Consider the following 57,671-nt stretch of genomic DNA (forward strand, 5'->3'; position numbering starts at 1 on the left):
AATACTCTCTCAAGAGTTCCCTTAGGACCTTTTACAGTCACTTTATTATTTTCTGCAATTTCAACAGTTACTCCTGCTGGAATAGCGATAGGCATTCTTCCTATACGTGACATGCCGTCTACCTCCTTAAATTTTCGGAGGGAATCTGTGCGTTCCCTCTGTTTTCAGATGCATTGAGCACTTGGCGTCTGTTTTTTAGACGCTTACGTGCGAAAGCACTCCTCGACACTCAGCGAGGTTTTCCACGAGCTTAGTGACGATGGAGTTTCCTCTTTGTTAGTTACCAAACAAATGCAAGTACTTCTCCGCCAACATTCATGGAACGTGCTTCCTTATCGGTAATTACGCCCTGGTTTGTGGAAATGATTGCAGTTCCGAGACCGCCCAGTACTCTTGGCATTTCTTCCTTGCTTGCATATACACGTAAGCCAGGTTTGGAAATTCTCTTGATGCCTGTGATGATTTTTTCGTTCTTATCTTTACCGTATTTTAATGTGATCCGAATTGTCTGGAACGCACCGTCTTCTACGATATCATATTTCTTAATGTATCCCTCTTTAACAAGGATATCAGCAATAGCTAATTTCATCTTGGATGAAGGTACATCTACTGTATCATGTTTTGCAGTATTTGCATTACGGATTCTTGTAAGCATATCTGCGATTGGATCGCTCATTGTCATTTTGAAATTGCCTCCTTCCTTATTTTACCAGCTTGCTTTTTTAACGCCTGGGATCTGACCCTTATATGCTAATTCACGGAAGCAGATTCTGCAGATTCCGTATTTTCTTAAATAAGCATGCGGACGACCGCAGATTCTGCAACGATTGTATTCTCTTGTGGAGAATTTAGCAGGTCTCTGCTGTTTGATCTTCATTGAAGTCTTAGCCATGGATTATTTCCTCCTACTATTTTGCAAATGGCATGTTGAATAATGTCAAAAGTTCACGGGCTTCTTCGTCTGTCTTAGCGGTAGTAACAAAAATAATGTCCATACCTCTTACCTTGTCAACTTTATCGTATTCAATTTCCGGGAAAATAAGCTGCTCTTTGATACCAAGTGCATAGTTTCCTCTGCCATCAAATGCGTTAGGATTTACACCTCTAAAGTCACGTACACGTGGAAGTGCAAGGTTGATCAGACGATCAGCAAACTCATACATTCTCTGTCCACGTAAAGTTACTTTACATCCGATTGGCATACCTTCTCTGAGTTTAAAGTTAGCAACTGATTTTTTAGCTTTTGTTAAAACTGCCTTCTGACCGGAGATGATTTCTAAATCTCTTACTGCAGAGTCTAAAATCTTGGCATTTTCCTTTGCTTCACCAATACCCATATTGATGACAATCTTGTCTAACTTCGGTACTTCCATGATGTTCTTATATCCAAATTTCTTGATCATAGCTTCTACGATCTCTGACTGGTACGTATCTCTTAATCTAGCCAATTTTTATTCCTCCTCTCCGAATTAATCAATTACTTTTCCGGTTGCTTTCGCAACGCGAACTTTTTTGCCGTCTTTTACTTCAAAGCCGACTCTGGTTGCTTTTCCGTCAACAACAAGCATTACATTGGAGATATCAAGTGCAGCTTCTTTCTGTACGATACCGCCCTGTGGGTTTCCAGCGCCTGGTTTCACATGCTTTGTAATCATGTTAACGCCTTCTACTACCACTCTGTTATTCTTCGTATCTACATGAAGAACCTTACCCTGTTTGTCTCTATCTTTTCCTGCGATAACCTTTACAAGGTCATCTCTTTTAATTTTATGCACAGTCCGACACCTCCTTATAATACTTCTGGAGCTAAGGAAACAATTTTCATGAACTGCTTCTCTCTTAACTCTCTGGCAACCGGTCCAAAGATACGAGTTCCCTTTGGAGTCTTGTCATCTTTGATAATTACGGCAGCATTCTCATCGAACTTGATATATGAACCGTCTTTACGGCGTGCGCCCTTTACAGAACGTACAACAACGGCTTTCACAACGTCGCCTTTCTTAACAACACCGCCAGGTGTTGCATCTTTTACGCTGGCAACGATAACATCACCAATATTAGCATATCTTCTTGTAGATCCGCCCATAACACGGATACAAAGAAGTTCTTTTGCACCGGTATTGTCGGCAACCCTTAATCTGGTTTCCTGCTGAATCATGCCTGTTACTCCTTCCTGGAAATAAATTATTTCGCTCTTTCGATAATTTCCACAAGTCTCCATCTCTTGTCTTTGGACAGCGGTCTTGTTTCCATAACTTTTACTGTATCGCCCATGTTGCAGTCATTCTTCTCATCATGTGCTTTTAATTTATACGTTCTTTTTACGATCTTGCCGTATAAAGGATGTTCTACATGGTCTTCAATCGCTACAACAATGGTCTTATCCATCTTGTTGCTAACAACCTTACCAGTACGGGTTTTTCTAAGATTTCTTTCCACGTTCTGTATTCTCCTTTCGAGTTTTGGCCTTCCATGGCCACAATCTATAAGTTAACACACACTCGTGTGTGTCATGCTTTTTTTAATAAGCTGCAACTTAAGCTAATTTAGCCTTCTCAGTTATAACAGTCTGAATTCTGGCAATGTTTTTGCGAACCTCTTTGATACGGCTTGTGTTATCAAGCTGGTTGGTTGCATTCTGGAATCTTAAGTTGAAAAGTTCTTTCTTTGCAGCTACTAATTCTACATTCAGCTCGGCAACTGATTTTCCTTTTAATTCTTCAACATATTTATTCATTTTCACTGTCATTCACCGCCTTCTAAATCTGCTTTAGCAGCAATTTTACATCTGCATGGTAATTTGTGCATAGCAAGACGTAAAGCTTCACGTGCTGTTTCTTCAGGTACTCCAGCGATTTCGAATAATACACGACCTGGTTTTACTACTGCTACCCAGTATTCCAGAGCGCCCTTACCGGAACCCATTCGGGTTTCTGCTGGCTTTGCTGTTACAGGCTTATCCGGGAAAATCTTGATCCAGACTTTACCGCCACGCTTGATATAACGGGTCATGGCAACACGGGCTGCCTCGATCTGATTTGATTTGATCCAACATGGGTCTAAAGCGACTAAACCGAATTCACCACTGCTGATTGTATTGCCTCTTAAAGCTTTACCAGCCATGCTACCACGGAACTGTTTACGACGCTTAACTCTCTTAGGCATTAACATTATTTATCGCTCCCTTCCTTTTTTCCTTTAGTTGGAAGTACTTCGCCATTGTAGATCCATACCTTAACACCGATCTTACCGAAGGTAGTATCTGCCTCTGCGAAACCATAGTCAATATCTGCTCTGAGTGTCTGTAACGGAATAGTTCCTTCGCTGTAGAACTCAGTACGAGCCATATCAGCGCCGCCAAGACGTCCTGCAACTGCAGTCTTGATTCCTTTGATACCTGACTTCATGGAACGTCCCATGGTAGACTTCATAGCACGACGGAAGGATACACGATTCTCTAACTGCTGTGCGATGGACTCAGCAACTAACTGAGCGTCTTTGTCTGGTCTTTTGATTTCTTTGATATCAACAAATAATTTTTTATCTGTAAGCTTCTGAACTTCTGCTTTGATCTTTTCGATCTCAGCTCCACCCTTACCGATTACTACACCTGGTTTTGCTGTGTGGATAACAACTTTAACGCGGTCAGATGCACGTTCAATTTCAATATTAGAAATGCCGGCGCTGTATAATTTCTTCTTCAGGAATTTTCTGATCGCATAGTCTTCTACTAAGTTGTCTGCGAAATCAGCTTCAGCATACCATTTTGAGTCCCAGTCTTTAATAACACCGACTCTTAAGCCGTGTGGATTAACTTTCTGTCCCATTATTTGCCTCCTTATCTTTCATTAAGCACGATGGTGATGTGGCTCATTCTCTTTTCGATTCTGTAAGCGCGGCCCTGTGCTCTTGGTTTTACTCTCTTCATTGTCGGTCCCTTGTTTGCAAAACACTCTTCTACATAAAGTTTTGCAGGGTCCATACCGTTATTGTTCTCAGCATTTGCGATGGCTGATTTTAATAACTTCTCTATTAAAGTAGAAGCATATCTGGGATTGTAAGTTACAATACCAAGTGCTGAAACAGCATCTTTGCCTCTGATGGCATCTAATACAAAGCATGCCTTCTGAACTGAAACCCTAGCATAGGATAACTTTGCTGACGGTCTTGTGTCCTTCTGGGCATTTCTTTCTCTCTTAATCTGGCTTCTATGTCCCTTAGCCATTGGTGAATCCTCCTTTCAACTTTAACGCCCTTTGGGAATCCTTAAATAAGAATACCCGGAGGGTGTCTGCTTCTCTATTACTTACGACCTGATTTCTTCTCGTCTTTTCCATGTCCTCTGTAAGTTCTGGTAGCAACGAATTCACCCAGTTTATGTCCAACCATATCCTCTGTAACATATACCGGAACGTGTTTTCTGCCATCATGAACTGCAATTGTATGTCCAACCATCTGTGGGAAGATTGTAGAACGGCGAGACCAAGTCTTAATTACCTGCTTCTGTCCTGCTGCGTTCATAGCATCTACTTTTTTCAGTAAATGAGCATCTGCAAATGGTCCTTTTTTAAGTGAGCGAGCCATAGGTTCTAACCTCCTTCATTTATTTAACGGTCTTTCCATCTCTTCTTCTAACGATTAATCTGTTAGACTGCTTGTTTTTCTTTCTGGTCTTTAAGCCAAGTGCTGGTTTGCCCCATGGTGTAGATGGACCTGGACGGCCGATACCAGTCTTACCTTCACCACCACCGTGTGGATGGTCATTCGGGTTCATAACGGAACCGCGAACTGTAGGACGGAATCCCATGTGACGTTTTCTACCAGCTTTACCGATATTGATCAGGTTATGATCACCATTACCTACAACACCGATGGTAGCTCTGCAGTTGATTGGAACCATTCTCATTTCGCCGGAAGGTAAACGAAGAGTTGCATATTTTCCTTCTTTCGCCATTAACTGTGCGCTGTTACCAGCAGAACGAACCAGCTGTCCGCCTTTTCCTGGGTAAAGCTCAATGTTATGAACCTGAGCACCAACCGGGATATTGCTTAATGGAAGGCAGTTACCTACTCTTGCTTCTGCAGTCTCGCCGCTCATAACAGTCATTCCGTCTGTTAAACCAGCTGGAGCAAGGATATAAGCCTTTGTTCCGTCTACATAGCTGATCAGTGCGATATTAGCAGTTCTGTTCGGATCGTATTCAACGCCGATGACAGTTGCTGCAATGCCGTCCTTGCTGTTTCTCTTAAAGTCAATGATTCTATATTTTCTTTTAACGCCGCCTCCGCGATGTCTAACAGTAATTTTACCCTGGTTATTACGGCCGGCTGTTTTCTTAATAGTTTTGCTGATTAAGGATTTCTCAGGAGTTGACTTTGTGATTTCGCTGAAATCAGATCCGGTCATTTGTCTTCTGGAAGGGGTATATGGGTTATACTTTTTGATTCCCATTTTGTATCTCCTTTCAACGCCACCTGGCGTATCTTGTTTATTGTGATATAATGTTCATCACTCAGGTAACTGAAAATCGTTGACGCCGGGCCCGAATCACTTCCTGCCAAGCGTTCCGATCTTACAGTCCTTCGAAAATCTCGATATCTTTGCTGTCAGCTGTTAACTGAACAATTGCTTTCTTAGTCTTAGATGTCTTACCGAAGGTTGTTCCTCTTCTTTTGGTCTTTCCATCTAAGTTCATGGTGTTCACGCTGGCTACCTTGGTGCCTGGGAACATCTTTTCAACAGCTTCCTTGATCATCGTCTTATTCGCATCTGTGTGCACTAAAAATGTGTACTTTTTAGAAGCCATAGCGTTCATGCTCTTCTCAGTTACGATTGGTTTCTGAATCACGTCGTAATATTTAATATCTGCCATTATGCGTACACCTCCTCGATTGCTGCAACAGCAGTCTTGGTAGCAACAACTGTGTTATACTTTAAGATATCGTATACATTGATTGTGTTAACAAAAGCAGTCTTAACAGCAGCGATGTTTCTTGCGCTCATTACTGTGTTAGTGCTGTCATCTCCAACAACTACAAGAGCTTTGGATAACTTTAAGTTGTCTAATACAGCCTGGAACTTCTTTGTCTTGATTTCATCAAACTTTAACTCATCAACAACGATGAACTTATTCTCGTTCACTCTGCTGGTCAGTGCGGATTTCAGAGCAAGTCTTCTTTCCTTCTTGTTCAGTTTGATTGTGTAATCTCTTGGTGTTGGTGCGAATACAACTCCGCCGCCTGTCCACTGAGGAGATCTTGTTGAACCCTGTCTGGCATGACCGGTTCCTTTCTGTTTCCACGGTTTTCTACCGCCGCCGGATACTTCAGCGCGTGTTTTTGCCTTCTGCGTTCCCTGGCGCTTATTTGCAAGCTGGCTTACGACTGCCATGTGTACAAGGTGTTCATTTACTTCAACACCAAACACTGCATCGCTTAACTCTAATGTGCCAACTTCTTTACCTTCCATATTGTAAACAGATACGTTTGCCATCTGTGTAATCCTCCTTTCTTATAAAAGCATTAGTTAGCTGCTTTTACTGTTTCCTTGATTGTTACGAGAGACTTCTTAGGTCCTGGTACAGCACCCTTAACCAGAATCAGGTTGTTTTCAACATCAACCTTAACGATTTCGAGGTTCTGGATTGTAATCTTCTTATTACCCATCTGGCCAGGCATCTTCTTGCCTTTAAATACCTTACTTGGATCAGAAGCAGCACCGTTGGAACCAGCGTGACGATGGAACTTGGAACCGTGAGCCATAGGTCCTCTGGACTGTCCGTGTCTCTTGATAGCACCCTGGAAACCTTTACCTTTGGAGATTGCGGTTACATCAATCTTATCGCCTGCAGCGAAGATATCAGCTTTGATTTCATCTTTTACAGAATACTCGGAAGCATTCTCTAATCTAAATTCTCTTACAAATCTCTTGTAAGATACTCCAGCCTTATTAAAATGGCCTTTTAATGGTTTGCTGACCAGTTTTTCTCTCTTGTCAACATAGCCAACCTGTACTGCACTGTAACCATCATTCTCAACTGTTTTAACCTGTGTTACTACACAAGGACCAGCCTGAAGAACTGTTACTGGAGTTAATACTCCGTTTTCATTGAAGATCTGTGTCATTCCGACTTTGGTAGCTAAAATACCCTTCTTCATGTTTTTACCTCCTGGTTATTAATTCTACAGCGGATTGCTTTCGCAATCATCCTAGAACAGTCCAATATACGTGGAACACTATGACTCCCGCGGCCGACTTATCCGTAATTGCTTACGTTCCGTTCCCGCCCATGGAGATGTTGATTCCTTAGAGGAAAAAGTGTTGCTTCTATATTAAAACCCTTCAGGACATTACCTAAATTGTTTCTTTCGATGAAGATTATTTATTCTTCATCTTGATATCGATATACACCCCTGCCGGCATTTCCAGTCTGGATAATGCATCAACAGTTTTTTGGCTTGGTGTAATGATATCGATGAGTCTCTTATGCGTTCTCTGCTCGAACTGCTCTCTGGAATCTTTGTACTTGTGAACCGCTCTTAAGATAGTTACCACTTCCTTCTTTGTTGGTAACGGCACCGGTCCGCTCACTTTTGATCCTGTCTTTTTTACAGTGTCGATAATCTTGCCCGCAGACTGATCAACTAACTGATGATCATACGCCTTTAATGTGATTCTCATTACTTGACTTGCCATAAAAAAAGTCGCCTCCTTTTCGCACTTAGTAGAAGTACGACAAGCGGTGACTGTACACGTTCCCGTGTGTGTCATCAATGACCCACACTGACCATCCGTTTGAAACAAACAGAATTTTAAATTGTACAGTGACTTGTCGCCAGTTTCCTAACTTGACATTCGCTCCACGGAAAACCTGCTTTTCAGCAGCAACCTCACGTTTCACAGCTATCATGCCACAGCCTTAACAGAATACCATATTTTCCATGGTAATGCAAGTACTTTTTTCAAAAAAAACGCAAAATCTTTTTTTCTCAGATTCTGCGCTTTTTTATGGAATTTATTCACTTCCAGGCTGGTTCCGAAGGTTCTTTCCCTTCATTCCCAGAGGGGTTTTCCTCATCTACTTTTAACAGTGTACCGTTGCTTCCTGTCTTATATTTCACACCATCTGCACTTTTTACCGTTGTACTCTTGGACACCTTACCTGATGTACTAACAACATATGTAGTTCTGGTACTTCCTGTAGGAATGGAGATGGGCTCATATTTGTTGCCCTCGTCTGCACACTGAAGTTTTCCCATGTAGTAGAGATAACCATCCTTAACGCCGGTATACCCTCTTCCGCTGTCACTGAAATAATAGGTACTATCGTTTCCGTCACCTTCCGTTACCTTGACTTTTCCCTTTTGCATGCTGCTGGTCTTCTTATCTCCGAAATAGAATGCCGTATACTCAGAGCTGCTTCCTATTCTGATCTTCTGAAGTCCATATACAGGAACACCCAGTTCATTAAACAGATATGTCTTATCTTTTATCTTCACCAGGTTGGATGTACTTGCCTCTCCTTCTTTCGGACCGGCTTTTGGAATTCCCGTACTGGAAAAATAAAACCACTCCACGCTTTCTTCATATCCGCTTATATCATGTGGCGGCTCTGTGGAAAACCAGCCTTCCTGCAGCTTTCCATTGGTGTTATAATATTTATAATTCTGGATTTCATATTCTGCATTATCAACTCCGACTTTCTTCCAGCCAGTCTGAAGTGCACCCCTGTCATCGAAGCAGTAAGCAGTTCCGTCAATCTTATAAGTGCCATAATCTCCGGAGAAATCCTTTGGTACATACTTTTTACCGTTCTCACTAAAATAGTACCAGTTTTTTCCGTCATCGGTATCTCCAGGTGTAACACGGCCTTCGTCGTTGCTGTCCGGCGGATAAAGCTTCTGCCAGCCTGTCTTCATAACTCCGTCTGCTCCGGTATAATACATGTCATCAAGGATCCAGCCTGTCTGCATCTCACCATTGGAATCAAAGTAGTACCACTTATTGTCGATTTTAGACCAGTTGTCCATAATCGCTTTCCCACTGCTGCCAAAATAATACCACTTATAATCACTGCTTCCCGAATCCTTGAACTTCATCCATTTATCCGTTACAAGAATTCCGTTGGAATCCATATAATAAGTGTTCTCAACCCAGGTGTTGACTGCCATCTCACCATTGCTGTTTAAATATCTCCACAAATTATCCGCACCTTTTTTCCAGGTGTTGCTTACTTTGCCGCCGCTTGAATCATAATACACCCAGGTACTTCCCGCCTGTGCCCACCCCTCGGCCGCCCATGCGTCCAAAGATGAAGCTCCGACTGTCAGCATGGCAGCTGCTGCCAGTACAATGAGACCTTTTCTTTTCATATCTTCACTCCTTACAGGGATTTCCTTTTTTACTATAATTTATTTTAACAATTAATCTAAGATTATTCAACTGTTTTAATCTTTCAATTCTATTACAAAATTATTGCTGTATTAAAATCCCATAAAACGGGCTGAAAAAGGCAGTGCCGGCGTGGATTTTAATTAACCCCCTCCGTCACTGCCAGTTTATCTGATCTATTTAAAATGCAGTTTATCTGCAGCAGTTATTTCTCCTGCAGCAATTATTGCAACCTCTGCATGATCCGCACCTTCTGCAGCACCGGTTATTGCAGCATCGATTACAGCCGTTACTGCAGATCCAGCCGCAGCCGTTACATCCCCGCCAGTTGCACCAGCAATTGCATCCACAGCAACCGAAAGAAAATCCCATCCGGAAACAGCCCATAAGTCTTACACCTCTTTACTTAGCATTATACTATAATATATAGAACCATCAGACAAGGTGTGAATCACCTTGACGCTAAAAGCTCCATCCAGTATAATCATAGAATCATAAAGATAAAATAATTGTATTTATATAGAAAGAAAGGCGGCATCAAGTATGTGGATTGCAGACGGCTGGAAAGATTATGAAGTGATAGATTGTTCTGAGGGGGAAAAATTAGAACGGTGGGGCAACTACCTTCTGGTTCGTCCTGACCCTCAGGTCATCTGGTCTACCCCGAAGAAAGAAACCGGCTGGACAAAAATGAACGGCCATTACCACCGCAGTGCAAAAGGCGGCGGGGAATGGGAATTCTTTCATCTGCCGGAACAGTGGACCATCAGCTATAAGGAATTAACCTTTCAGTTAAAGCCCTTCAGCTTTAAACATACCGGACTCTTTCCGGAACAGGCCGCAAACTGGGACTGGTTTAGTGATAAGATAAAAAAGGCTGGACGACCAGTGAAAGTGCTGAATTTATTTGCTTACACAGGCGGAGCAACTCTGGCTGCTGCTCAGGCAGGAGCTCAGGTTACTCATGTGGACGCTTCGAAAGGCATGGTGGGCTGGGCCAAGGAAAATGCCCGCTCATCAGGGCTTGAATCTGCCTCCATCCGGTGGATCGTGGATGACTGTGTAAAATTTGTTGAACGGGAAATCAGAAGAGGCAACCATTATGATGCCATTATTATGGATCCTCCGTCTTATGGCAGGGGACCAAAAGGGGAGATCTGGAAGATCGAAGATTCCATTTATCCCTTCGTAAAGCTTTGTTCCCAGCTCTTATCTGACACCCCGTTATTCTTCCTTATCAACTCCTATACAACAGGACTGGCTCCGTCTGTATTGTCTTATATGATTTCCACGGAGATCACCAGCAAATTCGGCGGAAGTGTTCAGTCTGATGAAGTTGGACTCCCAGTGAAAAGTTCTGGACTTATCCTTCCATGCGGAGCTTCCGGAAGATGGTCTGCTGACCGTACTTAGTATCATTGAGATCAACGTCCTCCATTCAGAAGGAACCAGAGCTGGGGAAGATATTTTCTTAAAAAGGAACCCACAGCGCAGCTGAAAAGAATACAAAAAACCGGCATAATGATATAAAGGCCGAGAGAAATAGCCGGAATAGGCGGGAGCAGCAATGCTCCCGTTTTATTAATTAACCTTACAACGGAAAAATGCGTGGCATACAGAAAGAAATTTTGTTTCATCCAGTTACCCGCTTCTTTTAAATATCTGCCTGGAACCATCAGCCACAGGCTCACAGGCATCAAAAGACGGAAGCATACAGTGGATGCCGCAATTTCCCCCTTAACATTACCGGGAATGTCAATGATTACTACCAGGCAGGCGGCAAGAAAGAGAACTGCCCCGGCGGCAATACCCCGGCGGCTAAATGAATTCTCTGCAATCGCTTTCCCATGCAAAGCCGCATATGCCCCAAACGAATAATAAAACAGGGCATCCAGGTTTAAGAAAGGAAGTGCGCCGCCCAGATAAATAGAACCGAGAATTCCTGCCAGTACCAGCCTGCCAACGGTTTTTTTCCTCATGGCAATGTAGATAACCGGTGCCAGAAAAACCAGCAGGATCAACTGGTGCAAATACCAGAAAACATAATTATAAGAATAAAAAAGCACTGCCTGAACGGCTTCCTTTCCATTTAAGGGAATTCTGCCCTTACCAATTATGGTAGAAATAAAAGGGATTCTGCTGCCGACAGCATATCCAAGATAATAAAGAGAGTTCCATATAATATAAGGAACTAAAATGCTTCGTATCCTGGATTTCCATTTTACCCAAATCTGCTTTAGTGTAAATCCACGAAAGAATAAATAAGAAGAAATCAAAAAAAATCCGGGAACTGAAATTTGTGCCACTGTATCTCCCCAGAATCGTTCCAACCAGTCAATCCGGTAGCCTAAACCGGTTTTTCCTAAAAATAGAACCGCATTATATGAATGAACCCAAATCACCAGGATACTGAAAAGAAATGTAAACCAGACAATTTTATTACGAAAATATTTTTCTTCCATTGGGTCCTCCTCACAAAGCATATCTATTATTTTATCACACAAAATGAAGTTCTATCAATCCTTGTTTACCATGAAACAGAATAAAAATAAGAAAAAGATCAGCAGGTCCAGCCCATTGATCTTTTTCTCTGTACTATTAATAAGCAAGCTATTCAAATGTATATTCAGCATCAAACGAAACATTAGGCAGCGCTGCACAATCCGAGGCTGTAACCTCTGTGGGATTCTCTCCGTCTGAATCAATCAGATAGATGGTTCCACTGCTGTACTGATACTTATACTCACCATCGGACTTATATTTCTTATTGGATGTCTGAACCTTCCCTGACTCATTAACCAGATAATAAGTATCTGTTCCGCTTACATTTATGCAGAACACCTGATAATCACTGTCTTCGTCAGCTTCCACCAGCTTCCCTTTATAATAGAGGTAATCATCCTTTACTCCTGTATATCCACCTCCCTTATAGCTTCCTGAAGTATTGAAGTAATAAGTACCTGTGTCATCATCTCCGTCATAGACACCTGTCTGCTTTCCAGTCTTCATTTTACCGTCACTGTCACTGTTTCCAAAGTAGGAGGAATATTCCGTATCACCAAATTCAAAACCAATCAATCCTGACTGCATACAGCCATATTGATCAAAGAAATAGGAACTCCCATTAATTCTTACAGTGGCTGATGTAAGGGTATCGGAATTTTGAGCTAAATATTTCGGGACACCGCTTGTATCAAAATAGTACCAGTATCCATCACCTTCTTCAGGAGTATCAGTTCCTTCTGTTATATCGCTTTTGTCATCTGAGTCAGACGGGTGATCGGTCAGATACTTCCAGCCAGTTGCCATGGCTCCATCATTCTCATCTCCAAAATACTTAAACTTGCTGATCCCGGTAGAATCTGCACTGGCAGCACTGGCAACTGCCACCCAGCCACTTTGCATAATTCCTTTTTCATCAAAATAGAATTTTGAGCCATTAATGGTTTTGGAAGTGTATCCGTCTGAGGATTTTACCATTTTTCCGTTTGACTGAAAGTAGAACCATTCTGAACCATCACCAGAGGCTGTCGTTTCACTGACATCACCTTCCTCAGGTTCATTATCGCTTTCATACTCCAGACACAGCCACCCCTGTTTTCTTGCGCCGTCATTATCATCTCCCAGATAATAGGCCGAATCATCCTCAAAGTGCCAGCCAGTTCCCATTCGGCCATCATCATCAAAGTAATAATATTCATTGTTAATCTGTTTCCAGCTATCTGTAACTATCTTACCGGCTGTTCCCAGATAATACCAGCCTTCCTCACCAGAAGGTGAGTCATCCTCATCGGAATGGACCCATTGGTTCATCTGCATAACGCCGTCTTCATTTACATAATAGGTATCATCAATCCAGGCATTCTTTTCCACTTCTCCGTCAGAATTTAGATAATACCAGTTATCTCCTGACTTTTTCCAGCTGGAAGTGACCTTACTTCCATCAGAGTCTAAGTATACCCAGTTATCATTTTCATTGATCCAACCTGTTTCAGCTGCCATTGTGGTCATTGCAGCACCAAGGGTAAGAAACACTGCCGACAGACCTGCAGCAGCACAGTGATTTTTCTTCATAAGATGCACACTCCTTTTTGTTTGTTATACGTTTTGTCAGCTCTTATTTGAGACTGATGTGTACATCTTAGACTTATTACCTTGAAAATACCTTGAAGTTATAATTGAATTTCAAAAGATGCATAGGTTTGTCCGTCACTCATCACATTGACTTTACCATGATAAAGATCTAATATTGTTTGCGCAATGGATAATCCCAGACCATACCCTTCCGTTCTTCTGTTATGGGAGTCTTCTTCTCTGTAAAACCGCTGAAAAATCTGCTTCCTGGCTTTTTCAGAAATGCCCTCTCCGGTATTATAGACCTTAATGCTGATTTTCTTTTTAAGCTTCTTTACAGTGACTTTCACTTCACCTCCGGCTTCCGAATATTTAAATGCATTATCCACAAAAATATGGAGCATTTGAGTTAATAAATCCCGGTCACCATTAATTTTAAGTCCAGGTTCCACTTCATACATAAACTGCTTTCCCTGTTCATAAGCCAGACATTCATATGGAAGCAATACCTCCATAGCCATTTTACTAAAATCAAAAGATTCTCCGGAATAGGTTACAGCCGGCTGCTCCATTCTGACCAGCTTCAGCATATCATTGATCAGACGGCTCATCCGTTCAATCTCTGTCTGTACATAGGAAGTCCACTGGTTCTCTCCATACATATCCTCAAGTACACTTACATTGGCTGATATCACGGTTAAAGGCGTTTTCAATTCATGGCTGGCATCTGCCACAAACTGCTTTTGTCTTTGAAATCCCTCTTCAATGGGATTGACAACCAAATTTGATAGAAAGATAACTGTTACCATTAAAATTCCCACTGCCAGTATGCCAATGACCAGACAAATATTTACCAGACGCCTGGTGTTCTCAAGCTCGTGAGAACAATCCATAAATGCAAGGATATAGCCATAAGAGGTTTTATGCAGAAGAAACTGGTTTTCCTGCACCATCCCATTTTCTTTTCCAGTTTTATATATTTCTTCCGTCAGCTGCTGGATTTCATCCCTTGATAAGTTCTTATTCCCATTATCAATAATGGCTGTAATCTGACCGTCATTATTTAATTTAGCGACAGTGGTTCTTTTTAGATTGGAAATACGAGGTACCTTCTTACCAATTATGTCTCCCTTTTTCAGAGAAGGCTCCTGTTCCTGGTTTTCTATCACCCGCTGCAGCGTAAATACGGCATCCTTTCTCATGCTTACTGTCATGGAAATATTGATTGCAAAAAGCATAAAGCAAAAAATTACGCCTACGCTGGACATAGAGATAAGAATAAATTGATATCTCAGCCTTTTAATCATATCGCCTGTTCCTCCAGCCTGTATCCCCTGCCACGAATGGTCTTTATTGATGTGTCACATTCCAGATATGTCATTTTTTTTCTGAGAAAGGATATGTATACTTCTACCTGATTGTACTCCGCCTCATTTGCGTATCCCCAGACTTTCTCTGCAAACAATTCCTTCGTTATTATCTGCCGGCTGTTTGTGAAAAGAATTTCCATTGTGTGATATTCCTTCACCCCCAGTTTTACACGACGCTCCCCGCAGCAAAGTTCGCTGGTATTCCGGTCTAATTCTAAATCTCCATATCGCAATATATCTCCGGTAAATTGTCCCGTTCTTCTTCCTAAAGCTCTGATTCTGGCCATAAGCTCTCCCATGGCAAAAGGTTTGGCAAGATAGTCATCTGCACCAGTATCAAGCCCCGCAATCCGATCCTCAACTTCGGACTTTGCAGTAAGAAGCAGTACGGAGGATTGTATCCCGCTTTTTCTCAGCTGGCGAAGAACAGAGAGACCATCTTTCCCAGGAAGCATAATATCCAGCAGTATAACATCGTAAATACCGGTTTCTCCAAAATGGATCGCTTCTTCTCCATCATAGGCTGCATCAACCTCATACCGGTTTCGCCTTAATATTTCTGCAACCGCTGCAGACAGTGAGGTTTCATCCTCTACCAGAAGTATCCTCATACTTTTCTCCTTTTCGTTTACTATTTACTTTTATTAAATCGAAATTCAATGACGATTTATTGAACTTTCTATGTTAATTGTGTGAAATGGGTATGAAAAAAGGACCGGAAGTACCGGCCCATTTCAGTAATGCTATTTACTTAAATAAAAAGGGAGTTTGTTTCCATCAATGACAGATTAACACCTGATCCTTGAAAAAACCTTGAACTGTTCCTGTCAGCACATTTTATCCAATACTGATGCGGAGACTCTTTCATTCACCTGATTGCAAATATCAAAATATCTTCTGTAATATTCTGTATACATCAAATCAATTAAAAAAAGCTGGCTGATCTCTGAGGATGTGGACCCTCCCTGCAGCGGTCCTTCATTTGCCCCGCAAAGCAGGGTTACATCTGAAAAAGAGGTAAGGGGCGACTTAACAAACCGGGTAATGCAAATTGTCGTCGCTCCTGCTTTTTTTGCAAGCTCCGCCACATGAATGGTATCTTTCGTAGCGCCTGAATAGGAAAATATAACGGCTGCCTCCCCCTCCCCCATCATGGAAGCCACCATGGCCTGCATATGGGAATCTGACACACAGGACACCTTGGGTTCGATTCTAAGAAATTTATTTGCTGCCTTCATGGCAGAAAGCATGCTTGCTCCAACACCAAAAAAGCAAATTCTCTTTGCTTCATGAAGATACCGGATAACCTGATCAAAGTTCTCCTCATTTAAAAGAGAATAGGTCTCTTCCAGCGCACTCATATTGGTATTAAGCACTTTTCTTGAAACTTCAGCAAAAGAATCCTTCAGGCTGATGTCTCCTTCTAAACGCCCCTGACCTGTAGTCTCATCGTGGAGACTTAAAGACAGCAGCATTTTAAACTCCTGATACCCTTTTAATTCCAGGGTTTTGCAAAAACGAAATACTGTAGTATCCCCTACCTCACACGCTTCTGCCAGATCCGTAATAGACAGAAACAGCACCTCTCTGTAATTCAGCAGAATGTAATCTGCCACCTTCCGCTCGGCTTTCGTAAATTGATTATACTCGGCCCGGATCCTGGTCAAAAAATCGCCTTTCATCACTCTGACTCTCCCTTTTGTTTATACTCTTTAAATTCCTGGGTTCGGCACCCGGCACCCTGAATAAATTCCCGTGTTATCTCTCTTGGTCTTGTAATCGCACTTCCCACTACTGCTGCCCACGCCCCTGCCTTGAAGGCAGACGCAAGCTGATCAGGGGTTTTAATCCCCCCCTCTGCTATCACAGGCTTCCCGCAATCCCTGGAAAGCTGTTCAATCAGTTCCACATCCGGAAGCTGTCTGTTCCGTGTATAATCCGTATATCCACTGAGAGTAGTGCCAATAAAGTCCATTCCCAGACGTGCGGCAGCCATTCCTTCTGCATAATTTGAACAGTCTGCCATGAGAAGCTGATCTGGAAATTTATCCCTGATCTTATATATAAAATCCTCTAAGTTTTTCTCAGATGGATGGGGTCTTATAGTACAGTCCAGAGCGATAATTTCCACTCCCTCCAAAACCAGGGCTTCCACTTCCAGCCTGGTAGGAGTTATGACTGTTTCATACCCCTCATACTTCTGTTTAATAATGCCTATCACAGGCAGATCAACTGTTTTTTTTATTTCCCGGATATCGGATATGGAGTTTGCCCGTATTCCGACTGCACCGCCTTCTTTTGCCGCATATGCCATGCGGGACATAATATAAGAGCTGTAAAGAGGTTCATCCTTAAGAGCCTGGCAGGATACAATGAGCCCTCCCGCCAAACGGTTGTAAACAACTGCCTTATCCATATCTGTTTATCCCCTTTCTGTGCAAAGTAATCATATCACAGATGAAAAAGATCAAGCAATTAAATTTTTGTTTTTCAGGCTAATTTCAGTCAGTGAACACAAGTAAATGATATACTTCTACTGTAATTTATACTAAGGAGGAAATGGGAATGGAAATATCAGGATTATCAGGTTCTTCTTCCTACGACCAGCTGCAAGAGCTTCAGCTGCAGAAGGAAAAAGAAAAGAAAGCGGCAGAACAGGCAGCTGCAGAAAGCGCACAGATCACAGCTTCCCAAACGGTAACAGATGCTGCTGCAGCAAAAACGGTTTCAGGCACCTCACAACGTGTGGACACCATTGAAATCAGCCAGGAAGGAAGGGCATATCAGCAAAAAATGCAGGGACCGCCTCCACCAAAAGATTCCAATGTAACAGAAGCCGCTTCAACAGAAGCTTCAGGCTCCTCTACTGTTTTAACCGGCCTGACAGAAGAAGAAATTAGTAAGCTTGTTGATAAGGGAACCATTACGCAGGCGGAGGCCAATGCTGAGCTGGCAAGAAGAACGGCATTAAAGGAAGCTCAGGACAACCAGGAAACCAGTAATACAGGTACGGAATATATCCAAATAGACGAAGAAGAATGATTTTGATTGCAGCCCGGCATGACGCCGGGCTGTTTCATAATAAAAATTAATATTATTTTCACATAATTTTCCAGCAATCAGCGTAGGGTTTATGATATAATAAGGAAATCGTTAAGACAGTTTATTTTATAAGGAGTAAGAAATTATGAAAAAGATAATCCGCGCTGCATGTCTGTCCCTGGCAATCCTGCTTGCTGGGTATTCACTCTGGCTGAATCCCCTGGACGACACTTCAGGCGCATCAGTAGAACCGCTTCATATATCATCAAAAGATCAGGGACAAGACTTACATGTCATGGCACTTGGTCCAGGGCTTAACAACCTCTCGCCCTCTGATGAATTTTCCACTTATCAGTGGGGGTTAAAAAATGACGGAGAATTTCGTCTCATTGAACTGGTACAGAAATTTAAGTACGTAGATAACCTGTACAGCGAAGTCAACAACGGAGGAAACTTATCCATCCCAAAACCTGGACCTGGAAACTATGAATCGAAAGTGACTCATGCTGTTTCGGGAATCGACATTAACATTCAACCGGCGTGGGCACTCTATGATCAGGCACAAAACAAACGGTCTGTTATTGTAGCAATCATTGATACTGGTATTGATATCAATCATCAGGAACTGCGTAATGCGATCTGGACCAACCCGGGAGAGATTGACGGAGACGGTCTTGACAACGATGGCAATGGTTATGTAGATGATATTCACGGCTGGAACTTCTATTCAAACAATAATAAAGTCTTTTCTGGCAGTGAAGACAGTCACGGTACCCATGCTGCCGGAACCATCAGTGCATCCAGAGGTTCCTATGGAATCGCCGGCATTACCGATAATAATTATGTAAAAATCATGCCATTAAAAGCGCTGGGAGGAAAAGAAGGGGTTGGTTCCCCTGACGCTGTCATTAAAGCGATTAAATATGCTGAGGAAAAAGGAGCTTCCATCTGTAATCTCAGTATGGGAACAACTGGATACAGCGAAGAACTTGCCCAGACAATGAAGAACTCTCATATGCTTTTTGTAGTCTCCTGTGGCAACGGAGGAGTATCAGGCCTTGGTTATAATACAGATGTTTACCCTGTTTATCCCGCCTCTCTTCCATATGATAATATTATATCTGTGGCTAACATCTTATTTGACGGAACACTGAGCAAGGATTCCAATTACGGAGCTGCAAGTGTGGATATCGCAGCCCCCGGCACCTATATCTTAAGCACCATTCCGGATAACTCATATGGATATATGAGTGGCACCTCAATGGCTGCACCTATGGTGACAGGCGTTGCAGCCATGCTCTATTCTTATCGGACTGACATTAACTTAGGAGACGTGAAAAATATCATTTTAAGCTCCAGCAGAAAACTGGATACCCTATCTGGCAAAACTGCAAGCGGTGGTCTTTTGGACGCTTACAGTGCTCTCACCTGGAAATAGCAAAAAACTGTGCGGATGAATTCCGCACAGTTTTTTATTTAATATGTGTACAATCTACTTTACAAGCTGTTCTTCCAGATTATTGTACTTTGAACTCAGAATAATAATATCAATACGTCTGTTTTTAGCTCTTCCTTCATCAGTGGAATTATCTGCAACCGGTTTATATTCCCCATACCCTACTGCAATAAGCTTATTGGGAGAAAAGCTTTCTTTATCAATAAAAAGTTTCACTACATTTACAGCCCTCGCAGTTGATAACTCCCAGTTAGATGGATATGAACTGTGTTTAATAGGCACATTATCAGTATGTCCCTCAATTCGTATATAGTTATCAACTGTATTCAGAAGATTAGCTACTTCCATCAGAGTTTCTTCGCTTTGTTTTTTTATTTGTGCACTACCCGAATCGAAAAATATTGCATTGTTTAATCTGATTACAAGACCTCGCATGTCAATCATAGTAGACGCTGACTGATCCATACCATCATCATGTAATTTGGTATCAATTTCTTTTTTTAAGGTCTCAAGCTTCTTCAATTCATATTCGCCTAAAAAGCTTTCCAGCTCGCTCTCTGTCTCTATATTTAATGGTCCCCCCGCGGGGGTAGCATCAGAGGGTGAACTATTGGAAATAGGGCCGGATCCCCCCGATCCAGATCCAGAACCGGAACCCTGACCATTATATTCTTTGTTCATCATAGAAGAGGAAAATTCCTGAGAAATCTGCTGCGCTTTTTGGGCATCAATTTTGCTGACAGCAAAAAGAACGATGAAAACTGCCAGCAGCAACGTCATCAAATCTGAATACGGCAAAAGCCATGCCTCTCCAGCTTCCTCTTCCTGATGTGCCTGCTCTCTCTTTTTTGACATATGTAATCACCCTATTCCTTTTTATTCTGCTGTGCTTCAATCTTTTTCTGCTTATATTTAGGAAGACAAGCAAGTAATTTTTCCCTGAGTACGAAGGGAGAATCCCCGTGCTGCATGGATATAATACCTTTTAGGATGATCTCTTTCGCCATAACTTCCTGCTGGCTTTTCACTTTCAGTTTTTTTGCAAATGGATTCCATAAAACATATCCGGTAAAAATACCAAGTATGGTTGCGATAAACGCGGCAGCAATCGCTTCCGCCATTCGTTCCGTATCATTGATTGAGGACATGGCAGCAATCAAACCAAAAACCGCACCCAATACACCCAGGGTAGGCGCATAGGTACCGGCAGACGAAAAGATGCTGGCATTAATTTCATGGCGTTTTTCCATGGCACTGATTTCCGATTCCAGAATGTCCTCGATTACCTCTTCGCCAGTTCCATCAACAAGTAAACGGATACCTTTCTTTAAAAATGGATCTTCCAGCTCTTCCGCCTTTGCCTCCAGGGATAATAAGCCTTCTGAACGTGCTTTCTTCGCCAGTTCATACATCAGTTCTATCATTTCAGCTTCTGATTGGCCTTTCTTCTTTGTAAACAACACCTTGAATAAAGAGCCGATGACTTTAACATTCTCTCCTGGAAAAGAATTTAATATTGTGGCAATCGTTCCAACAATAATAACAAAAAATGCTGCAGGATTTAAAAGTACTGCAAAATCAATGTGTTTAAAAATCATCGCGCCAACAACAGCTATAACGCCGACTATAACGCCCAGTATGGTAGTAATTTCCATATGTTCTCCTTTGTGTAAAAATTATAGATGAATATATCTGGATTCAGCAAATCCATTGTGTATGACTTGTTATAGTATAATATATTTGCAGTCACTCTTGTGTTTCATAATTGTTAAGATATACGCCAAAAGGCTGTCATGAATTCTCATGACAACCTTCAATTTATTTCTCTAATGATCTCCATTTGAAATTTGGAACCACGTCGGACCATTTCTGTATTCCAATAATGGATTTAGCAAACTCCGTGGTCTCCAGAGTGCTCTTTTTCTTATCGATATCATGGAACACCTGCCAGATCTTGCGTCGTTTCGTTGCCACAATATCGTCACCCTTATTCATATCACAAGCCCAAAGTCCGAAGGCAAGACCGCTTCTTACTTCCAGAGGAGCGTCAACCTGACGGCTTAAGATGTAAGCATCGATATAAGGGTTACTGTCAACCATGTAATAAGAGTAAGCATATGCCGCAGCCTGTACCTGGGATACATCCTGCCCTGACTGGGTTTTTGCTGTAAATCCCTGTTCCGTCAGAATAATATGTCTTACCTGTCCAGTAGGCGATTTCAGACCGTCCTGAGCCATATAATCTGTCAGAGTGGTTAAATTCTTAAAATTAATTACCGGAGAATTAAAATCATTCTTAATCAACCCGGTTTTATCATCATCCCAGAATTCCGGCTCTGTCATAGGACACGGATATGGGTGATAAGATAATCCCCAGTCCATCTGTCCCTGCTGGTTTGCAATGGAATTAAATGTATCCACGATCTGTCTGCCGCCGTATTTCAGCTTATTATCAATCTCATTATTCCAGTTATAATCCAGGGAATAATAAACCCGGTCGTTGGCACTGGTGCTTTTAATTGCAGTGTAGAACACACGGAACGCATTCTGGTATGCCTGGACATAACTGGTTAAATCCCTTGCCCCTACATAGTTCCACTGCTGATTGTTAATTTCATTTCCAATAATCCAGTTGGATATCTTCCCATGATTAGGATTGGAGCCGTTATAACGTTCTGCCAGAAATGACGCAATGGCTCTTGTCTGTTCAAAGCCTTCGGGTGTTGCAGTATTGAATAAGTAATAAAATGCATTGGAACTTTTCTTCGTGCCAGGATAAATCAGATCCGGTGTTGCCGGATTCCAGCCATTTAAAATAATTGCAGTTACAGTCATGCCTTTTCCAGACAGAGCACTAATGGTATCGTCATAACCCTTAATAACATTAGCATCAAAATGATACGTCTTGCCATCATACTGATAATCAATTCCCTGACCCAGAATCTGATGGAATGATATATTCGTTGCAACGTGCTTCACTCCAAGTTCAAATGCGTCTCCCAGCATGTTAAGTTCAATGTTTAAGCCCTTTTTGGTAAGAGGATCATTGAATTTGCTTTTATTTGCTGCCACTGCCTCCGGATTTGTTATGTAATGAGGCTTGCTCACAGGTATGTACTTGTTTCCATCCCAGACTGCCACAACAAATCTGCTGTAGAGTCGATCCTGTAATGTGTTGCGGTTTAATGAAAAAGTGAATGCGGCTGAATCTCCCAAAGATGCTTTTGCTGCATAATCAGTTCTTCCTTCCAGGCTGTTTTGATAGGGCTGAAGCTCTACCAGATAAAGCACACCATCCGTTCCCTCTGCTGGTGCATGATTTGAAACTTTAACTGTTACGCTGGTTAAATCAGAATTAACGAGACAAGACTGAATCACAGCCTGATCATCGGAAAACACTTCATCCGCTAACGAAACAAAAGCAGAGGCACAGCATAAAAATCCAGCCGCCAAAAGTCCGGTAAAGACTCTGCCTAATTTTATTTTTTTCATCTTCGCATTCCCTCCATGCAGTCATTTTCAGATACCCTACCATGATACCTAATTTCCCTCATTTTTACAATAACGTTTTTATTACGTATTTGTAATAAAACCTTAAGGGGGGAGTAAATACGTACATCTTCTAATGGCTCTTAATAAGAAAAAAAAAGCCGAAACCCTTATAAACAAAGGGCCCGGCTTTTAAATTTAATTATTCGATGATAGTAGCAACTCTACCTGAACCTACAGTACGTCCGCCTTCACGAATAGCGAAACGAAGACCCTGCTCCATAGCGATTGGGTGAATAAGTTCAACAGACATTTCTACGTTATCACCAGGCATACACATCTCTGTGCCAGCTGGTAAATCGCAAACACCAGTAACGTCAGTTGTTCTGAAGTAGAACTGAGGTCTGTAGTTGTTGAAGAAAGGAGTATGACGTCCACCTTCATCTTTTGTCAGAACGTAAACCTGAGCTGTAAATTTCTTATGGCATTTTACAGAACCTGGTTTAACAAGACACTGTCCTCTTTCGATTTCAGTTCTCTGAACACCACGAAGTAATGCACCGATGTTATCACCAGCCTGAGCTTCGTCAAGTAACTTACGGAACATTTCGATACCAGTTACAACAACTTTACGTGTTTCTTCATGGATACCGATGATTTCAACTTCGTCAGATACATGTAATGTACCACGCTCTACTCTACCAGTAGCAACAGTACCACGACCTGTGATTGAGAAAACGTCCTCGATAGGCATTAAGAATGGCTTATCTGTTTCACGAACTGGATCTGGAACCCAGCTGTCAACTGCTGCCATTAATTCAAGAACTTTATCGCCCCAAACGCTTGAAGGATCTTCAAGAGCCTTTAAAGCAGAACCCTGGATGATTGGTGTATCATCGCCTGGGAATTCATACTCGTTTAACAGCTCACGGATTTCCATGTCTACTAACTCAAGTAACTCAGCATCGTCAACCATATCACATTTGTTCATGAATACAACGATGTAAGGAACGCCTACCTGACGAGAAAGCAGGATGTGCTCTCTTGTCTGAGCCATAACACCATCGGTAGCAGCTACAACTAAGATAGCGCCATCCATCTGAGCAGCACCAGTGATCATGTTCTTAACGTAGTCAGCATGTCCTGGGCAGTCAACGTGTGCATAGTGTCTTTTCTCTGTCTCATACTCAACGTGAGAAGTAGAGATAGTGATTCCACGCTCTCTCTCTTCTGGAGCCTTATCGATGTTCTCGAAAGCTACTGCCTGTCCAGTACCTAATCTCTCATGAAGTGTCTTTGTGATAGCAGCTGTTAAAGTTGTTTTACCGTGGTCAACGTGACCGATGGTACCGATGTTACAATGGGTTTTGTTTCTTTCAAACTTAGCTTTAGCCATTTTATAACGTCCTCCTTAATTTATGCTCATTTAGAGCTATCATTTTATGTTAGGCTGTTTTTTATTATATGCTATTTGTGCACTATTTTCAAGCCTATTTGAGGGATTCCGGGCGGACTTCACAGCCCGGAATCCAGTGGAACCTGTTAGGAATTATTTGCCCTTTTTCTCTGTAAGAACTTTTTCCTGGATATTCTTCGGTACCTGCTCATATTTCTCAAAGAACATAGAGAAGTTACCACGACCCTGTGTTCTGGATCGTAAATCTGTGGAATAACCAAACATCTCGGAAAGCGGAACGTATGCTTTGATCATCTTACCGCCGCCGATATCTTCCATACCTTCGATACGGCCACGACGGGAGTTGATATCACCGATAACGTCGCCCATATAATCTTCCGGCATAGTTACTTCCACTTTCATGATCGGTTCAAGAAGAATGGAACCGCCCTTGTTCATCGCATCCTTAAATGCCATAGAACCGGCAATGTGGAATGCCATTTCACTGGAATCGACTTCATGGTAAGAACCGTCGTATACAGTAGCTTTAACACCTACTACAGGGAATCCGCCAAGAATACCAGCTTTGGTTGCTTCCTCAATACCTTCCCCAACTGCAGGAATGTATTCTTTTGGAATAGAACCGCCGACAACAGCTGATTCGAACTTGAACAGTTCTTCGCCGTTGGCATCCATAGGCTCAAAGCGAACCTTACAGTGACCGTACTGACCACGTCCACCAGACTGTTTTGCATACTTGCTGTCAACATCAACTGGCTTTGTAAAGGTTTCTTTGTAAGCAACCTGAGGAGCACCTACGTTTGCTTCTACGTTAAACTCACGAAGCAGACGGTCAACGATGATCTCAAGGTGAAGCTCACCCATACCGGAAATGATAACCTGACCAGTTTCCTGGTTGGTCTTTGCACGGAATGTAGGATCTTCTTCAGCAAGCTTTGCCAAAGCTTCGCCCATCTTGCCCTGACCAGCTTTGGTCTTTGGCTCGATCGCGATATCGATAACTGGCTCTGGGAATTCCATGGATTCAAGAATTACCGGATGCTGTTCATCACAGATGGTATCACCAGTTGTGGTAAATTTAAAACCAACAGCTGCTGCGATATCACCAGAATATACTTTTTCTAACTCGCTTCTCTTGTTAGCATGCATCTGAAGGATACGTCCAACACGCTCTTTTTTGCCTTTTGTTGCATTCAGTACATAAGAACCGGAATTCATAACACCGGAGTATACACGGAAGAACGCAAGCTTTCCAACGAACGGGTCAGTCATGATCTTAAATGCAAGTGCTGAGAACGGTTCTTCATCAGAAGAATGACGTTCAATTTCATTGCCATCCATATCAACACCCTTAATAGAAGGAATGTCTGTAGGAGCTGGCATAAATTCAAGAATTGCATCAAGGAGTCTCTGAACGCCTTTGTTTCTGTATGCGCTTCCGCAGCATACAGGGATGGCTCTACAGTCACAGGTTGCAGCTCTTAAACCTTTCTTTAATTCTTCAGTAGAAGGCTCTTCACCCTCTAAGAACTGCATCATCAGATCATCGTCTAATTCGCAGATCTTCTCTACTAACTCTCCATGGTAAAGTTCAGCATCGTCTTTCATATCCTCAGGGATATCAGTAACGGTGATGTCATCACCCTTGTCATCGTTGTAGATATAAGCTTTCATCTCAAACAGATCGATAATTCCCTTGAATTCATCTTCTGCTCCGATAGGAAGCTGGATGCAGATTGCATTCTTACCAAGACGAGTCTTGATCTGCTCTACTGCACCGAAAAAGTTTGCACCCATGATATCCATCTTGTTGATGAATGCCATACGGGGTACGTTGTAGGTATCAGCCTGACGCCATACGTTCTCGGACTGTGGTTCAACACCGCCCTTAGCACAGAATACGCCAACTGCACCGTCAAGCACTCGAAGGGAGCGCTCAACCTCAACAGTAAAGTCAACGTGTCCTGGAGTATCAATGATATTGATACGATGCTCTAACGCACCTGGTTTAACCTTGGTGTTCTCGTGCATGGTCCAGTGGCATGTTGTAGCTGCTGAAGTAATTGTGATACCTCTTTCCTGTTCCTGCTCCATCCAGTCCATGGTTGCAGTACCTTCATGAGTATCACCGATTTTGTAGTTTACACCAGTATAATAGAGGATACGCTCGGTTAATGTAGTCTTACCTGCATCAATATGGGCCATAATACCAATATTTCTGGTTCTTTCCAATGGATATTCTCTTCCAGCCAAAGCTTTTTCCTCCTATTAGAATCTGTAGTGAGCAAATGCCTTGTTTGCTTCAGCCATCTTGTGCATATCTTCTTTCTTCTTTACAGCTGCACCGGTGTTGTTAGCAGCATCAAGGAGCTCATTTGCCAGTCTCTCTTCCTGAGTCTTCTCTCCTCTTTTACGTGAGTAAAGAGTAATCCATCTCAGGGCCAATGCCTGTCTTCTTTCTGGTTTAACTTCGATCGGTACCTGATAAGTAGCTCCACCGATACGTTTTGCCTTTACCTCAAGTACAGGCATAATGTTGTTCATCGCTTCTTCGAAGACTTCAACGGCTGGTTTGCCGGCTTTTGCTTCGATACGGCCGAATGCACCGTATACGATCTTCTGAGCAACACCTCTTTTACCATCTAACATAATGTTGTTAATTAACTTAGTAACAACCTTGTTATTGTAAAGCGGGTCTGCTAATACGTCTCTTTTTTGAGTATGTCCTTTACGTGGCACGTTACTTCCCTCCTTAATATCGCCGTCTTTTCATACGAATAAACAGCTATTCATTAGATCCTCGGTACTCACAAACATTGAAGTTGCGTTCGCGCTCGGTTTCTATCTATATAATCCTGCAACCTACAGGTTCAATATCTAAAGTCCGGCACTAGAATTTCAAATGTGTGGTATTAATTATTTTTTCTCTTTAGGTCTCTTAGCACCGTATTTGGAACGAGCCTGTCTTCTGTTCGCTACTCCTGCAGTATCCAGTGTACCTCTGACGATATGATATCTGGTACCTGGTAAATCTTTTACTCTACCGCCGCGAATTAAAACAACGCTATGCTCCTGAAGGTTGTGACCCTCACCTGGGATGTAGCTTGTTACTTCGATTCCGTTTGAAAGACGAACTCTGGCGATCTTTCTGAGAGCAGAGTTAGGTTTCTTAGGGGTTGCAGTTTTTACTGCTGTACAAACGCCTCTCTTCTGAGGAGCAGAAATGTCAGTCGCCTTCTTCTGTAAAGAGTTGTAACCCTTCTGCAGAGCTGGTGCTGTGGATTTCTTAACGCCTGTTTGTCTGCCCTTTCTTACTAACTGATTAAATGTTGGCATTCCATTCACCTCCTGTGATATTGTCTGTGGTTGCTGTCATCTTCAGCTTAATTTACGCACAAAAACATGACGCGTTTATGCACGCCTAATTATTATATACATATTGTTTTTTTTTGTCAAGGTTTTCTTTTTTAGATATCATTGCAAAAAAATGGACCGCTGTAATGATATTTTACGGCAGTCCAAATTTTTTTATTTTGTAATTATTTCAGTTCTTTCAGCTTTTCGTTAATCAGACCATCCATTTCTTCGGTATACTGATCAACTGTCAGCTTACCTGCAAGAACTTCCACCAGCTTGTCGCGAAGATCGCCCTGAACTGCTCCGGTCAAGGCCTGATACCCCCACTCTGATCCGGGACGTGATGAGGTTGCGGCCAGTTCCTTAGAAAATATATTAAAATATTCTTTTCCAAAGGCATAGTTTAAACTCTCATTTCCTTTTACCTGAGATAAGTAGCTGTTCTCTTCACAGTACTTTGCATTGTTCTCAGCCTTAGAGATCCATTCAATGAATTCTGCTGCTTCCTTTTCCACTCCGGTGTTCTGGAATGCAGCCAGATACTTTCCTCCTGGTACGGAAGAACGCATTGCTTCTTTAGGAAGATAGGTTACACCCCAGTCAAAGTCCGTGATCTGATCTTTGTAATTGGCGATCATCCAGCTTCCGGAAAAATGCATTGCCACCTGACCGGTACGGAATAAGTTGTTTGGATTTTCTGATCCAAGCCATACAGAGGAGGGAACGATTTCCTCGTCATGAAGATCTTTAAAAAATTGTATGGCATGTTTATTTTCTTCGGTATTAAAATCGGAAGCATTGAGGTCCTTATTTAAAAGACCGCCTCCTGCCTGGTAAAGAAGGGTTGTAAACCGCTGCGGGGACTTATCATATACCAGACCGTATTTGCAGCCGCCTTTTTCCATTACGGTTTTCATGGCTGTCTTCCACTCATCCCATGTCCAGATCTCATCCTCGGACTGGGGTACAGCAACACCAGCCTTCTCAAAAGCTGTTTTATTATAAATAAGTCCGTTGGCAGTTACATCCATAGGCGCAGCCAGCACCTTATCATCAAATACAAATTTTAAGCCTTCCCCGAAGCTGTTTACAAATTCATCTTTGTTTGATACGTATTGTCCCAGATCAACCAGCTGGTTCTGAAACGGCCCTAAATTGGTGAGTCTGGCAATTGCCGGAGCTTCCTTACCATTAATCATGTTCTTAATCTTGCTTTCCAGATCTGAGTAAGGAACTTCAATCAGCTCGATTTTGATGTCTGGATGCTCTTTCATATACGCATCTGCCAGCTTCATGAAAGATTCGCCTTCCTTGTTGTCGCTGAACCAGACTACTTCAAGCTTTTTCTCCTTACTCTCTGCTTTCCCCCCACCAGAACAACCGGTTAAGGTTCCAAGCGCCAATGCCCCCATAAGCAGCCACGATACCATTTTTTTCATAAATACCTCTCCTTTGTGATTTAGTACATTCATTTTAACATTTGCAGCAATACAAAAACCTCATATTTCAGACATGAAATCATTCTTTTTTGCTCTCTTTTGACTGGGCGTACTTTTTCGGTGTAATTCCAGTCATTTTCTTAAATACAGAGATAAAATGGCTGTCACTGTTATAGGAAAGTGCCAGCGCAACATCGGTAACAGAATGTCCTTCCTTTAACAGAGCCTTTGCCGCAATGATTTTCTGGTTTGCCACATACTGGGTCAGGGAAAAGCCCGTCTCCTTTTTAAAATAGTGGCTTAAATAATAACGGTTCATATAAAACCGGCTGGAAATCTCATTTAAATCCAGTCGTTCTTCCACGTGAGAAGCAATATACTTCTTTAACTGTTCAATCCTGTCCCGGTAAAGAACGGGATCTTTGAATTCCTCTTCCGGTTTTTCTACAAATTCCTGAGTCGGTTTATTTTTCTCCCTTTCCATAAAAAACTGGTACATTTCATTAATGGATGCAATCAGCTCCAGTATGGAAAGCTTGATTCTCACCGTTGATTCAGCCCTATCTCGATTCTGGGAATGAATGCCCTGCTCTATTTTCTCAAACAGTTTTTCTACTTTCTGAAGATTCTCCCCGCACAGATGAAGACGATGCAGAAATGGATCAGGCCGGTTCTCAAAAAAGCGGGAGAAGTCGTAATGAAACACCTCTGCCATCTGACTTAACAGCTCCGGCTCAAACATGAGGACATACCTGTAATAGGTTTTCCCCGCAGCACCGCTGGTGCGGTGATACTCCTTGTTGTTAATAAGAAATAAATCTCCCGATCTTACATGGTACGTGCGGTTTCCAACTTCCATCAACGCTCCGTCTGTAAGAAACAGAATAATTTCATACTGGTTGTGAAAGTGAAACCCCTGCATGGCCCAGTTTTCAGAGCCTCCATGAAAATAATACAATGAGTCAAATTCTTCAAAAAAAACCCGTTCTTTCATCTCCACAACCAGTCCCTTCTAATGCCAAGCAGTATTCATAGCCTCTTGCAGCACCAGTATTACAAGTGCCTGTCCATAGGTCATCGGGCAGCACGGGATTGTCTTATAAAATTCTCCGTTAAGTCCGATAGGAGTTCCATAGGAAACATTTTTAACAGTACCATCTTCATCAATATAATTGAAAAGATTTTTCATTCCCAGCTGGATCAAATCCTGATAATCTTCTTTCTTTAATATTCCAAGCCGCACCCCTTTCATAATTCCATACAGGAATGCAGCGCTGCAGGATATCTCTATATAGGAAGAATCATCATCTATAATGGTATGCCATAAACCGGTTTTGGGATCTGCATACCGTTTCAGCGCATCCACCTGATTTTTGTAAACACTTAAGAAATACCGCTTCAGGCCTTCATCCATAGGAATGTCCTCCAAAAGCTCCATGATGACTATGGTGTACCAGCAGTTTCCTCTTCCCCATAAAACTTTACCGTAGTTATCGTTTCTTTTAAAGTTAAAACCGTGGTAAAACAGCCCCTCTTCTTTATTTAATAAGTATTTAATATGAGAAAGGATCTGATAATTTGCCTCATCATAATAATCGTTCCGGTCAAGAAGCTTGCCGGCTCTTGCCAGAAACAGCACTGACATAAACAGAGTATCAATGAGAATCTCATTATCATTGGCACTTCCCGTTATCATATGCTGAAAGCAGCCATCTCCTGTCCGGATCAGTTTTTGATCTTTCATGATCCAGTCGGCCCAGTCTTTGATAAACTCAAGATATTCTGGTTTTCCCGTTCTTTCATATAGATAAGTCAGAGTCAGCATGGGAGAAGTCGTATTCACATTCCGTTCCAGTATTCCCTCCCTGATCCGGTTATCATACCAGTCAATGATGGAGTCGAGAATCTCCTGCCTCCCGCTTACTTCATAATATTTATAAAGGCCGAATATTCCCACTCCCTGGGGCCACTCCCAACAATTAAAATCAATCAGGCTGATGGGGTATACTTCTTTCATGCCATTATTTTTTAAAACCATCATTTTCTCTGATACCAGATTTAGTTTCTCTTCTAATGTCTTTAAATCTATCACGTCGTCATTTTCCTCCATCTGATTGTGCCTTCTACTGTCTGAGGATAATGGTATACCGTTTCCCCGTTGACCTTTAATATGGTTTCTTTCTCAAGAAGATACTCTGTCCCATTTTCATCTGTAACAGAAGTGCTGGTTCCGTCCATGGTAATAGCAAGTTTTTTGAAAGCCGAGAAAATATCATCAAGACTTTGGTCTTCTCCCAGGCTTCCTACCCGCACAACCCATACATTATCTCTGCCCTGGCTGATAAATTCCCGGAACTGATTGGGCCCGTGCTCCTGTATGGTAAGTCCCTGAAGGGCTTTTACTGCAATATAGGCTCCATCCTTTTCCAGCACCAGAACGCCGTCTTCTCCTTTATAACGGGAAAATGCACTGATTGGAATGTAAGCATGAGTATATCCAATTCTCTCTTCTTCCTCAATATGAAATCTTAAAACTGATGTATTTTCAAATTGAGCCCCAAGAGGAAGTACACCGTTACCTGCCCAGAAATTTGGTCTGCCGCTTCCATATGGAAACGCTTCTCCCGGGTGATTGATGAAGACCTGAGCCGTCTCATCAATTGTTGCCTGTAAGATGTGCTCCTGATATCCTTTTTCAAATGGCTTAAAGCCTACCGCAGTGGATAAAAGAGCACGGTTATTTTTGTAAAGATAGAGATTGACGTGATTTTCGAATCCCTGGGTATTTTCAAAGATCAGTTCATCCTCTTCGTCTATTACCGCATACTTTTTATACTCCATTGGAGGTTCATAATTTCCAAGTATGAGAGAAATGTAACCGATGCAGGCTCTGTTTAAATACCCGGCATTATAAGCAACATAAAGCAGGGAGGTGGTACCCGCATTGTAATTTCCCTTCATCTCCTTTTCATAACTCCGGCCAAAGCTGGTCATTACGGCTCCCTTATGGGCATTAACCGTCAGAGAATAGAATATCATATCCAGTGCCTTTTGCGCTTTTTTATGGAGCGGATTGTCTTCCTCCGTCAGATTATAAAGGGTGCCGATTCCAAGCACATCGACTGGAATATAGGCGTTGGAATTCCATTCTGTGATGAATTCCCGGAAAAAGTCGTCAAACCATTGATGCAGCAGCTCTTCTCCTCTTGCCTTTACCTCTGCCCCTGTTCTGCCACTGTTGGTAAAAATCCGTTCCGGCAGGTAGGTTCCGGTCAAATACTGACAGCAATGAAAAAGAAGTGCATGATTTTCACTGAAGAACCACATCACATCGTCCCCAGGTTCATCAATCCAGTATCTGTACTGAACCATGGTCTCTTCCAGAGCCTTCTTTAATGTGTCAGAAATACGGTCTTGGAACATCCGGTAAATGTAAATCATGATAATAAAATGAAAATCGGAACAGTCTTTTCTGCTTCTCACACCTTCCAGCTCTTCCATCAGAATCGCTTCTGCCCGCTGGCAATCCTGATTCATATAAAGCAGGGCTGCAGCTTTATATGTATTGTCAGGAGCAAAACGGATCACTGCGTCCATTGCCAGTTTTCTGCGGATGCTGCTGTCTTCGTTCCCGCTTAAAAGGAATTCTTCCCGCACCAGCTGATTCCCGATTTTTCTCTTTATAGAGATTCCCTGACAGGTAAGTACAACAGTAAAATAATAATATCCTGGTGAAATGTCATCAGCATGGAACAGCTCCAGCCCTTTTTGTAAAGGCTCCATGGTATACTTTCTGGTCTTTATAAGCTTCCATGATTCTTCCATTTTTTCTATAAATTCGCCGGGAGTTATGATAACCTCCAGGCCAAGGTTGGTATCAAACGGATTGCTAAGATTCATTTTTATAGTTTCGCTGATATAAGCCTCTTTATCAAAGCTCATTGCGTTTAACATCTGCTCCATTTTTGTTAAAACGCCTTCATTTACCTCTTCCTTCACTGGAATCAGTATTTTTAAATCTGCACCTCCCAGCCGCTTCATTCGGAAATAGTAATCCGTATCCCGCTCTGCCAGATCATCAAGACACACCACCAGTGAATTTTCCCCTTTTAAAAGAGGGATGGAAACCGTTGTTTTTTTTACCAGATTTCTGGTAAATGGTGTGAAGTCGCAGATCAGCTGTTCATTTGCCCAGACTGTTAACCCGCCGCAAGTCTCCAGCTCAAAATCTATGGTGTTTGCCATATCAGACCAGAGCGTGGTAAAACCATACATTCTTAAATAAGTAGGGCGGTAATAAAAGCCTGATGCATCGATTCCCGGATTTCCAAATGGGAAATACTGTTTTAGCTTATTGCCCTCTGACAGCTTTGTAAAATCAGGATAATCGGGAACTTCCTGTCTCCGTTCCTCTAAAAATTCTTTCCTGCAGGGATTCTCATGAATGGCAAATCCTTTCTTCAGCCATTCATTTACTCTTCCGCTTAAGGTAGATCTGGTAAATTCCCTGACCTGGGTATGAACCTCGCTTATGAGGAAGCGGTTTACAAATCCTTCCGCAAACAGCGGATATTCCAAGTACTTCATGCTCTCTTTCCTCCCATTTACTCTTTTACTCCTCCGGCTGTCATGCCGCCTATGATATGGCTTTGCAGTGTCACAAAAACAATAATTACTGGAATCATGGATATAACCGACATGGCCAAAAGGCTGTTCCAGTCAACGGAATATTCACCGGAGTAATTTGCAAGTGCAAGCTGTATGGTGTAACGTTCTTTGCTGTTAATCACCAGCTTGGGCCAAAGGTAATCATTCCATCTCCACATAAAGGAGAAAATACAAAGCACAGAGATTACCGGTTTTGCCAGAGGAAGCATAATCCGCATTAAAATGCTGGTTTCCGATGCTCCGTCAATTCTGGCCGCTTCCATATAGGCATCCGGAATTCCCACGTAATACTGTCTTACCAAAAATACGGCAGTAGGAGATGCCACAGCTGGAATAATCAGTCCCCATAAGCTGTTGTAAAGACCGGTTGCCACGATAACCTTAAAAATGGGAATCATGATGACCTCCAGTGGAATCATCAGCGTTGCCAGTACAATACCAAATAAAATTTTATCCCCTTTAAACCGGTATTTGGCAAAGGCATAGCCTGACATTACATTTACCACTATGGTAAGGAACGTGGCTGTAACACTGGTAAACACCGTATTGAAAAAATAAATTCCGAAATGCCCTTCTTCCAATGCCTTCTGGTAATTGGAGAAGGAAGGGTTTTTCCCAATCAGGCTTGGCGGCCAGGAAAACAGTTCTCCTGTACTTTTAAAGGAGGAACCAATCACCCAGAGAATCGGGATCAGGAATAAAAAGGTCAGAATCAGCAAAATTGCCCATGTCACTCCGTTTAAGAAATATTTCCTGCCCTTAGTCTGCATCCTGCTCACCTCCTTTATTTACTTTAAACTGGATCACTGTAAACATTGCCAGCAGCACAAAAAGGATCATGGTCATCGCACTGGCATAACCCATCTGATTTTTTTCAAATCCCGTTTCCTGAATCGTCTGAACCATAAACTTAGTAGCACCTGCAGGTCCACCCTGGGTCAGAGCGTATACCAGTGGATATGTTTTTATAATAGTCACCGTGGATAAAACCAGAACCAGAAGACTGGTTGGTTTTAGAAGTGGCAGCGTGATGTAGCGAAACTGATGGTAGAAACCTGCACCATCGATGCGTGCCGCTTCATAATAAGTTTCAGAGATTGCCTTAATTCCTGATATGAACATGACCATGTAATAACCGGACATACTCCAAGCAGTTACAAAGATTACCACCCCCATGGAATAATTCTGATCCGTCAGCCATTTTACAGGGGAGTGTCCCATTACAGTGAGAAGATAATTAATGACGCCGAATTCTTCTCCCAAAAGGAACCTCCAGGTCAGTCCTACTATGATACTGGAAATCATGGTAGGCCAGTAAAAAACAGCCCGGAAGAAATCATTTCCTTTTCTGGCTCCTGACAATAACAAGGCCAGACCCATGGCCGATACATAGACAAGGGGAACCGAAACCCCGGTAAAGAAAATGGTACGGAGAAACGAATTCCAAAATCCCCGGTCCGAAAACAGCTTAGTATAATTTTGAATCCCCACAAATACCTGAGGATTGATACCGTCCCACTTTGTCAGTGATATCCACAACCCATTTACTGCCGGAAAGAACAAAAACAGGCCGAATATAATTAAAGTAGGAGCAAGCAGCAGATAAGGGAACACATTCCGCTCAAACTTCCTCATTGTTTTACCTCCTTTTTTTATGATTATAGCATTAAAAAAAAGAGAAAAATCAAGTTTAATTATGCAAATATTATAGAATATTGTCATTTCCACAAAAAACGCCCTGACAGAAAAACCTGTCAGGGCATCTTCATACTTATTCTTCGATTTCACCTTCACTAATGGCTAAAATCTCTTCTGCATCATCAAAATTGTCATCAGATAACAGAATCTCATCATCATCCGTTAAAAGGATCTCATCACTTTCTTCACAAGCAGCATCTGTGCTTAAGTTAATGGTGCGGTAACGTTTCATACCTGTACCGGCAGGAATCGGCTTACCGATGATAACATTCTCTTTTAATCCGATTAAATGATCCACTTTACCGTTAATAGCAGCTTCAGTCAGAACCTTAGTGGTCTCCTGGAAGGAAGCAGCTGACAGGAATGAATCGGTAGCCAGAGATGCCTTGGTAATACCAAGCATTACCTGCTTTCCGTCTGCCGGCTCTTTGCCTTCGGCAAGAAGGGCTTCATTTAAATCATTATAGTCAAGAACGTCCATAGAAGTTCCTGGAAGAACATCGCTGTCTCCGCTCTCTTCTATTTTGATCTTCTTAAGCATCTGTCTTACGATCATCTCAACGTGCTTATCATTAATCTCAACACCCTGCAGACGGTATACACGCTGTACTTCCTGGATCATATAATCCTGTACGGCACGAACACCCTTAATCTTTAAGATGTCATGAGGATTTACACTACCTTCTGTCAGCTCATCGCCGGCTTCCAGTACCTGACCATCCTGTACCTTGATTCTGGAACCATAAGGAATCAGATAAGTCTTTGAATTTCCTGTTTCATTCTCAGTAATGATAATTTCACGTTTCTTTTTCGTATCTTTAATGGCAACTACACCGGCGAATTCTGCAATAATAGCAAGACCCTTCGGCTTACGTGCCTCAAAAAGCTCCTCGACACGGGGAAGACCCTGTGTAATATCGCCACCGGCAACACCGCCGGTATGGAACGTACGCATGGTCAGCTGTGTTCCTGGCTCTCCGATTGACTGGGCAGCAATAATACCAACTGCCTCACCAACCTGAACCGGCTGTCCGGTTGCCATGTTGGCTCCGTAACATTTCGCGCAGACACCCATATGGGATTTGCAGGTAAGAACGTTACGGATCTTAATGGAATCACGTCCCATCTTATTGAGCACCTTCATAACTGCTGCTGCACGTTTCGGTGTACACATATGGTTTGCTTTTACAATCACTTCTCCAGTATCAGGATCTGTAATGGTTTCTGCAATAAATCTTCCTGTGATACGCTCTTCCAGGCTTTCAATGGTTTCCTGTCCGTCAGTAAATGCCTTGATCTCCATAAACGGAATATCTTTGCCTTCACAGCAGTCGATCTCTCTGATAATCATATCCTGGGATACGTCTACCAGACGTCTGGTCAGATAACCAGAGTCGGCGGTTCGAAGCGCTGTATCGGAAAGTCCCTTACGGGCTCCGTGAGCAGAGATAAAGTACTCCAATACGTCAAGACCTTCACGGAAGTTTGACTTAATAGGAAGTTCGATGGTGTGACCGGTTGTATCTGCCATAAGTCCACGCATACCTGCCAGCTGTTTGATCTGTTTATCAGAACCACGGGCTCCGGAATCTGCCATCATGTAGATGTTATTGTACTTATCAAGTCCTGTCAGCAGGTCATGGGTCAACTGATCATCGGTTGTTTTCCATGTGTCAATTACTTCTTTATAACGCTCTTCCTCTGTGATAAGACCACGGCGGAAGTTCTTTGCAATCTGGTCAACCGTTGCCTGGGCATCTGCGATCAGCTTCGGTTTGCTCTCCGGCACAGTCATGTCGGAAATGGATACTGTCATGGCTGCCTTTGTTGAGTACCGGTAACCAATGGCCTTAATGTCATCCAGAGTCTCAGCGGTCTGTACAGCTCCGTGAACGTTAATAACTTTTTCAAGGATCTGCTTACACTGCTTCTTGCCTACATGGAAATCAACTTCCATTAAAAGCTCATTGCCTGGAATGGAACGATCTACGAAACCAAGATCCTGAGGAACGATTTCATTGAATATGAAACGTCCTACTGTGGATTCTACAACTCCGCTTAATACGGTACCATCAGGCATCTTCTTGCTGACTCTTGCCTTGATTCTGGAATGAAGGGTAACTGCCTGGTTTTCATAAGCAAGAATTGCTTCATTGATGCTCTTGAATACCATTCCCTCTCCCTTGGCACCAGGTCTTTCCTGTGTCAGGTAATAGATACCAAGGACCATATCCTGAGATGGTACTGCTACAGGGCCACCGTCGGAAGGCTTTAATAAGTTGTTTGGAGAAAGCAGAAGGAAACGGCACTCTGCCTGAGCTTCTACGGAAAGAGGCAGATGAACCGCCATCTGGTCACCATCGAAGTCAGCGTTAAATGCGGTACAAACAAGAGGATGAAGCTTAATTGCCTTACCTTCTACCAGAATCGGCTCGAATGCCTGGATTCCCAGTCTGTGAAGGGTAGGCGCACGGTTTAACATAACCGGATGCTCTTTGATTACGTCCTCTAAAACATCCCATACCTCTGTCTGAAGACGTTCTACCATCTTCTTTGCATTTTTAATGTTGTGTGCTGTACCATTGGAAACAAGCTCTTTCATAACGAAAGGTTTGAATAACTCAATGGCCATCTCTTTTGGTAGACCGCACTGATAAATCTTAAGTTCTGGTCCTACTACGATAACGGAACGTCCGGAATAGTCAACACGCTTTCCTAAAAGGTTCTGACGGAAACGTCCCTGTTTACCCTTTAACATATCAGATAAGGACTTTAAGGCACGGTTTCCAGGTCCGGTAACCGGTCTGCCACGTCTGCCGTTGTCGATTAATGCATCAACCGCTTCCTGAAGCATACGTTTTTCATTGCGGACAATGATATCCGGTGCACCCAGCTCTAAAAGGCGGGCAAGACGGTTGTTACGGTTAATAATTCTTCTGTATAAATCATTTAAGTCGGAAGTAGCGAAACGTCCGCCGTCCAGCTGTACCATCGGACGGATATCCGGAGGAATGACAGGAACAACTGTCATGATCATCCACTCTGGTAAGTTACCGGAGTTGCGGAATGCTTCCACAACTTCCAGTCTCTTGATAATTCTTGCACGTTTCTGTCCGGTTGCGTCCTTTAAACCTTTCTTTAAATCCGCAGAATCTTTTTCAAGATCTATGGAATGAAGGAGCTCTAAAATAGCTTCAGCACCCATTCCCACGCGGAAGGAACCGTAACCGTACTTATCCACTTCTTCTCTGTACTCTTTTTCTGATAAAACCTGCTTATACTGAAGTCCTGTATTTCCAGCATCCAAAACAACATAAGAAGCAAAATACAGCACCTTCTCCAGTGTTCTGGGTGAGATATCAAGGATCAGACCCATACGGCTTGGTATTCCCTTGAAATACCAGATATGGGAAACAGGAGCAGCGAGCTGGATATGACCCATACGCTCTCTTCTGACACTGGCCTTTGTTACTTCAACGCCGCATCGGTCACAGATAACGCCTTTATACCGGATCTTTTTATATTTGCCGCAATGACATTCCCAGTCCTTGCTTGGTCCGAAAATCCGTTCACAGAACAAACCGTCTTTTTCCGGCTTTAAGGTTCTGTAGTTAATTGTCTCAGGCTTTTTCACCTCGCCGTGGGACCAATCCAGAATTTTCTCCGGAGATGCCAGACCGATCTTTATGGCATCGAATGTCATCGGGTGGTAAGTTTCATTATTTTCAGGCATGAGCGGTTCTCCCTTCTATTATTCTTCGTCTGAATCGTCAAATTCTACGTCATCGAAATCCTCAAAAGAATCGTCGACACCGTCCGCATCCTCTTCTTCATCAACATTTACCAGTTCATCATCCTTGAATTCCTGTTTCTGATAACCAAATTCACCAAAGGATTCCTCATCGCGGTAATGCTTATCGCCTTCAATGATGGATCTTAAATCTGTTTCCTCATAATCGGTGCTCTCAGCAATCTGAACCTCTGTATTGTCATCACGCAGCACTCTTACATCGAGAGCCAGTGACTGAAGCTCCTTTAACAATACCTTGAAAGATTCCGGAATTCCAGGCTCAGGAATATTCTCGCCCTTAATGATGGCTTCATAGGTTTTTACACGTCCTACCACATCATCGGATTTCACTGTCATGATCTCCTGCAGTGTATAGGAAGCACCATAAGCCTCCAGAGCCCAAACCTCCATCTCTCCGAAACGCTGGCCGCCGAACTGAGCTTTACCGCCCAGAGGCTGCTGTGTAACCAGGGAGTATGGTCCGGTAGAACGGGCATGGATCTTATCATCAACCAGATGGTGCAGTTTCAGATAATGCATGTGTCCAATGGTAACCGCACTGTCAAAGTATTCTCCGGTTCGTCCGTCACGAAGACGAACTTTTCCGTCTCTGCTCAGCGGAACGCCTTTCCACAAGCCTCTGTGCTCTAAATGTTCTCCCAGATATTCAATTACATCAGGTCTTAAAGTATCTTTATATTTTTCCTGGAAGTCTTCCCACTCCATATTTACATAGTCGTTGGCTACGTCCAGGGTATCCATAATATCAATCTCGTTTGCTCCATCAAATACCGGTGTGGATACGTTAAATCCAAGTGCTCTTGCAGCAAGGCTTAAATGGATCTCAAGTACCTGACCGATGTTCATACGGGAAGGCACGCCCAGTGGGTTTAATACAATGTCGAGAGGACGGCCGTTTGGAAGGAATGGCATATCTTCTACGGGAAGCACACGGGAAACAACACCCTTGTTACCATGACGTCCAGCCATCTTATCACCAACAGAAATCTTTCTCTTCTGTGCGATGTAAATGCGGACAGTCTGGTTCACACCCGGTGAAAGCTCGTCACCATTTTCTCTGGTAAATACTTTAGCATCAACGATGATACCGTAAGCACCGTGAGGTACTTTTAAGGAAGTATCACGCACTTCTCTTGCCTTCTCGCCGAAGATTGCACGTAACAGTCTCTCTTCTGCTGTCAGCTCGGTCTCACCCTTTGGTGTTACCTTACCAACAAGGATATCTCCTGCACGGACTTCCGCACCAATACGGATAATACCTCTTTCATCAAGATCCTTTAATGCATCCTCGCCGACACCAGGAACATCACGGGTAATCTCTTCCGGTCCTAACTTGGTATCACGGGCTTCTGCCTCGTATTCCTCAATATGGACAGAAGTATAGACATCTTCCTGTACCAGTCTCTCACTTAAGAGAACCGCATCCTCGTAGTTATAACCTTCCCAGGTCATGAATCCGATCAGCGGATTCTTACCAAGAGCGATCTCACCCTTTTGTGTAGAAGGACCGTCAGCGATAACGTCTCCCTTTGCCACATGGTTATTCTTAAATACGATTGGTTTCTGGTTGTAGCAGTTGGACTGGTTGCTTCTCTTAAACTTGGTTAAACGGTAAACATCTTTTCCGCCATCGGAATCTCGTTTGATAATGATTTCGTTGGAGGCAGAACGTTCTACCACACCGGAGTTTCTTGCAACAACGCATACACCGGAGTCAACGGCAGCTTTTGCTTCCATACCGGTTCCTACAACAGGAGCGTCGGTTGTCAATAACGGAACGGCCTGACGCTGCATGTTTGATCCCATGAGCGCACGGTTCGCATCATCGTTTTCCAGGAAGGGAATCATGGCTGTCGCTACGGAGAATACCATCTTCGGAGAAACGTCCATTAAATCAATATTCTTTCTCTGGAACTCGGATGTCTCCTCGCGGAAACGTCCGGAAATATTCTTATGAATGAAGTGTCCTTCTTCGTCAAGAGGCTCATTCGCCTGAGCAACAACAAAGTTATCTTCTTCATCTGCAGTTAAGTAAACAACCTCATCGGTAACGATCGGATTGTTCACATTGGTTTTATCTACCACGCGATAAGGCGCCTCTACAAAACCGTACTGATTTACTCTCGCATAGGTAGCAAGGGAGTTGATCAGACCGATGTTAGGACCTTCTGGTGTCTCAATCGGGCACATACGGCCGTAATGAGTATAGTGAACGTCTCGAACCTCGAATCCGGCACGGTCTCTGGAAAGACCTCCAGGTCCCAAGGCAGATAAACGTCTCTTATGGGTAAGCTCAGCAAGCGGGTTATTCTGATCCATGAACTGGGACAGCTGGGAACTGCCGAAGAATTCCTTAACAGCCGCAGTAACCGGCTTGATATTAATCAGAGACTGTGGCGTAATGCCATCCATATCCTGTGTTGTCATACGTTCGCGGACAACACGTTCCATTCTGGACAGACCGATCCGGTACTGATTCTGGAGAAGTTCTCCTACCGCACGGATTCTTCTGTTGCCCAGATGATCGATGTCATCTGCGTTACCTACTTCTTCTTCCAGATGCATGTTATAGTTGATGGAAGCTAAAATATCTTCCTTTGTAATATGCTTAGGAATCAGTTCATTCACATGTCTGTGAAGAGCTTTCTTCAATGCTTCGTCGTCGCCGTTTCCAACTTCTGACAGAATTTTTTCAAGAGCTGGGTAGAATACTAATTCTGTAATCCCGGCTTCCTTTGGATCAAAGCTTACATGGGCTGACAAGTCAACCATTAAGTTGGAAAGGACTTTCTGTTTGTGCTCCACACCTTCCAGCCACACGAACGGAACAGCTGCATTCTGAATATCAGTCGCAAGCTGCTTGTCTACAGTTGTTCCAGCCTCTGCTAAAATTTCGCCGGTTGTGGTATCCACCACATTCTCAGCCAGAACATGACCAGTGATGCGGTTTTTAAAGTGAAGCTTTTTATTGAATTTATATCGTCCGACTTTGGCCAGATCGTACCGTCTCGGGTCGAAGAACATACTATTTAACAAACTTTCAGCACTATCAACAGATAAAGGCTCACCTGGGCGGATCTTCTTATATAACTCCAATAAGCCATCCTGGTAATTATCAGACGTATCTTTACCAAAACTGGCCAGTAATTTTGGTTCCTCACCAAACAGATCAATAATCTCTGCATTGGTACCATAACCAAGAGCACGAATCAGGACGGTTACGGGAACCTTTCTGGTTCTGTCCACACGTACGTAGAAGATGTCGTTGGAGTCAGTCTCATACTCCAGCCATGCACCACGGTTTGGAATCACCGTACATGCATATAATTCCTTACCTACCTTGTCGTGTTCGATACCATAATATATACCTGGGGAACGTACCAGCTGGCTTACAATAACACGTTCGGCACCGTTAATCACGAAGGAACCGGTATCTGTCATAAGCGGAAGATCGCCCATGAAGATCTCATGTTCATTAATTTCATCTTTATCTTTATTGCAAAGTCTTACTTTTACCTTTAAAGGAGCTGCGTAAGTTGCATCTCGTTCTTTGCATTCTTCTATTGTGTACTTGATGTCATCCTTACATAATGTAAAATCGACAAACTCAAGACTTAAGTGTCCAGCAAAGTCTGCAATTGGAGAGATGTCTTCAAAGACTTCCTTCAATCCTTCATCAAGGAACCACTGATAGGAATTCTTCTGAATCTCAATCAGGTTTGGCATCTCAAGCACTTCTTTTTGTCTTGAGAAACTCATTCTCAGGCTCTTACCGGCCGGGACCGGACGCATTCTGCTTTTCTCCATTGACGTTTCACCCCTGTTTTCTTTCTATTCATTTCTGTTTTGGGCATAAATGTCCCAATAAGGCACACAAAGCCACAATAGTGCACATTCCATAATATCATAGTGCTGTCAAGGTGTCAAGCATTTTTTGCTTGTATTTCCCAGAAAAATGTGTTATACTATTGCAGATAGGCCCAATTTACAATATGAACTATTGGAGGTATTCCCGGTGAGCACAATTTTAAACGTAGTATTAGTGATTCTTTTCATCGTAGTGATAGCTCTGGCAGTCCTTTACTTTCTTGGAAGAAAGCTGGAAAAGCGTCAGGTAGAACAGCAGCAGGCACTGGAAGCTGCGGCACAGACCGTTTCCATGCTTGTGATCGATAAGAAAAAGATGAGGCTAAAGGATGCCGGGCTCCCAAAGATCGTGTATGAACAAACGCCAAAGTACATGCGCCGTACCAAGCTGCCGATCGTAAAAGCAAAGGTCGGACCAAAAGTAATGACATTGATTGCAGACGCAAAGGTTTTCGATGTGCTTCCTGTTAAGACAGAAGCAAAGGTTGTGATTAGCGGTATCTACATAACCGAAATCAAAAGCCTCCGCGGCAAAGCAGTTCCTCCGGCGCCAAAGAAGAAATCTTTTTGGGACAGGTTTAAAAAGAACAATCATTAGACCAGGTTACGATTCCTATCACCGGAACGTCTGTGATAGATGCCGATGAGCGATTAAACTCGTTCATCGGCATTTTTATTTGTCTTTAAATAAATAATTTTTGAAATGTCAGATAAATCTATTGACATACTGGAAATATATGATATAATCAGGTTACAAGGTAGTTAGTAATAACTAACCAATAATTAAAAAATTAAATTTCAATATAAATGAGAACCTGAAAGGAGAACCACTATGTTTGAACAAATTATTTTACCTTATAAATATGAAGCTTTAGAACCCCATATCGATGCTCTTACAATGGAAACACACTATTCCAAGCATCACGCAGCCTATACAAAAAATCTAAATGATGCAGCTAAAATAGCAGGAGTGGAGAACATGGATATTGTTTCCCTTCTCTCCTCTCTCAATCAGATTCCGGATGAGGCACTTAGAAAGACAATCAGGAACAATGGAGGCGGCTTTTATAATCATAACCTGTATTTCTCCACAATGAGCCCTGATGGAGGCGGAGAACCGGAAGGTCCGCTAAAGGCAGCTCTTGACGATGCTTTTGGAAGCTTCTCACAGTTTAAGGTTCAGTTAAGCGCTCTGGCAGCCGGACAGTTTGGATCTGGCTGGGGATGGCTCTCAGCTGATAAGGCTGGTAAGCTGCACCTCTCATCAAGTCCAAACCAGGATAATCCGTTGATGGAAGGAGGCGGTAAGGTTCCAATACTGGGAATTGATGTCTGGGAACACGCTTATTATCTTAAGTATAAGAATCTAAGGGCTGATTATATCAAAGCTTTCTTTGATGTGGTAAACTGGAAGGAAGTATCAAATAATTACGAGAAAGCACTAAAAGGTTAAGAACCTGATTTAAGGAGGGAAAACAAATTTGTTTTCCCTCCTTTCTTAGTGGTTCATAAATTAAAATCAATCACAGATCAGTTCGCCTTCACCACCGATTTTCTTACGCCCCCATTTGTAGACAACACGATAAAATGTGGGAAGCAAAAGAAGTGTTAAAGCTGTGGAAGCCAGTAATCCACCTACATTTACCAAAGCCAGTCCCTGCATCATTTTACCTGACTTACCATATGCAAGAGCGTTGGGAACCATGGATATTACTGTTGTTAAGGTAGTCATAAAGATTGGTCTCATACGGATCGCGCCTGCTTCCACCAGTGCTTTGTCTAACGGCATCTCTCCCAGCATCTGGTTAACCGTCTCCACATAAAGAATTCCATTATTTACAACCGTACCCACTAACATTAAAAATCCAAGCATGGATACCATATCAATCGGTGCATCAGCTGCAAATAAAAGGCCAAAGGAACCAATCAGACTAAATGGTATGGAAGTCATTACCATTGCGGAATATTTGGGTGACTCAAACTGGATCGCCATAACAATAAATACCAGGAAAACACCGGTAATCAAAGCTCCTCCCAATGCACCAAGTTCTTCATTCATAATCTTATCCAGATCATTTGTCATTGGTTTTACTCCAGCAGGCAGTTTATAGTTCTTAACAAATTTTTTCACATCATCTTTAGCCGTTTTTAAATATTCAGACTGAGGCTGCATGGTGATTGCCACTTTATACTGCTTATTTTTACGTTCAATCTGCTGCGGACTGTCTTTATAATAGATTTCAGCCAGATCGCTTAATGGAAGCGTTGTTCCGGAAGCCGTTGTAATCATCATCCCCTGCAGTTTCTCTATTGCATCATATTTATCTTTAGCATACTCAACTTTTACATCAATGTCTTCTCCATCAACACGAATGGTTGATGCCTTAACACCACTTAATGCAGTATAAACATTGGAACCTATGACAGCAGGAGTGAGTCCTTCTGCCTGAGCTTTTACCGGGTCAATCCGTACCTTCACAACAGGTGCTGCATTCTCTACACTGGAATGAACCTGCATGACATCTTCTCTTTTTTGCAGTTCTGTAACTAATTGAGCACTTGCTTTCTTCAGAGTTTCATAATTGGTACTTTGAAGATCAACCTCAATTTGATCTCCCGACATCATGGTGCTGGACATGGTGCTGCTTCCTTGTTTTAATGTTACGGAACAGTCTTTAAAGTCGGCCAGCTGACCTCTCCACTTATTAATTATCTGATCTGTGGTTTGTTTTCTGTCATCTTTTAAATAAGCATTTAAATTTATTGTACTGGAAGAATCTATGCTAAGTCCTCCGGCACCATAAGTTACAAGATAATGATCCACATTTTCATCATTTGTAATAAACTCTTCCATACCTGCCAGTGACTGATTTAACGCATCAATGGACAATCCTGGCCTCATCTTAATTGACATACTGACAATTCCTTCATCCACAGTTGTCATCAAATCCACTCTCAGTTTTGATGCCATTGCCAAAGCAGCTGCCATGAGCAATATACTGACAGTAAACACCACCTTAGTCTTTTTTAAAAGATAAGGAATATTCTTTCTGTACCAATTCTGTAACGATTTGATAAGTCCGTTTACCGGTGCCTTTTCTTTCTCTACCGGATGCCATTGTACAAAACTTAAAGGTACAATGGTTACAGCAGAAAATAAAGATGCAACCATACAAAATACAATTGTATAACCCAGCTGTATAAATAACTGCCCTGACATACCGTTTAAAAAAACAAGGGGGAAAAATACAACACAGGTAGTTATGGTGCCACCTGTAATGGATCCAATCATAATCCGGCTTCCCTCTATTGCGGCATCATAGTAATTTCTTGTTTCTTTTGCCCGGAAACAGCCATCCAGAACATTGATGGAGTTATCAACCATCATACCGACTCCAAGTACCAGTGAGGTCAGTGAAATAACGTTTAAGGAAAAGCCCATGGCACTCATACAGATCAGAGACAGTACCACAGAAATTGGTATTGAAGTACCTACAATGACAGATGCACGCAAGTCTCCATAAAAAAGCCACAAGATAATCATGGAGAGAATAATTGCCATTACCATGGTTTGCACTACATTTGAAATGGACTCCTTAATAACATTGCTGGAATCATTAACAACTGTAATATTAATACCGGGATTATCTGCAAGTATACTGGCAACCTGTTGGGATACCTGCTTTGAAACTTCTATTGCAGTGGAGTCCGACTGCTTTTTTATATCCAGCGAAATAATATTTTCTCCGTTGTATCGCCCTATGGAATCCTCATCTTTCAGGGCATCATATACATCAGCAATATCTGATAGATGAATGGTATCTCCATTGGCCAGAGGTATTGCAATATTTTTCAGGCTGTCAGTATTATTGTAATCATTTCCAACACTGACATTCAGTTTTTGCCTTCCCACATCAATATCTCCAGCTGGGATTGTAAAATCTGCTGCGCCAACAATCTGGGCAACTGCCGGCATGGTTAAATGATATTGTTTCATCTTTTCCGGATCCAGCTGAACACTTACATAACTTTTTTGTCCGCCGGAAACAGATACCTCACTGACAGAACTGAGCTTTTCAAATTCCGGAACAATTTTATTATCCACATATGTATACAGATTCTGGCCAACGTTTCCACTAACTGCAAGTGTTACGGCAGCTCCTGATGTCAGATTCAGTTCCAGTATTCTGGGCTCTTCAATATCATCTGGCATATCATTGCGGATTCCATCAATTGCTTTTTTCAGGTTGATATAGGCTGTATCTAAATTTGTTCCATATTTATATTGTACCAGTACAATAGATACGTTATCTTTTGAGTAAGAATTAATTGTGTCAACACTGTCAAGAGATGATATGGCATCTTCCTGCTTGGTGGTAATTAAGTCATTAATGTCCTCCGGACTGGCTCCCGCGTAGACAGTACCAATAACTAGCATGGGAAGATCCATTTCAGGAGTAAGTTCTACTTTTGTTCCTAACAGAGACTGAACTCCAAAATATGCGATTGTAATCAGACATAGAATGATGGTCACAGGCCTTCTTACTGCAAATTTTGTTAAATTAACCATCTTATTCACCTGCCTTTGTATCTGCAACGGCAGGTGTCTCTGTCTCTGTTTCCTGTGATGGATTACTCTCTTCCAGCAAAACCTCTGCACCATCCATCAGTTCATTGCTCCAGCTGGTTATTACAACGCTGTCATATGTAATTCCTGACTTTATTTCCATTTTATCTTTGTCATATATTCCAGCAGATATCTCTGTTTTTTTGGCTATGCCATTTTCATAGCAGTAAACAAAGGGGACACTGGCATCGTAGCTTACTGCATCTACTGGAATTGTCATAACACCTGCTGCCCTGCTCATAACTGCAGTAATCTTGACCCTGGTTCCCGTTGTCAGACCTTTTGAATCTGCAAGAACCGCCTTTACATCGTAAAGACCGGTCTGGGAATTAACAACGGAACTGATTTCAGTTACAGTGCCATCATATTGAACTCCGTTTTTTTCCACTGATACAGTATCATTTACTGCCATATTCTGTAACGATTTTTCTGTAATGCCAAAGGTAATCTGTATCTGGTTTGTACCTGAAATTTTGCAGATTTCTGAACTGACAGTAATATGATCATGTGGTTCAACTGTACGGGATTCCACTACACCGATTATGGGTGCTGTCACTGTCGTGTACTTTAACTGCAGGTCATACTGGTTTTTTGCTGCTTCGTATGCCAGTCTGGCATTATTCGCACCGTTCTGAGCCTGTTCCAGAGACTGATGGGATACCGCCCCTGTTGTATAAAGCGCCTCTGTTCTGGCAAGTGTGTTCTGACTGTCAGTTACTGCTATTGCAGCTGAATCCACATTTATTTTCAAAGTAGTCAAAGCATCTGAATCAATTTTACAAAGAGGCTGACCTGCCTCCACCATATCTCCTGCCCGAAAATAAACCTCCAGCACCTCTCCGTTCATTTTGGGCATTACATTGGCTTTTAGTTCAGGCTCTACCGTTCCCGTTAAATCTGTATAAAGGGTGATATCCCCTGTCTGAGGCTTCTCGGCAGATACGAGCGGCCGGGTTTCAAACGGAATCTCTTCTTTTTTCTTTCCAAAAACACCAAATCCTATGATGCCGGCAGCAGCTATAATAACCACAGCAATAACCAGTCTTTTCTTACTCTTCATCTCATTTTCCTTTCTCAAATCCCTTGATGTAAAATTCAAGCCATTATCTGAGTTTTAGATATCCAGTAACCCTTCTGTCGCCCAGTAATACAACTCCATCGCCTGGCGCAGTGACAAGTCTGCATTTGTTTTTTCTCCTTCTGCCTGATAGTAAGACAGCATCTGTCCCAAATATTCAATCTGGCTGATGGAACCATTTTTAAACTGAATCTCAGTGGCATTTTTTACAACGACTGCCTGATCATATGCCGTGCAGGCAGCTTCGTAATTTTTTTTATTTTGTAAAATATCCTGATAGAGCTGCTCCATCTGAATGGACAGATTCTGTTCCATCTGCGCTTCACTTCGAAACTTTGATTTTACTCTGGTAGAACTTCGATCTGTTTTTCTGTGACGTTCCTCAATCAGTGTGTAATTATTGCGGATGGCAGCGGCTGTATCCTCCTGCAAGTTCAGTTCCTCTATTTTACTTAAATCAGCAGCAGGAACAGACTGAATCTGTGGTTTGCTCTCCCCCGTCCAGCCTGCCAGGAGTTTCACTGTTGAGCCAAGACTTTCTACCGTATTGTCAAGACCAGCAAGTGCACTTTCTGCATTGAGCAGGTTTTTTTTAGCGGCTGTCACATCTGCATCTGTTGCCATTCCCAAACCTTGCATGGAAACAGCAGACTGGTAAAGCTTTTCATACATTTCCTTCATTGTCTGCAGTGTTTTTTGCTGGGCTGATGCCATATTGTAGCCAATCATTGCCTGCTGGGCTCCGCTGGTCAGCTGTTTTGCCCCTTTTCTGACTGGTTCATAGGAGGAGGCGTCGGGTTTAGTGTTATAATTATAAGCTCTGCTGATCTTGTCTCCAGCACTTTTCATTGCCTTTTCATACGCCCGCAAAGTAGCATACAGGATCTGCCCATCCATGGTGGATAAACCGCCTGCATCTTTTAAATCATCGGCATCTTCCTTATAATCCCCTGCATCTTCATAAGCCGCCATGTACTGGTCCTTTACATCATCCATGGCGGACCAGTACATCTCATTTGCAGAGATCATATTTGGATTAAATAACTGAATCCGGTCTCCCAGTTCTTCATACTCTAAAACATTATCCTGTAGTAATTCCCACTGCCTTTGGTCATATCCTTCTGGGACGGCATTTTTTGCTTTTCCCGGTTCTGCCATTTGTGCCCCATACGCCGGAAGCACCAGGGCATTGCCTGTTATGGACACAATAACTGCTGTAAGAAGCACAACCTGCCACAATTTTTTCGTATTCCTATGCATGGCTATTCCCTCCTTACTCTACCGATGCCAGCCCATTCACCGACCAGTCATACTGTTCCATTGTCCAAAACCAGTCCATATCTGCAATTTTAAGTGCATTCTGCTTTGTCAGATAATCTGTCTGCTGCTGTAAATATTCCAGTTGGCCTATGGTACCCAGCTGCATGTTCTGAGAAGCAATCTCCATTTTTCTTGCTGATTCCTCCAGAGCACTTTGGGCCTCATGATAAGCAACCTGAGCCTGTAAAACTTCCCGGTATCTCTTGTCCAGATCTGCGCCTATTTTATCTTTGTTATCCCTGATTTTAATCCGATAAGAATCTTTTACCACTTCTGATACTGCATTCTCCAGCTTTCTCTGATTTATTATAAGTTCATAATTATTATCAACGGCTTTGGCGTAATCCAGATCGGGGTGAAACCCGGATATTCTGGCAGCGTCAGAAGCCGGCACCGGTCTCATATCCGGTGATGCCTGATAGCCCCAGCCTAACATGACACAAAGAGATTTCTTCAGCTTATTAATAGAAGCTTCTGTCTGAATAATTGCCGTCTCTGTCTTTTGCAGATTGTTCTTTGCATTTAATACCTCTACATTGGTAGAAGACCCGATGTCTCTTTGTACTTCCGTCACCCGAAGTACTTCAGTAAGCAGCTTTTGATTCTGTTTTAAAACTTCCAGATTAAGAATGGACTTATAGTAGGAAATCATATTTGACTGAGCTATAATGGTGAGATTTTTTTCAGTCTGAATGTTGGAATAGCGCATTACTACTAAATCGAATACATTATCATCTGCTTTTTTCTCCAATGACCGTGCCTGTGCTTCTGCCATGGCATCCGCAAGATCATTATCTCCGGTTATGGTTGAGCGCAGATCTGCTGCATCATCCCGGTAAGACCGCGCCACATCATCTGCAGTGGGATCATCTCTCTGCTTGGAGTATTCCACCTGGTTATTTAAAACTGTGGCATTGTATTCATGAATTAAATCCTCAATTTCTTCGTATTCCATAGTATTATCCCGTAGCTTTTCCCACTCTGCATCGGATCTTGAAAATGCCGGGCTTGCGTATATCTTATTTGCTGGAAACAACAAAACTGCCAATAAAAGAATGGAAACAAATTGTTTACTTTTTCTATTAACCATTGTAATTACTCCTATCCTGTCTTTCTCTGTGTTTTTAGACGCACTCCTTCTTCCACAATTTTAAACTGGAATTCGATCCCATGTAGTATTTCATCTATATCTGCCGATTCCATAAAATACATAGCCATGGATTTTGCTACAAGGAATAACAAAAGTTCCAGCAGATCCGAAAGCTCATCCACATCGGAAACCGGACAGATGTTACGATCCAGCTTATCAAAGCAATCGCGGATTAGTTCCTTCTCTTCTCTGCTTTTATTAAAAAATTCTTTGAAGCCTATGATGCTTGTTTCAGTCATCAGCTTTGCATCCATAAAAATATTTTTATAAAATATAAAATCCTGTTGTTCCCGTCCGTAGTGAATTAACACCAGGATTGAATTCCAGAACACCTGATAAATATTACCTTCACATAATTCCATATTTTTATTGAACCATAGCTTACAGGACTCCTGGAAATCATGGAGCAAATAAGACAGCAAATCATCCTTATCTTCAAAATATGTATAAAAACTACCTCTGGAGATATCAGCCGCTTTAATAATCTGGTTGATAGAAACATCGGAAAAGGAGAATCTGGAAAATTCCTGAATTGCCGCCTGTTTAATTTTTTCACGTTTTATATCAGGCAAATGTAAAAAACGCTGTGTTGGCATAAATTCCTCCAATTTTTTAAATATAAAAAGTTTATAAATTTTATTAAATAAATGACAACTTGTCATCTTATAGATAAAACATATGGCGGAAAAAATCCGCCATATGTTTTATCTTGTCTTTGTCAGAGCATTATTAGCTTTCTACGTAAAGAGAAGTAATATCATTTCCCTTCTGATCGTAGCAGCGGTCATCACCATCTTTTGCTTTGTGCTTATTCTTCTGAACAGTACCAGAAGTATTTACTAGCTTATAGGTAATTCCAGCTTTTCTTGCTGCTTCATAGTTAACGTTGTAGTACTCGTCATACTTGTCTTTAACTGCCAGCTTTTCATCATCTTTTACAAGCCAGCTCTTGCCATCATCACTTGCCTTGCCTTCTGCTTCGAGATCATCCATAAATTCATCTGTATCAAGAATGTTATATGTTGTCTTTGTCACTCCGCCATCTTTTGTCTCTTTGATTTTAACTACAGAATATTTGTCATCCTTATCTGCTTTTAACAGCATACCAGCCAGATAATACTTATCATCATCAACGCCTGTTTTACCAGCTCCTTTAAAAGTACCGGATTTATTAAAGAAGAAATTGAATGATTCTCCGTCGATTTCAACATTCTGCTTATTTGTCTTCATGGAACCATCACTGCCGCTGCCGAAATAATATAAGTAGTAGCCTTGATCCAGCCAGTGATTTGCATTGTCTTTGAAACGGTCTTCTGTATCAAATGGGTAATCGTCATCATCGTCATCAATGATTTCAACAATATCTTTATTTGGGTTGTTGTCTTCAAACTTATAGAACTTCATGCCGCTCTTCATTCTTCCCTTGGAGTCAAAGGCGTATTTCTTACCATTAATGGTCTTGATTTCACCGGCAACCAGCTGACCGTCATTGTCTGAATAATACCAGAAATCTTCATCATCATTATATTTTTCTAAGTGCAGATTCTCATCAGGAACAACTTTGAACCAGCCCTTGGTAATTCTTGCACCATCTTCTGGAGAACCGAAATATCTCCACTCTCTTGTATAAGCATTTGCGCCCTGACCGGAAGAAGCTGTGGCAGCGGTTGCTTTTGCAGTTGTTGCAGTTGCATCCCAAAGAATCCACTCTGCATTCATACGGCCCCACTCATCAAAGCTGTACTTCTTGCCATTGATGGTTTTTCCGTCTTTACTTGTCTGTTTCTTACCGTTGCTCTTGAACCAGAACCAACGCTCCTGCTCTTCATCATCAAAGGTATTGTGGCTGGAAACTCTTGCGTTTCCATCTTTTGCAGCATCGTCATAATCGTCATCTTTGATTTCGATACTCGACCAGCCTATGGTCTTTGCACCATCATCTTCTTTGCCGCAGTAGTAAATTCCTTCTTTCCATGCGTCATCGCCGGTTTCTCTTTCCCCATCGTCGTTGATCCAGCCGTAAAGCATCTTGCCTTCGTCATCAAAGACGTACTCTTTGCCGTTAATATTTTTAAAGGATGCGGTGTCACTGCTGGTAGAACTCTTATAAGCTTTACCATTGGAGCCAAAATAGTACCAGTGATTTACAGGTTCTTCGTCATCCTCACCACCGTCATAATCTTCGTTCTCCATGGACACCCACTGATTAGTTACCATAGCGCCGTTGTCATCTACATAATAGTAGTCGTCATTGTATTCCACGATAACATCAGTTGCCATCTCACCGCTGTCATTTAAGTAAAACCAGTTGTCACCGGATTTTGCCCACTTCTCTGTTTCTTTGTCTCCGCTTCTGTTGTAATACACCCATGTACCATTTTCTTCCTGCCAGCCAGTTGCTGCGAAAGAAGACATGGACGCACCTAATGCCAGCAGTGCTGCTGTAGATAAAACAGCAACTAATTTGGTCTGCTTTCTCATAATAAATGCACTCTCCTTTTTTTCTTTTTGAAATAATTTAGGTGAAATTCCTAATTGCATCACAAAGCCATTATACTTCTAATATTGGAAATTATCGAAAGCAAAACCAATTTTATCTACTATTTATGCTTTATTTTTACTATTTTTTCGAATTTTTCTTGATTTTTTAATGAACAGTTTATATACTTGTGTTAAACTGTTCTTGTTTGATTCTAAAAGGGAGATGGACGATATGACGAAAGGAAACGTAATAAATGAAATTGCAACCGGGAACAAAAGCGTAGTCGAGCAAAGCCTTGATGATTTCCAGGAATATTTAAAAATCAACAATATGTCTGCAAATACCATTCACGTATATCTGTTTGCAGTCAGACAGTTTCTTGGCCTCTACCATGTGGTCAGTCATGACAATCTCATGCTCTATAAATGCTATTTAATGGAACATTACAAGCCGCAGACAGTAAATTTAAGAATTCGTGCCCTGAATTGTTATATGGAATCTTTAAAGCTTGCTTCTTCAAAAATGCTGATGATACGCATACAACAGAAAACATTTTTGGAGAATATCATCAGTCAGGCGGACTATGAGTATCTGAAAAACTGTCTTATCCGGGATGGGAACATGCTGTATTATTTTGTGGTGCGGTTTATGGCTGCAACCGGAGTGCGTGTCAGTGAGCTTGTAATGGTAAAAGTAGAGCATGTAAAACGGGGTTACATGGATATTTACTCCAAGGATAACAAAATAAGGAGAATCTACTTTCCAAAAAACCTGCGCATAGAAGCCCTTAAATGGCTGAATCAGATCAGCCGTGTCAGTGGATACATCTTCTTAAATCGTTACGGCGAACCAATTACTCCTGCCGGAATAAGGGGACAGCTGAAAAAATTTACAGCTTTATACGGTCTGGATCCAAAGGTGGTCTACCCTCACTCCTTCCGGCATCGTTTTGCTAAGAATTTTATTGAGAAATGCGGAGATATTTCCATGCTCTCTGATATTCTGGGTCATGAGAGCATAGAAACCACCAGAATTTATCTGCATAGAAGCAGTACAGAACAAAAACAGATTGTAAATCAGATTGTGAATTGGTAGAAAATTATGGTGAATGATGAATTAATAAATGAATTTAGAAAATACCTTAAGAAGAAAAATTTATCGGGCAACTCCATAACTGCCTATGTTGGCAGTGTACGTCTTTTTTTCACTTTGTATAATGAGGTTACCCCTGAAAACCTGCAGCAGTATAAGAGCTATTTAATTCCGCGTTACCGACCGGCTACCGTGAATCAGCGTATTTATGCCATTAACCATTTTTCCCGTTTTTTAACAGAGACCAGTGAAGTGGATTCCATTGTATTGTCCTCCTACCGCCTCCCCTCTGTTAAAGTACAACAGAAAACCTTTCTGGATACCATTATTTCCAATGAGGATTATGAGATCTTTAAAGAGAAACTGAAAGAAGAAAAAAATTATTTCTGGTATTTTATTGTACGGTTCCTTGCTGCAACAGGCGCGCGCGTCAGTGAACTGATTCAGATAAAAGAGGAGCATTTAAAGCTCGGTTATTTAGATCTCTATTCCAAGGGAGGCAAGATACGCCGAATTTATTTTCCCGATTCCCTCTGCGAAGAGGCACTGGCATGGTGCCTGGAGCGTGGAGTAGAGAGTGGTTTTTTGTTTTTAAATAAAGCAGGTCATTTAATTACTCCCCGCGGCATTAATTACCAGTTAAAGCATCTGGCCAGCCGTTATGGAATAAATCCGGATACTGTTTACCCTCATTCTTTCCGGCATCGTTTTGCAAAGAATTTTTTAGCCAGGAATAATGACATATCGCTGCTTGCAGATTTAATGGGGCACGAAAGCATTGAAACGACAAGAATTTACCTCACCCGTTCCAGCCAGGAGCAACAACAGTTACTTGACGAAATTATCACATGGTAAGCCTATTTTTTTATTATTTCATGTTTCTTTTTTCTAATTTCTGAGATATAATTTCAAAAAGGAGGATAATACTGATGCTAATCTCTTTTCGATTTAAGAACTTCCGTTCCTTTTTGGACGAAACATTTGTTAATATGAAGGCGGTCACCTACAAAGAACTTCCAGACCACCTGATTTCATTTGGCAACCAGAAGCTGATAAAGACACTGGCTGTCTACGGGCCTAATTCAAGCGGGAAAACCAATATTTTTCTTGCTTTTGCCAGTTTTCACTCTCTGATTTTCTGGCAGCTGTTTCCTTCCCAGGCATCTTATAAAAACCGGTCTATTAATCTTTTACAGCTGAATTCCATGGACAAAATTGTTCCATTTGAACAGGGCGAGCCAGAGACTCCCCCAACTGAAATGGAAATATCCTTTATAAGCGGCAACAGAATTTATGAGTACGGGTTCTCTGTCTGTTCCCAAAACATCGTGACGGAACACCTGACCGTTGATCATCACCTGGTATATTCACGTACTGCAACGGAGCTTTCCTATGGTCGGTTCTATGAAAAATGCATGCGCTCCAAATCCGGAATCCGTCCCCATGACAACCGGTTATTTTGTTCCATTCTATCATCTATGGATATTCCTGAAATAAATGCAATTATGAAGCCTTTTGAGAACTTTTTCTCCAGTAAAATTCACTATTACTTTGATGATCTTGAAATGTTTCAAATTCTTGGCAACACTTTAATGGACGGAAAGTTATTTAAAATCCTGGAAAATCCTGAGGCAATCAATTTCAGTCTGAGTCAGCTTCGTAAGCTGGGAATACCAGTAGAAGATGTTAAAATTGAAAACGGGATTCCAAAACTAGGATATCTTACTAAATCCCGGTCAAGCGGCCAGTCATTTATCAAATATATGGATATTACGGAGATTTCCTCCGGTACTCTTAAAAATCTGTTTATGTTTTTAAGAATCTTTGAGCTGAGCAAAAACGGAGGCATCCTGATGGTTGACAGCATTTCCGGTGAATTCCATCCCACTGTGACCAAATTTATTGTTGATTCATTTCAGCAGGAGATGAACAAGAATATACAGCTTATTTTCTCAACTCACGACATCTCCATTTTAAATAACCAGCAGTTCCGCCGTGATGAGGTAGCTTTTGTAGACATGAATGAATACGGAGAGTCCAGACTCTATACCCTTGCTGATATTAAAGTCCGGTCTGACGCCAGCTTTTCCAAGGACTATCTTCTTGGTAAATACGGGGCAATTCCCCTAGTCAAGGATACAATCTTTTGACCATAAAAAAAGACACACTATGTGTCTTTTTTCAACTCAAAAGATGAATACTTGCAGTATCTTTAGAACAGACCTCAAGCACAATATTGCATTCTGAAACATGCTGGTAATTAATATCCAGAGAATAATCCACCTGAACCTTTAAACGATCCTCTTCCTCTGCAATCCTGATATCATTGGTTCTGATCCCAATCATCAGCTCTCCAAATGGCGTTGCATAACAGGAAATGTTTTTCTTTTCCTTTTCAAAGGTCATATGAACACTGGTGCTTCCTCTTTTTATGATATCCATTCCTGCCGGGTGAATCTTAATGGTGTTTCTGGTCACACCATCTACCCCTTCCTGAACTTCATCATAAAGAATATAATGATTGCCGTTTTTTAAAAAATAATCTCCTCTTGTGATCATTTCCACAGCCTGATTATCATCTTCCACGATTTGCGCACCGCTGATACTGATCAGAACATCTCTCGTCATCGTTTATAACTCCTCTAGTACTCTTCTATATTTATTTGTCTCGTCTCTTTCACCTGACCTGGAAGAATGGAGGCAGCAAAGCTTGTGAACTTTTCCGCCAGATCACTGACATAGAAATGATATTTATCAATGCTGCTGCCGTCCTGATCACAGATCAGCCCATTCTCCTCCAGAACCTGCTTTAATTCCAGAGCTGTCTCATAAGCCGGATTGAC

General features: G+C 42.1%; 56 protein-coding genes (2 of these 56 cut by a window edge). 8 read left to right on the plus strand and 48 right to left on the minus strand.

All coding sequences use genetic code 11. The annotated features are described in order from the left end of the window. The 19 genes from rplF to BXY41_RS26920 all read right to left on the minus strand — a co-directional run. Positions 1 to 113, minus strand: the 5' portion of a protein-coding gene (gene rplF, locus BXY41_RS24170; RefSeq protein ID WP_104439447.1) for a 50S ribosomal protein L6. The gene continues 430 nt to the left of window position 1, outside the view; the window shows 113 of its 543 coding nt (coding positions 1-113); the start codon lies at positions 111 to 113; the stop codon falls past the left edge of the window. A gap of 167 nt (positions 114 to 280) precedes the next feature. After that, the gene (gene rpsH, locus BXY41_RS24175) at positions 281 to 682 is read right to left on the minus strand and encodes a 30S ribosomal protein S8 (RefSeq protein WP_104439448.1); all 402 of its coding nucleotides are present in this window, start codon (positions 680 to 682) and stop codon (positions 281 to 283) included. A 24-nt stretch (positions 683 to 706) separates the two neighbouring features. Further along, a complete protein-coding gene (locus BXY41_RS24180) occupies positions 707 to 892 on the minus strand; it encodes a type Z 30S ribosomal protein S14 (RefSeq protein WP_002566501.1) in 186 nt (61 codons plus the stop codon). 16 nt (positions 893 to 908) lie between these two features. Beyond that, on the minus strand, positions 909 to 1,448 hold the full coding sequence (rplE, locus tag BXY41_RS24185; protein ID WP_104439449.1) for a 50S ribosomal protein L5: 540 nt from the start codon (positions 1,446 to 1,448) through the stop codon (positions 909 to 911). A gap of 21 nt (positions 1,449 to 1,469) precedes the next feature. Continuing rightward, the gene (rplX, locus tag BXY41_RS24190) at positions 1,470 to 1,775 is read right to left on the minus strand and encodes a 50S ribosomal protein L24 (RefSeq protein WP_104439450.1); all 306 of its coding nucleotides are present in this window, start codon (positions 1,773 to 1,775) and stop codon (positions 1,470 to 1,472) included. Between the two features lie 14 nt (positions 1,776 to 1,789). Further along, positions 1,790 to 2,158 (minus strand): 50S ribosomal protein L14, encoded by a 369-nt coding sequence (rplN, locus tag BXY41_RS24195; protein WP_104439451.1) that lies wholly within the window; start codon positions 2,156 to 2,158, stop codon positions 1,790 to 1,792. Positions 2,159 to 2,184: 26 nt separating this feature from the next. Beyond that, positions 2,185 to 2,439, minus strand: coding sequence for a 30S ribosomal protein S17 (rpsQ, locus tag BXY41_RS24200; RefSeq protein WP_104439452.1), 255 nt, complete (start codon positions 2,437 to 2,439; stop codon positions 2,185 to 2,187). 97 nt (positions 2,440 to 2,536) lie between these two features. Beyond that, positions 2,537 to 2,743, minus strand: a complete 207-nt coding sequence (gene rpmC / locus BXY41_RS24205) for a 50S ribosomal protein L29 (RefSeq protein ID WP_097002715.1) — start codon at positions 2,741 to 2,743, stop codon at positions 2,537 to 2,539. Positions 2,744 to 2,745: 2 nt separating this feature from the next. Then, positions 2,746 to 3,171 (minus strand): 50S ribosomal protein L16, encoded by a 426-nt coding sequence (gene rplP / locus BXY41_RS24210; protein ID WP_104439453.1) that lies wholly within the window; start codon positions 3,169 to 3,171, stop codon positions 2,746 to 2,748. Beyond that, positions 3,171 to 3,827, minus strand: a complete 657-nt coding sequence (rpsC, locus tag BXY41_RS24215; protein WP_104439454.1) for a 30S ribosomal protein S3 — start codon at positions 3,825 to 3,827, stop codon at positions 3,171 to 3,173. Before rpsC ends, rplP begins: the two co-directional genes overlap by 1 nt. Before the next feature lie 11 nt (positions 3,828 to 3,838). Next, on the minus strand, positions 3,839 to 4,225 hold the full coding sequence (gene rplV / locus BXY41_RS24220; protein WP_097002540.1) for a 50S ribosomal protein L22: 387 nt from the start codon (positions 4,223 to 4,225) through the stop codon (positions 3,839 to 3,841). Positions 4,226 to 4,302: 77 nt separating this feature from the next. Next, positions 4,303 to 4,584, minus strand: coding sequence for a 30S ribosomal protein S19 (rpsS, locus tag BXY41_RS24225; protein WP_024834874.1), 282 nt, complete (start codon positions 4,582 to 4,584; stop codon positions 4,303 to 4,305). Between the two features lie 19 nt (positions 4,585 to 4,603). Further along, a complete protein-coding gene (gene rplB / locus BXY41_RS24230; RefSeq protein WP_104439455.1) occupies positions 4,604 to 5,452 on the minus strand; it encodes a 50S ribosomal protein L2 in 849 nt (282 codons plus the stop codon). A gap of 121 nt (positions 5,453 to 5,573) precedes the next feature. Beyond that, positions 5,574 to 5,873 (minus strand): 50S ribosomal protein L23, encoded by a 300-nt coding sequence (gene rplW, locus BXY41_RS24235; RefSeq protein WP_104439456.1) that lies wholly within the window; start codon positions 5,871 to 5,873, stop codon positions 5,574 to 5,576. Next, positions 5,873 to 6,493 (minus strand): 50S ribosomal protein L4, encoded by a 621-nt coding sequence (gene rplD / locus BXY41_RS24240; protein ID WP_104439457.1) that lies wholly within the window; start codon positions 6,491 to 6,493, stop codon positions 5,873 to 5,875. The genes rplW and rplD overlap by 1 nt, the downstream gene beginning before the upstream one ends. Before the next feature lie 29 nt (positions 6,494 to 6,522). Then, the gene (rplC, locus tag BXY41_RS24245; protein WP_104439458.1) at positions 6,523 to 7,158 is read right to left on the minus strand and encodes a 50S ribosomal protein L3; all 636 of its coding nucleotides are present in this window, start codon (positions 7,156 to 7,158) and stop codon (positions 6,523 to 6,525) included. A 220-nt stretch (positions 7,159 to 7,378) separates the two neighbouring features. Next, complete coding sequence (gene rpsJ, locus BXY41_RS24250) at positions 7,379 to 7,696, minus strand: 30S ribosomal protein S10 (RefSeq protein WP_013274341.1); 318 nt, start codon at positions 7,694 to 7,696, stop codon at positions 7,379 to 7,381. A 323-nt stretch (positions 7,697 to 8,019) separates the two neighbouring features. Next, positions 8,020 to 9,372 (minus strand): PspC-like choline-binding domain-containing protein, encoded by a 1,353-nt coding sequence (locus BXY41_RS24260; RefSeq protein ID WP_104439460.1) that lies wholly within the window; start codon positions 9,370 to 9,372, stop codon positions 8,020 to 8,022. A gap of 195 nt (positions 9,373 to 9,567) precedes the next feature. Then, positions 9,568 to 9,741 carry a hypothetical protein gene (locus BXY41_RS26920; protein ID WP_170072584.1) on the minus strand — a complete coding sequence of 58 codons (174 nt, stop codon included), beginning with the start codon at positions 9,739 to 9,741 and terminating at the stop codon, positions 9,568 to 9,570. Between the two features lie 193 nt (positions 9,742 to 9,934). On the opposite strand from BXY41_RS26920, the gene BXY41_RS24265 reads away from it, so the two are divergent. Next, positions 9,935 to 10,804, plus strand: a complete 870-nt coding sequence (locus BXY41_RS24265; protein WP_104439461.1) for a class I SAM-dependent methyltransferase — start codon at positions 9,935 to 9,937, stop codon at positions 10,802 to 10,804. Between the two features lie 11 nt (positions 10,805 to 10,815). Here the strand turns inward: BXY41_RS24265 and BXY41_RS24270 are convergent, their stop codons facing one another. The 6 genes from BXY41_RS24270 to BXY41_RS24295 form a co-directional block, all read right to left on the minus strand. Next, positions 10,816 to 11,853, minus strand: a complete 1,038-nt coding sequence (locus BXY41_RS24270) for an acyltransferase family protein (RefSeq protein WP_104439462.1) — start codon at positions 11,851 to 11,853, stop codon at positions 10,816 to 10,818. A gap of 148 nt (positions 11,854 to 12,001) precedes the next feature. Further along, entirely contained in the window at positions 12,002 to 13,465 is a 1,464-nt protein-coding gene (locus BXY41_RS24275; RefSeq protein WP_104439463.1) for a cell wall-binding protein, read from the minus strand. 98 nt (positions 13,466 to 13,563) lie between these two features. Next, positions 13,564 to 14,772 (minus strand): sensor histidine kinase, encoded by a 1,209-nt coding sequence (locus BXY41_RS24280; protein ID WP_104439464.1) that lies wholly within the window; start codon positions 14,770 to 14,772, stop codon positions 13,564 to 13,566. Further along, on the minus strand, positions 14,769 to 15,446 hold the full coding sequence (locus BXY41_RS24285; RefSeq protein WP_104439465.1) for a response regulator transcription factor: 678 nt from the start codon (positions 15,444 to 15,446) through the stop codon (positions 14,769 to 14,771). The genes BXY41_RS24280 and BXY41_RS24285 overlap by 4 nt, the downstream gene beginning before the upstream one ends. Positions 15,447 to 15,662: 216 nt before the next feature. Next, on the minus strand, positions 15,663 to 16,517 hold the full coding sequence (locus BXY41_RS24290; protein ID WP_104439466.1) for a MurR/RpiR family transcriptional regulator: 855 nt from the start codon (positions 16,515 to 16,517) through the stop codon (positions 15,663 to 15,665). Continuing rightward, positions 16,517 to 17,251: an N-acetylmannosamine-6-phosphate 2-epimerase gene (locus tag BXY41_RS24295; protein WP_104439467.1), complete on the minus strand. Its 735-nt coding sequence runs from the start codon at positions 17,249 to 17,251 to the stop codon at positions 16,517 to 16,519. The genes BXY41_RS24290 and BXY41_RS24295 overlap by 1 nt, the downstream gene beginning before the upstream one ends. Positions 17,252 to 17,400: 149 nt before the next feature. On the opposite strand from BXY41_RS24295, the gene BXY41_RS24300 reads away from it, so the two are divergent. Next, positions 17,401 to 17,877 (plus strand): hypothetical protein, encoded by a 477-nt coding sequence (locus tag BXY41_RS24300; RefSeq protein WP_104439468.1) that lies wholly within the window; start codon positions 17,401 to 17,403, stop codon positions 17,875 to 17,877. A 145-nt stretch (positions 17,878 to 18,022) separates the two neighbouring features. Continuing rightward, positions 18,023 to 19,315 (plus strand): S8 family peptidase, encoded by a 1,293-nt coding sequence (locus BXY41_RS24305; protein ID WP_104439469.1) that lies wholly within the window; start codon positions 18,023 to 18,025, stop codon positions 19,313 to 19,315. Positions 19,316 to 19,369: 54 nt separating this feature from the next. Here BXY41_RS24305 and BXY41_RS24310 read toward each other — a convergent pair whose 3' ends face one another. From BXY41_RS24310 to rpoB, 15 genes are all read right to left on the minus strand, one after another. Further along, positions 19,370 to 20,188 (minus strand): OmpA family protein, encoded by an 819-nt coding sequence (locus BXY41_RS24310; RefSeq protein WP_104439470.1) that lies wholly within the window; start codon positions 20,186 to 20,188, stop codon positions 19,370 to 19,372. An 11-nt stretch (positions 20,189 to 20,199) separates the two neighbouring features. Continuing rightward, positions 20,200 to 20,988, minus strand: coding sequence for a flagellar motor stator protein MotA (gene motA / locus BXY41_RS24315; RefSeq protein ID WP_104439471.1), 789 nt, complete (start codon positions 20,986 to 20,988; stop codon positions 20,200 to 20,202). Positions 20,989 to 21,151: 163 nt separating this feature from the next. Beyond that, positions 21,152 to 22,825, minus strand: coding sequence for a DUF5722 domain-containing protein (locus tag BXY41_RS24320; RefSeq protein ID WP_104439472.1), 1,674 nt, complete (start codon positions 22,823 to 22,825; stop codon positions 21,152 to 21,154). A gap of 199 nt (positions 22,826 to 23,024) precedes the next feature. After that, entirely contained in the window at positions 23,025 to 24,218 is a 1,194-nt protein-coding gene (gene tuf, locus BXY41_RS24325) for an elongation factor Tu (protein ID WP_104439473.1), read from the minus strand. 153 nt (positions 24,219 to 24,371) lie between these two features. Further along, complete coding sequence (fusA, locus tag BXY41_RS24330) at positions 24,372 to 26,492, minus strand: elongation factor G (RefSeq protein WP_104439474.1); 2,121 nt, start codon at positions 26,490 to 26,492, stop codon at positions 24,372 to 24,374. A gap of 15 nt (positions 26,493 to 26,507) precedes the next feature. Beyond that, a complete protein-coding gene (rpsG, locus tag BXY41_RS24335) occupies positions 26,508 to 26,978 on the minus strand; it encodes a 30S ribosomal protein S7 (RefSeq protein WP_097002557.1) in 471 nt (156 codons plus the stop codon). Between the two features lie 177 nt (positions 26,979 to 27,155). Further along, a complete protein-coding gene (rpsL, locus tag BXY41_RS24340; protein ID WP_104439475.1) occupies positions 27,156 to 27,575 on the minus strand; it encodes a 30S ribosomal protein S12 in 420 nt (139 codons plus the stop codon). A 203-nt stretch (positions 27,576 to 27,778) separates the two neighbouring features. After that, positions 27,779 to 29,035 carry an ABC transporter substrate-binding protein gene (locus BXY41_RS24345; RefSeq protein WP_104439476.1) on the minus strand — a complete coding sequence of 419 codons (1,257 nt, stop codon included), beginning with the start codon at positions 29,033 to 29,035 and terminating at the stop codon, positions 27,779 to 27,781. Positions 29,036 to 29,114: 79 nt separating this feature from the next. Continuing rightward, a complete protein-coding gene (locus BXY41_RS24350) occupies positions 29,115 to 30,029 on the minus strand; it encodes an AraC family transcriptional regulator (protein ID WP_104439502.1) in 915 nt (304 codons plus the stop codon). 18 nt (positions 30,030 to 30,047) lie between these two features. Next, complete coding sequence (locus BXY41_RS24355) at positions 30,048 to 31,145, minus strand: glycoside hydrolase family 88/105 protein (RefSeq protein WP_242980376.1); 1,098 nt, start codon at positions 31,143 to 31,145, stop codon at positions 30,048 to 30,050. After that, entirely contained in the window at positions 31,124 to 33,622 is a 2,499-nt protein-coding gene (locus BXY41_RS24360) for a hypothetical protein (protein ID WP_104439477.1), read from the minus strand. Before BXY41_RS24360 ends, BXY41_RS24355 begins: the two co-directional genes overlap by 22 nt. 17 nt (positions 33,623 to 33,639) lie before the next feature. Next, positions 33,640 to 34,473: a carbohydrate ABC transporter permease gene (locus BXY41_RS24365; RefSeq protein WP_104439478.1), complete on the minus strand. Its 834-nt coding sequence runs from the start codon at positions 34,471 to 34,473 to the stop codon at positions 33,640 to 33,642. Continuing rightward, positions 34,463 to 35,338 (minus strand): carbohydrate ABC transporter permease, encoded by an 876-nt coding sequence (locus BXY41_RS24370; protein ID WP_104439504.1) that lies wholly within the window; start codon positions 35,336 to 35,338, stop codon positions 34,463 to 34,465. The genes BXY41_RS24365 and BXY41_RS24370 overlap by 11 nt, the downstream gene beginning before the upstream one ends. Before the next feature lie 136 nt (positions 35,339 to 35,474). Then, on the minus strand, positions 35,475 to 39,134 hold the full coding sequence (gene rpoC / locus BXY41_RS24375) for a DNA-directed RNA polymerase subunit beta' (protein WP_104439479.1): 3,660 nt from the start codon (positions 39,132 to 39,134) through the stop codon (positions 35,475 to 35,477). 18 nt (positions 39,135 to 39,152) lie between these two features. After that, positions 39,153 to 43,019: a DNA-directed RNA polymerase subunit beta gene (gene rpoB / locus BXY41_RS24380; RefSeq protein ID WP_185140394.1), complete on the minus strand. Its 3,867-nt coding sequence runs from the start codon at positions 43,017 to 43,019 to the stop codon at positions 39,153 to 39,155. A gap of 208 nt (positions 43,020 to 43,227) precedes the next feature. On the opposite strand from rpoB, the gene BXY41_RS24385 reads away from it, so the two are divergent. Beyond that, on the plus strand, positions 43,228 to 43,677 hold the full coding sequence (locus BXY41_RS24385; protein WP_104439480.1) for a hypothetical protein: 450 nt from the start codon (positions 43,228 to 43,230) through the stop codon (positions 43,675 to 43,677). 234 nt (positions 43,678 to 43,911) lie between these two features. Beyond that, entirely contained in the window at positions 43,912 to 44,532 is a 621-nt protein-coding gene (locus tag BXY41_RS24390) for a superoxide dismutase (protein ID WP_104439481.1), read from the plus strand. A 66-nt stretch (positions 44,533 to 44,598) separates the two neighbouring features. Here BXY41_RS24390 and BXY41_RS24395 read toward each other — a convergent pair whose 3' ends face one another. From BXY41_RS24395 to BXY41_RS24420, 6 genes are all read right to left on the minus strand, one after another. Further along, positions 44,599 to 47,649 carry an efflux RND transporter permease subunit gene (locus BXY41_RS24395; protein ID WP_104439482.1) on the minus strand — a complete coding sequence of 1,017 codons (3,051 nt, stop codon included), beginning with the start codon at positions 47,647 to 47,649 and terminating at the stop codon, positions 44,599 to 44,601. A 1-nt stretch (position 47,650) separates the two neighbouring features. After that, positions 47,651 to 48,766, minus strand: coding sequence for an efflux RND transporter periplasmic adaptor subunit (locus BXY41_RS24400; RefSeq protein WP_104439483.1), 1,116 nt, complete (start codon positions 48,764 to 48,766; stop codon positions 47,651 to 47,653). Between the two features lie 54 nt (positions 48,767 to 48,820). Then, on the minus strand, positions 48,821 to 50,044 hold the full coding sequence (locus BXY41_RS24405) for a TolC family protein (protein ID WP_104439484.1): 1,224 nt from the start codon (positions 50,042 to 50,044) through the stop codon (positions 48,821 to 48,823). Between the two features lie 13 nt (positions 50,045 to 50,057). Then, positions 50,058 to 51,194 (minus strand): TolC family protein, encoded by a 1,137-nt coding sequence (locus BXY41_RS24410; protein ID WP_104439485.1) that lies wholly within the window; start codon positions 51,192 to 51,194, stop codon positions 50,058 to 50,060. An 11-nt stretch (positions 51,195 to 51,205) separates the two neighbouring features. After that, positions 51,206 to 51,850: a TetR/AcrR family transcriptional regulator gene (locus BXY41_RS24415; protein ID WP_170072586.1), complete on the minus strand. Its 645-nt coding sequence runs from the start codon at positions 51,848 to 51,850 to the stop codon at positions 51,206 to 51,208. Positions 51,851 to 51,983: 133 nt separating this feature from the next. Then, positions 51,984 to 53,735 (minus strand): cell wall-binding protein, encoded by a 1,752-nt coding sequence (locus BXY41_RS24420; RefSeq protein ID WP_104439487.1) that lies wholly within the window; start codon positions 53,733 to 53,735, stop codon positions 51,984 to 51,986. A gap of 232 nt (positions 53,736 to 53,967) precedes the next feature. Here BXY41_RS24420 and BXY41_RS24425 point away from each other — a divergent pair, with 232 nt between their 5' ends. The 3 genes from BXY41_RS24425 to BXY41_RS24435 all read left to right on the plus strand — a co-directional run bounded on the left by BXY41_RS24425 (position 53,968) and on the right by BXY41_RS24435 (position 56,978). Beyond that, positions 53,968 to 54,831, plus strand: coding sequence for a tyrosine-type recombinase/integrase (locus BXY41_RS24425; RefSeq protein ID WP_185140395.1), 864 nt, complete (start codon positions 53,968 to 53,970; stop codon positions 54,829 to 54,831). A 6-nt stretch (positions 54,832 to 54,837) separates the two neighbouring features. Further along, the gene (locus BXY41_RS24430; RefSeq protein ID WP_104439489.1) at positions 54,838 to 55,683 is read left to right on the plus strand and encodes a tyrosine-type recombinase/integrase; all 846 of its coding nucleotides are present in this window, start codon (positions 54,838 to 54,840) and stop codon (positions 55,681 to 55,683) included. Positions 55,684 to 55,757: 74 nt separating this feature from the next. Beyond that, positions 55,758 to 56,978 carry an AAA family ATPase gene (locus BXY41_RS24435; protein WP_104439490.1) on the plus strand — a complete coding sequence of 407 codons (1,221 nt, stop codon included), beginning with the start codon at positions 55,758 to 55,760 and terminating at the stop codon, positions 56,976 to 56,978. 31 nt (positions 56,979 to 57,009) lie between these two features. On the opposite strand, the gene BXY41_RS24440 is transcribed toward BXY41_RS24435, so the two are convergent. Further along, positions 57,010 to 57,456 (minus strand): YwiB family protein, encoded by a 447-nt coding sequence (locus tag BXY41_RS24440; RefSeq protein WP_104439491.1) that lies wholly within the window; start codon positions 57,454 to 57,456, stop codon positions 57,010 to 57,012. A 14-nt stretch (positions 57,457 to 57,470) separates the two neighbouring features. Next, positions 57,471 to 57,671, minus strand: partial view of a glutamate racemase gene (murI, locus tag BXY41_RS24445; RefSeq protein WP_104439492.1) — the 3' end only. 618 nt of this gene lie beyond the right edge of the window; 201 of the gene's 819 nt are visible here — the last part of the coding sequence; its start codon lies off the right edge, out of view — the gene reads right to left on this strand; its stop codon occupies positions 57,471 to 57,473.

The organism is Lacrimispora xylanisolvens (assembly GCF_002934545.1).
Classification (GTDB): Bacteria; Bacillota; Clostridia; order Lachnospirales; family Lachnospiraceae; genus Lacrimispora; species Lacrimispora xylanisolvens.

What these genes read in the sequence shown, in the direction of transcription:
- BXY41_RS24260 (WP_104439460.1), bottom strand. Translation starts at nt 9,372, where the DNA reads ATGAAAAGAAAAGGTCTCATTGTACTGGCAGCAGCTGCCATGCTGACA.
- BXY41_RS24310 (WP_104439470.1), bottom strand. Translation starts at nt 20,188, where the DNA reads ATGTCAAAAAAGAGAGAGCAGGCACATCAGGAAGAGGAAGCTGGAGAG.
- tuf (WP_104439473.1), bottom strand. Translation starts at nt 24,218, where the DNA reads ATGGCTAAAGCTAAGTTTGAAAGAAACAAAACCCATTGTAACATCGGT.
- BXY41_RS24430 (WP_104439489.1), top strand. Translation starts at nt 54,838, where the DNA reads ATGGTGAATGATGAATTAATAAATGAATTTAGAAAATACCTTAAGAAG.
- BXY41_RS24425 (WP_185140395.1), top strand. Translation starts at nt 53,968, where the DNA reads ATGACGAAAGGAAACGTAATAAATGAAATTGCAACCGGGAACAAAAGC.
- rpsL (WP_104439475.1), bottom strand. Translation starts at nt 27,575, where the DNA reads ATGCCAACATTTAATCAGTTAGTAAGAAAGGGCAGACAAACAGGCGTT.
- BXY41_RS24265 (WP_104439461.1), top strand. Translation starts at nt 9,935, where the DNA reads ATGTGGATTGCAGACGGCTGGAAAGATTATGAAGTGATAGATTGTTCT.
- BXY41_RS24435 (WP_104439490.1), top strand. Translation starts at nt 55,758, where the DNA reads ATGCTAATCTCTTTTCGATTTAAGAACTTCCGTTCCTTTTTGGACGAA.
- rplP (WP_104439453.1), bottom strand. Translation starts at nt 3,171, where the DNA reads ATGTTAATGCCTAAGAGAGTTAAGCGTCGTAAACAGTTCCGTGGTAGC.
- BXY41_RS24355 (WP_242980376.1), bottom strand. Translation starts at nt 31,145, where the DNA reads ATGGAGGAAAATGACGACGTGATAGATTTAAAGACATTAGAAGAGAAA.
- BXY41_RS24345 (WP_104439476.1), bottom strand. Translation starts at nt 29,035, where the DNA reads ATGAAAAAAATGGTATCGTGGCTGCTTATGGGGGCATTGGCGCTTGGA.
- rpsH (WP_104439448.1), bottom strand. Translation starts at nt 682, where the DNA reads ATGACAATGAGCGATCCAATCGCAGATATGCTTACAAGAATCCGTAAT.
- BXY41_RS24360 (WP_104439477.1), bottom strand. Translation starts at nt 33,622, where the DNA reads ATGAAGTACTTGGAATATCCGCTGTTTGCGGAAGGATTTGTAAACCGC.
- BXY41_RS24270 (WP_104439462.1), bottom strand. Translation starts at nt 11,853, where the DNA reads ATGGAAGAAAAATATTTTCGTAATAAAATTGTCTGGTTTACATTTCTT.
- rplB (WP_104439455.1), bottom strand. Translation starts at nt 5,452, where the DNA reads ATGGGAATCAAAAAGTATAACCCATATACCCCTTCCAGAAGACAAATG.
- rpsC (WP_104439454.1), bottom strand. Translation starts at nt 3,827, where the DNA reads ATGGGACAGAAAGTTAATCCACACGGCTTAAGAGTCGGTGTTATTAAA.
- BXY41_RS24300 (WP_104439468.1), top strand. Translation starts at nt 17,401, where the DNA reads ATGGAAATATCAGGATTATCAGGTTCTTCTTCCTACGACCAGCTGCAA.
- BXY41_RS24320 (WP_104439472.1), bottom strand. Translation starts at nt 22,825, where the DNA reads ATGAAAAAAATAAAATTAGGCAGAGTCTTTACCGGACTTTTGGCGGCT.
- BXY41_RS24285 (WP_104439465.1), bottom strand. Translation starts at nt 15,446, where the DNA reads ATGAGGATACTTCTGGTAGAGGATGAAACCTCACTGTCTGCAGCGGTT.
- BXY41_RS24395 (WP_104439482.1), bottom strand. Translation starts at nt 47,649, where the DNA reads ATGGTTAATTTAACAAAATTTGCAGTAAGAAGGCCTGTGACCATCATT.
- rpsJ (WP_013274341.1), bottom strand. Translation starts at nt 7,696, where the DNA reads ATGGCAAGTCAAGTAATGAGAATCACATTAAAGGCGTATGATCATCAG.
- rplD (WP_104439457.1), bottom strand. Translation starts at nt 6,493, where the DNA reads ATGGCAAACGTATCTGTTTACAATATGGAAGGTAAAGAAGTTGGCACA.
- BXY41_RS24410 (WP_104439485.1), bottom strand. Translation starts at nt 51,194, where the DNA reads ATGGTTAATAGAAAAAGTAAACAATTTGTTTCCATTCTTTTATTGGCA.
- rplW (WP_104439456.1), bottom strand. Translation starts at nt 5,873, where the DNA reads ATGGCAGATATTAAATATTACGACGTGATTCAGAAACCAATCGTAACT.
- BXY41_RS24440 (WP_104439491.1), bottom strand. Translation starts at nt 57,456, where the DNA reads ATGACGAGAGATGTTCTGATCAGTATCAGCGGTGCGCAAATCGTGGAA.
- BXY41_RS24400 (WP_104439483.1), bottom strand. Translation starts at nt 48,766, where the DNA reads ATGAAGAGTAAGAAAAGACTGGTTATTGCTGTGGTTATTATAGCTGCT.
- BXY41_RS24305 (WP_104439469.1), top strand. Translation starts at nt 18,023, where the DNA reads ATGAAAAAGATAATCCGCGCTGCATGTCTGTCCCTGGCAATCCTGCTT.
- BXY41_RS24290 (WP_104439466.1), bottom strand. Translation starts at nt 16,517, where the DNA reads ATGAAAGGCGATTTTTTGACCAGGATCCGGGCCGAGTATAATCAATTT.
- motA (WP_104439471.1), bottom strand. Translation starts at nt 20,988, where the DNA reads ATGGAAATTACTACCATACTGGGCGTTATAGTCGGCGTTATAGCTGTT.
- BXY41_RS24295 (WP_104439467.1), bottom strand. Translation starts at nt 17,251, where the DNA reads ATGGATAAGGCAGTTGTTTACAACCGTTTGGCGGGAGGGCTCATTGTA.
- rpoB (WP_185140394.1), bottom strand. Translation starts at nt 43,019, where the DNA reads ATGGAGAAAAGCAGAATGCGTCCGGTCCCGGCCGGTAAGAGCCTGAGA.
- BXY41_RS24415 (WP_170072586.1), bottom strand. Translation starts at nt 51,850, where the DNA reads ATGCCAACACAGCGTTTTTTACATTTGCCTGATATAAAACGTGAAAAA.
- BXY41_RS24365 (WP_104439478.1), bottom strand. Translation starts at nt 34,473, where the DNA reads ATGCAGACTAAGGGCAGGAAATATTTCTTAAACGGAGTGACATGGGCA.
- rpsS (WP_024834874.1), bottom strand. Translation starts at nt 4,584, where the DNA reads ATGGCTCGCTCACTTAAAAAAGGACCATTTGCAGATGCTCATTTACTG.
- BXY41_RS24350 (WP_104439502.1), bottom strand. Translation starts at nt 30,029, where the DNA reads ATGAAAGAACGGGTTTTTTTTGAAGAATTTGACTCATTGTATTATTTT.
- BXY41_RS24420 (WP_104439487.1), bottom strand. Translation starts at nt 53,735, where the DNA reads ATGAGAAAGCAGACCAAATTAGTTGCTGTTTTATCTACAGCAGCACTG.
- BXY41_RS24390 (WP_104439481.1), top strand. Translation starts at nt 43,912, where the DNA reads ATGTTTGAACAAATTATTTTACCTTATAAATATGAAGCTTTAGAACCC.
- rpoC (WP_104439479.1), bottom strand. Translation starts at nt 39,134, where the DNA reads ATGCCTGAAAATAATGAAACTTACCACCCGATGACATTCGATGCCATA.
- BXY41_RS24275 (WP_104439463.1), bottom strand. Translation starts at nt 13,465, where the DNA reads ATGAAGAAAAATCACTGTGCTGCTGCAGGTCTGTCGGCAGTGTTTCTT.
- BXY41_RS24370 (WP_104439504.1), bottom strand. Translation starts at nt 35,338, where the DNA reads ATGAGGAAGTTTGAGCGGAATGTGTTCCCTTATCTGCTGCTTGCTCCT.
- rplV (WP_097002540.1), bottom strand. Translation starts at nt 4,225, where the DNA reads ATGGCTAAGGGACATAGAAGCCAGATTAAGAGAGAAAGAAATGCCCAG.
- BXY41_RS24180 (WP_002566501.1), bottom strand. Translation starts at nt 892, where the DNA reads ATGGCTAAGACTTCAATGAAGATCAAACAGCAGAGACCTGCTAAATTC.
- rplN (WP_104439451.1), bottom strand. Translation starts at nt 2,158, where the DNA reads ATGATTCAGCAGGAAACCAGATTAAGGGTTGCCGACAATACCGGTGCA.
- BXY41_RS24405 (WP_104439484.1), bottom strand. Translation starts at nt 50,044, where the DNA reads ATGCATAGGAATACGAAAAAATTGTGGCAGGTTGTGCTTCTTACAGCA.
- rplC (WP_104439458.1), bottom strand. Translation starts at nt 7,158, where the DNA reads ATGAAGAAGGGTATTTTAGCTACCAAAGTCGGAATGACACAGATCTTC.
- BXY41_RS24280 (WP_104439464.1), bottom strand. Translation starts at nt 14,772, where the DNA reads ATGATTAAAAGGCTGAGATATCAATTTATTCTTATCTCTATGTCCAGC.